At 61.0% G+C, this 57,067-nt stretch carries 59 protein-coding genes (1 of these 59 cut by a window edge); 53 read left to right on the forward strand and 6 right to left on the reverse strand.

Going from position 1 to position 57,067, the window contains the following annotated elements; genetic code table 11:
- A protein-coding gene (locus Q7U39_00665; GenBank protein ID MDO9116441.1) for an ArsB/NhaD family transporter crosses the window boundary here: on the forward strand, positions 1–821 show its 3' portion. 520 nt of this gene lie to the left of the window's left edge; the window shows 821 of its 1,341 coding nt (coding positions 521–1,341); the start codon falls outside the window, past its left edge; the stop codon is at positions 819–821.
- A gap of 317 nt (positions 822–1,138) precedes the next feature.
- On the opposite strand, the gene Q7U39_00670 is transcribed toward Q7U39_00665, so the two are convergent.
- The 4 genes from Q7U39_00670 to Q7U39_00685 form a co-directional block, all read right to left on the reverse strand.
- Positions 1,139–2,143 (reverse strand): hypothetical protein, encoded by a 1,005-nt coding sequence (locus tag Q7U39_00670; protein MDO9116442.1) that lies wholly within the window; start codon positions 2,141–2,143, stop codon positions 1,139–1,141.
- Between the two features lie 324 nt (positions 2,144–2,467).
- The gene (locus tag Q7U39_00675) at positions 2,468–3,082 is read right to left on the reverse strand and encodes a hypothetical protein (GenBank protein MDO9116443.1); all 615 of its coding nucleotides are present in this window, start codon (positions 3,080–3,082) and stop codon (positions 2,468–2,470) included.
- Between the two features lie 38 nt (positions 3,083–3,120).
- Positions 3,121–4,647: an aldehyde dehydrogenase family protein gene (locus tag Q7U39_00680; protein ID MDO9116444.1), complete on the reverse strand. Its 1,527-nt coding sequence runs from the start codon at positions 4,645–4,647 to the stop codon at positions 3,121–3,123.
- Positions 4,644–5,732 (reverse strand): saccharopine dehydrogenase C-terminal domain-containing protein, encoded by a 1,089-nt coding sequence (locus tag Q7U39_00685; GenBank protein MDO9116445.1) that lies wholly within the window; start codon positions 5,730–5,732, stop codon positions 4,644–4,646. The genes Q7U39_00680 and Q7U39_00685 overlap by 4 nt, the downstream gene beginning before the upstream one ends.
- Positions 5,733–5,867: 135 nt before the next feature.
- Between Q7U39_00685 and Q7U39_00690 the strand changes: the two genes are divergently transcribed.
- The 3 genes from Q7U39_00690 (at position 5,868) to Q7U39_00700 (ending at position 7,719) form a co-directional block, all read left to right on the forward strand.
- Complete coding sequence (locus Q7U39_00690; protein MDO9116446.1) at positions 5,868–6,392, forward strand: hypothetical protein; 525 nt, start codon at positions 5,868–5,870, stop codon at positions 6,390–6,392.
- Positions 6,335–7,243: a glycosyltransferase gene (locus Q7U39_00695; GenBank protein MDO9116447.1), complete on the forward strand. Its 909-nt coding sequence runs from the start codon at positions 6,335–6,337 to the stop codon at positions 7,241–7,243. The genes Q7U39_00690 and Q7U39_00695 overlap by 58 nt, the downstream gene beginning before the upstream one ends.
- A 146-nt stretch (positions 7,244–7,389) precedes the next feature.
- The gene (locus Q7U39_00700) at positions 7,390–7,719 is read left to right on the forward strand and encodes a hypothetical protein (GenBank protein MDO9116448.1); all 330 of its coding nucleotides are present in this window, start codon (positions 7,390–7,392) and stop codon (positions 7,717–7,719) included.
- A gap of 75 nt (positions 7,720–7,794) precedes the next feature.
- Here the strand turns inward: Q7U39_00700 and Q7U39_00705 are convergent, their stop codons facing one another.
- A complete protein-coding gene (locus tag Q7U39_00705; GenBank protein ID MDO9116449.1) occupies positions 7,795–8,739 on the reverse strand; it encodes a glutathione S-transferase family protein in 945 nt (314 codons plus the stop codon).
- Positions 8,740–8,954: 215 nt separating this feature from the next.
- Here Q7U39_00705 and Q7U39_00710 point away from each other — a divergent pair, with 215 nt between their 5' ends.
- From Q7U39_00710 to Q7U39_00870, 33 genes are all read left to right on the forward strand, one after another.
- Positions 8,955–9,587, forward strand: coding sequence for a DUF2238 domain-containing protein (locus Q7U39_00710; GenBank protein ID MDO9116450.1), 633 nt, complete (start codon positions 8,955–8,957; stop codon positions 9,585–9,587).
- A 7-nt stretch (positions 9,588–9,594) separates the two neighbouring features.
- Positions 9,595–10,251: a DUF2238 domain-containing protein gene (locus Q7U39_00715; GenBank protein MDO9116451.1), complete on the forward strand. Its 657-nt coding sequence runs from the start codon at positions 9,595–9,597 to the stop codon at positions 10,249–10,251.
- A 150-nt stretch (positions 10,252–10,401) separates the two neighbouring features.
- Positions 10,402–11,643: an efflux RND transporter periplasmic adaptor subunit gene (locus Q7U39_00720; protein ID MDO9116452.1), complete on the forward strand. Its 1,242-nt coding sequence runs from the start codon at positions 10,402–10,404 to the stop codon at positions 11,641–11,643.
- A complete protein-coding gene (locus Q7U39_00725) occupies positions 11,640–14,741 on the forward strand; it encodes a CusA/CzcA family heavy metal efflux RND transporter (protein MDO9116453.1) in 3,102 nt (1,033 codons plus the stop codon). Before Q7U39_00720 ends, Q7U39_00725 begins: the two co-directional genes overlap by 4 nt.
- A 19-nt stretch (positions 14,742–14,760) precedes the next feature.
- The gene (locus Q7U39_00730; protein MDO9116454.1) at positions 14,761–17,502 is read left to right on the forward strand and encodes an AMP-binding protein; all 2,742 of its coding nucleotides are present in this window, start codon (positions 14,761–14,763) and stop codon (positions 17,500–17,502) included.
- Positions 17,499–18,482, forward strand: coding sequence for a M28 family peptidase (locus Q7U39_00735; protein ID MDO9116455.1), 984 nt, complete (start codon positions 17,499–17,501; stop codon positions 18,480–18,482). The genes Q7U39_00730 and Q7U39_00735 overlap by 4 nt, the downstream gene beginning before the upstream one ends.
- Before the next feature lie 486 nt (positions 18,483–18,968).
- On the forward strand, positions 18,969–19,220 hold the full coding sequence (locus Q7U39_00740; protein ID MDO9116456.1) for a hypothetical protein: 252 nt from the start codon (positions 18,969–18,971) through the stop codon (positions 19,218–19,220).
- A 322-nt stretch (positions 19,221–19,542) separates the two neighbouring features.
- Complete coding sequence (locus tag Q7U39_00745) at positions 19,543–21,522, forward strand: isoamylase (GenBank protein ID MDO9116457.1); 1,980 nt, start codon at positions 19,543–19,545, stop codon at positions 21,520–21,522.
- Between the two features lie 307 nt (positions 21,523–21,829).
- On the forward strand, positions 21,830–22,972 hold the full coding sequence (locus tag Q7U39_00750; protein MDO9116458.1) for a 4Fe-4S dicluster domain-containing protein: 1,143 nt from the start codon (positions 21,830–21,832) through the stop codon (positions 22,970–22,972).
- Positions 22,969–24,171 carry a Re/Si-specific NAD(P)(+) transhydrogenase subunit alpha gene (locus tag Q7U39_00755; GenBank protein MDO9116459.1) on the forward strand — a complete coding sequence of 401 codons (1,203 nt, stop codon included), beginning with the start codon at positions 22,969–22,971 and terminating at the stop codon, positions 24,169–24,171. Before Q7U39_00750 ends, Q7U39_00755 begins: the two co-directional genes overlap by 4 nt.
- Positions 24,171–24,464: an NAD(P) transhydrogenase subunit alpha gene (locus Q7U39_00760; protein MDO9116460.1), complete on the forward strand. Its 294-nt coding sequence runs from the start codon at positions 24,171–24,173 to the stop codon at positions 24,462–24,464. Before Q7U39_00755 ends, Q7U39_00760 begins: the two co-directional genes overlap by 1 nt.
- Entirely contained in the window at positions 24,461–25,849 is a 1,389-nt protein-coding gene (locus tag Q7U39_00765; protein MDO9116461.1) for an NAD(P)(+) transhydrogenase (Re/Si-specific) subunit beta, read from the forward strand. Before Q7U39_00760 ends, Q7U39_00765 begins: the two co-directional genes overlap by 4 nt.
- Before the next feature lie 28 nt (positions 25,850–25,877).
- Complete coding sequence (locus Q7U39_00770; GenBank protein MDO9116462.1) at positions 25,878–26,747, forward strand: FAD/NAD(P)-binding protein; 870 nt, start codon at positions 25,878–25,880, stop codon at positions 26,745–26,747.
- A 113-nt stretch (positions 26,748–26,860) separates the two neighbouring features.
- Positions 26,861–27,703, forward strand: coding sequence for a hypothetical protein (locus Q7U39_00775; protein ID MDO9116463.1), 843 nt, complete (start codon positions 26,861–26,863; stop codon positions 27,701–27,703).
- Positions 27,704–27,746: 43 nt separating this feature from the next.
- Entirely contained in the window at positions 27,747–29,054 is a 1,308-nt protein-coding gene (locus tag Q7U39_00780) for a Ni/Fe hydrogenase subunit alpha (protein MDO9116464.1), read from the forward strand.
- A 3-nt stretch (positions 29,055–29,057) separates the two neighbouring features.
- The gene (locus tag Q7U39_00785; GenBank protein MDO9116465.1) at positions 29,058–29,549 is read left to right on the forward strand and encodes a hydrogenase maturation protease; all 492 of its coding nucleotides are present in this window, start codon (positions 29,058–29,060) and stop codon (positions 29,547–29,549) included.
- Positions 29,549–29,911, forward strand: a complete 363-nt coding sequence (locus Q7U39_00790) for a hydrogenase maturation nickel metallochaperone HypA (protein ID MDO9116466.1) — start codon at positions 29,549–29,551, stop codon at positions 29,909–29,911. The genes Q7U39_00785 and Q7U39_00790 overlap by 1 nt, the downstream gene beginning before the upstream one ends.
- Positions 29,912–29,989: 78 nt before the next feature.
- Positions 29,990–32,320: a carbamoyltransferase HypF gene (hypF, locus tag Q7U39_00795; protein ID MDO9116467.1), complete on the forward strand. Its 2,331-nt coding sequence runs from the start codon at positions 29,990–29,992 to the stop codon at positions 32,318–32,320.
- 61 nt (positions 32,321–32,381) lie between these two features.
- Positions 32,382–34,112, forward strand: a complete 1,731-nt coding sequence (locus tag Q7U39_00800; protein MDO9116468.1) for an HAD-IIB family hydrolase — start codon at positions 32,382–32,384, stop codon at positions 34,110–34,112.
- Positions 34,113–34,256: 144 nt separating this feature from the next.
- Positions 34,257–34,505: a HypC/HybG/HupF family hydrogenase formation chaperone gene (locus Q7U39_00805; protein ID MDO9116469.1), complete on the forward strand. Its 249-nt coding sequence runs from the start codon at positions 34,257–34,259 to the stop codon at positions 34,503–34,505.
- Positions 34,492–35,625 carry a hydrogenase formation protein HypD gene (gene hypD, locus Q7U39_00810; protein ID MDO9116470.1) on the forward strand — a complete coding sequence of 378 codons (1,134 nt, stop codon included), beginning with the start codon at positions 34,492–34,494 and terminating at the stop codon, positions 35,623–35,625. The genes Q7U39_00805 and hypD overlap by 14 nt, the downstream gene beginning before the upstream one ends.
- Positions 35,626–35,651: 26 nt before the next feature.
- Positions 35,652–36,704: a hydrogenase expression/formation protein HypE gene (gene hypE / locus Q7U39_00815; protein MDO9116471.1), complete on the forward strand. Its 1,053-nt coding sequence runs from the start codon at positions 35,652–35,654 to the stop codon at positions 36,702–36,704.
- Positions 36,705–36,959: 255 nt separating this feature from the next.
- Positions 36,960–37,412, forward strand: a complete 453-nt coding sequence (locus tag Q7U39_00820; protein ID MDO9116472.1) for a hypothetical protein — start codon at positions 36,960–36,962, stop codon at positions 37,410–37,412.
- Positions 37,413–37,432: 20 nt separating this feature from the next.
- On the forward strand, positions 37,433–37,891 hold the full coding sequence (locus tag Q7U39_00825) for an MgtC/SapB family protein (GenBank protein ID MDO9116473.1): 459 nt from the start codon (positions 37,433–37,435) through the stop codon (positions 37,889–37,891).
- The gene (locus Q7U39_00830) at positions 37,882–38,064 is read left to right on the forward strand and encodes a cation transporting ATPase C-terminal domain-containing protein (GenBank protein MDO9116474.1); all 183 of its coding nucleotides are present in this window, start codon (positions 37,882–37,884) and stop codon (positions 38,062–38,064) included. Before Q7U39_00825 ends, Q7U39_00830 begins: the two co-directional genes overlap by 10 nt.
- Positions 38,065–38,145: 81 nt before the next feature.
- The gene (locus tag Q7U39_00835; GenBank protein ID MDO9116475.1) at positions 38,146–38,583 is read left to right on the forward strand and encodes a M28 family peptidase; all 438 of its coding nucleotides are present in this window, start codon (positions 38,146–38,148) and stop codon (positions 38,581–38,583) included.
- 18 nt (positions 38,584–38,601) lie between these two features.
- Positions 38,602–38,940 (forward strand): hypothetical protein, encoded by a 339-nt coding sequence (locus Q7U39_00840; protein ID MDO9116476.1) that lies wholly within the window; start codon positions 38,602–38,604, stop codon positions 38,938–38,940.
- Between the two features lie 224 nt (positions 38,941–39,164).
- On the forward strand, positions 39,165–40,472 hold the full coding sequence (locus tag Q7U39_00845; protein MDO9116477.1) for an MFS transporter: 1,308 nt from the start codon (positions 39,165–39,167) through the stop codon (positions 40,470–40,472).
- Positions 40,473–40,552: 80 nt separating this feature from the next.
- Complete coding sequence (locus Q7U39_00850; protein ID MDO9116478.1) at positions 40,553–41,272, forward strand: DUF2459 domain-containing protein; 720 nt, start codon at positions 40,553–40,555, stop codon at positions 41,270–41,272.
- 340 nt (positions 41,273–41,612) lie between these two features.
- Positions 41,613–42,095 (forward strand): hypothetical protein, encoded by a 483-nt coding sequence (locus tag Q7U39_00855; GenBank protein ID MDO9116479.1) that lies wholly within the window; start codon positions 41,613–41,615, stop codon positions 42,093–42,095.
- A gap of 61 nt (positions 42,096–42,156) precedes the next feature.
- The gene (locus Q7U39_00860; GenBank protein MDO9116480.1) at positions 42,157–42,282 is read left to right on the forward strand and encodes a hypothetical protein; all 126 of its coding nucleotides are present in this window, start codon (positions 42,157–42,159) and stop codon (positions 42,280–42,282) included.
- A 30-nt stretch (positions 42,283–42,312) separates the two neighbouring features.
- Positions 42,313–42,864 (forward strand): hypothetical protein, encoded by a 552-nt coding sequence (locus Q7U39_00865; GenBank protein ID MDO9116481.1) that lies wholly within the window; start codon positions 42,313–42,315, stop codon positions 42,862–42,864.
- A 31-nt stretch (positions 42,865–42,895) separates the two neighbouring features.
- Positions 42,896–44,413: a DegQ family serine endoprotease gene (locus tag Q7U39_00870; protein ID MDO9116482.1), complete on the forward strand. Its 1,518-nt coding sequence runs from the start codon at positions 42,896–42,898 to the stop codon at positions 44,411–44,413.
- On the opposite strand, the gene Q7U39_00875 is transcribed toward Q7U39_00870, so the two are convergent.
- A complete protein-coding gene (locus tag Q7U39_00875; GenBank protein MDO9116483.1) occupies positions 44,400–44,681 on the reverse strand; it encodes a hypothetical protein in 282 nt (93 codons plus the stop codon). The genes Q7U39_00870 and Q7U39_00875 overlap by 14 nt on opposite strands.
- Positions 44,682–45,588: 907 nt before the next feature.
- Here Q7U39_00875 and Q7U39_00880 point away from each other — a divergent pair.
- From Q7U39_00880 to Q7U39_00955, 16 genes are all read left to right on the forward strand, one after another.
- Positions 45,589–45,966, forward strand: coding sequence for a PepSY domain-containing protein (locus tag Q7U39_00880; GenBank protein ID MDO9116484.1), 378 nt, complete (start codon positions 45,589–45,591; stop codon positions 45,964–45,966).
- 26 nt (positions 45,967–45,992) lie between these two features.
- Positions 45,993–46,589, forward strand: a complete 597-nt coding sequence (locus Q7U39_00885) for a superoxide dismutase family protein (protein ID MDO9116485.1) — start codon at positions 45,993–45,995, stop codon at positions 46,587–46,589.
- A gap of 376 nt (positions 46,590–46,965) precedes the next feature.
- Entirely contained in the window at positions 46,966–47,313 is a 348-nt protein-coding gene (locus Q7U39_00890) for a hypothetical protein (GenBank protein ID MDO9116486.1), read from the forward strand.
- Positions 47,314–47,330: 17 nt separating this feature from the next.
- Entirely contained in the window at positions 47,331–48,011 is a 681-nt protein-coding gene (gene pal / locus Q7U39_00895) for a peptidoglycan-associated lipoprotein Pal (GenBank protein ID MDO9116487.1), read from the forward strand.
- A gap of 86 nt (positions 48,012–48,097) precedes the next feature.
- Positions 48,098–48,718, forward strand: coding sequence for a hypothetical protein (locus tag Q7U39_00900; protein ID MDO9116488.1), 621 nt, complete (start codon positions 48,098–48,100; stop codon positions 48,716–48,718).
- Between the two features lie 170 nt (positions 48,719–48,888).
- Complete coding sequence (locus Q7U39_00905) at positions 48,889–49,761, forward strand: L,D-transpeptidase family protein (protein MDO9116489.1); 873 nt, start codon at positions 48,889–48,891, stop codon at positions 49,759–49,761.
- Entirely contained in the window at positions 49,758–50,327 is a 570-nt protein-coding gene (locus tag Q7U39_00910) for a BCAM0308 family protein (GenBank protein ID MDO9116490.1), read from the forward strand. Before Q7U39_00905 ends, Q7U39_00910 begins: the two co-directional genes overlap by 4 nt.
- 14 nt (positions 50,328–50,341) lie before the next feature.
- Positions 50,342–50,977, forward strand: a complete 636-nt coding sequence (locus tag Q7U39_00915) for a hypothetical protein (protein ID MDO9116491.1) — start codon at positions 50,342–50,344, stop codon at positions 50,975–50,977.
- Positions 50,978–51,043: 66 nt separating this feature from the next.
- Positions 51,044–51,976, forward strand: a complete 933-nt coding sequence (locus Q7U39_00920) for a universal stress protein (protein ID MDO9116492.1) — start codon at positions 51,044–51,046, stop codon at positions 51,974–51,976.
- 69 nt (positions 51,977–52,045) lie between these two features.
- Entirely contained in the window at positions 52,046–52,309 is a 264-nt protein-coding gene (locus tag Q7U39_00925; protein MDO9116493.1) for a DUF2934 domain-containing protein, read from the forward strand.
- Between the two features lie 57 nt (positions 52,310–52,366).
- The gene (locus Q7U39_00930; GenBank protein ID MDO9116494.1) at positions 52,367–52,579 is read left to right on the forward strand and encodes a DUF2892 domain-containing protein; all 213 of its coding nucleotides are present in this window, start codon (positions 52,367–52,369) and stop codon (positions 52,577–52,579) included.
- Positions 52,580–52,653: 74 nt separating this feature from the next.
- Positions 52,654–53,628 (forward strand): universal stress protein, encoded by a 975-nt coding sequence (locus Q7U39_00935; protein ID MDO9116495.1) that lies wholly within the window; start codon positions 52,654–52,656, stop codon positions 53,626–53,628.
- A gap of 32 nt (positions 53,629–53,660) precedes the next feature.
- Positions 53,661–54,026, forward strand: coding sequence for a cytochrome c (locus tag Q7U39_00940; protein ID MDO9116496.1), 366 nt, complete (start codon positions 53,661–53,663; stop codon positions 54,024–54,026).
- 134 nt (positions 54,027–54,160) lie between these two features.
- Positions 54,161–55,558, forward strand: a complete 1,398-nt coding sequence (locus Q7U39_00945; GenBank protein ID MDO9116497.1) for an NfeD family protein — start codon at positions 54,161–54,163, stop codon at positions 55,556–55,558.
- Positions 55,555–56,547, forward strand: coding sequence for a flotillin-like protein FloA (floA, locus tag Q7U39_00950; protein MDO9116498.1), 993 nt, complete (start codon positions 55,555–55,557; stop codon positions 56,545–56,547). Before Q7U39_00945 ends, floA begins: the two co-directional genes overlap by 4 nt.
- Complete coding sequence (locus Q7U39_00955) at positions 56,544–56,894, forward strand: hypothetical protein (protein MDO9116499.1); 351 nt, start codon at positions 56,544–56,546, stop codon at positions 56,892–56,894. The genes floA and Q7U39_00955 overlap by 4 nt, the downstream gene beginning before the upstream one ends.
- Positions 56,895–57,067 lie beyond the last annotated feature (173 nt).

Genomic DNA, 57,067 nt, shown 5'->3' on the forward strand with positions numbered 1-57,067 from the left:
ATTTTTTGCTGATTTTGGGGCCAGTGGTCATACTTATCATGGCCGTTTTCCTGCTTTCCATCTGGGGTATCTTCGGGCGTAAAATGACCGTGGCACCCCATCTTCGAACCGCCGTGCTGGCGTTGAACTCCGGGGATGCCGTGTCGGATCGACCCTTCATGCACCGCTGTCTCTGGCTATTGGGAATCGTGAATGCGGGCTTCTGTCTGCATTCGCTTATTCATCTTGAGCCGGCGACGATCGCTCTCCTGGGGGCGAGCCTCTTCATGTTACTTGGACATGCGAGGCGGGCCCCCGAGGATATCGAGGACTTGTCGTATCTCACGGACGTTGAGTGGAAAACCATCTTCTTTTTCATCGGCTTGTTTATTCTGGTCGGTGGATTGGTCAAGGTTGGCGTGATTCGCTACCTGGCCGATCAGTTGGTGGCGGTGACGCAGGGAAATCTTGGGGGAGCCACTATGGCGGTGCTGTGGGGCTCGGCTCTGCTTTCGGCCGCGGTGGATAACATTCCCTATGTTGCCGCGATGAATCCGCTGATTGTGGATCTTGCGCGATCCTTACACCCGGAAATTACCGACTATGCCACGTTGGTGCATCAGCCGGATATCATTCCTCTCTGGTGGGCGCTCGCGCTCGGCGCCTGTTTGGGGGGGAATGGCACGATTATCGGTGCGAGTGCCAATGTGGTGATCGTGGATATCGCCCGCAAAGCGGGGTATCACATCTCCTTCTGGCAGTTTTTTAAATTTGGATTTCCTGTCATGATCGGATCAATCCTCATGAGCTCCGTCTATCTATGGTTCCTCTTCCTGCGTTGACCGGTTGCTGCTGCATAGGACGGGAACGTCCATTGAATTATGATGAGGAGTTAGTCGGCGTGGGTTCTGACGTCCTGTCCGGCAAGATAACGTGAAGTTGAAAGGCATCGAACGAGTATGTCTTCTGGAAGAGCGTGATCGCCGAATTTCACCGTGAGCCGTAAGAATCTGACGCCGGTGGCCTAGCCTCTCGTATCTATCAAAGAGCAGCGTCTGACTCTGGATGCGGCCCGCCGCATCCAGAGCAAACACCGGTCTTTCATCAGCCGAGAAGTCTCACCAGATTGAGTCCCGGTGATAGTCCGGGCTCTATTGAGCTATTCTGACCAGGCCTTCATTCGCCCGTACGCCAGTTCCGGAACATCGTTCGTGCGTAACTCTCGCTGACCGATGTCAGCCGGAAGCGCCCGTGCTCGGGCTACGGGTACTTCCAGGCAGGGCAGCGCGGTTGGTTCAAAGTGCTCACGCCGCAGTTCGTTCCCGGTTCTGCTTCGATAGACGAGTTCGTCGGTGTCTAGATCGTATTCAGGGATCTCCGGATTTTCCCATCGCTGCTCAAAGTAATGCGTGTAGAGCGTGTAGAGCCCGTGGGTCTTTCGATTGTGCCGCAGTACATATTCCGGCATGGTCTCGATATCAAGGTCTGCGTGGTAGTGCTGGAGCCACAAATAGTCACCCAGAACAACCATTTTGACCAGAGGCGGATCGGCATATAGCTTGAGCTTCACAACTTTGCCCATCGCCTTCAGGCGTTTGAGCAGCGTGATGCTTTGCCGGACTTCCTCGCGGAATCCGTCCAGGGTAAATTCAGGATGGCCGATAGCCTGGATGCGAGCACTGGCCTCCTCGCTGTATGGATTGACCAGGAGGATTTGTGCGCCCAGACACTTGTCGAGCACCGAAGAGAGGTCCCCTACCTGGTCGACCAGAGTGCTGTACCCGCTTGACCCGATCACCTTGATGGTGCGGCCCGTCCCCTGATCTTCTTTGAGTTGTCTGATACGTCGTTCCGCGCCTCGGGCACGCCGGGGGAAGAAGGAGACGAGCCCGGCTCCGGTCGCGTACGCCGCCAGGGTTCGGTCGCGAAGGCTCCGATGGAGAAAGTTCAGTCCTGCGATCAGGAGCACGGCGACCGACATTTCTACGGCGATCAGCGAGAGCTTGTTGTGCTCGACCTGAGACCAGAAGGAGAGAAACTGTTTGGCTCCCGCTGGCAGCAGGAGGGCGATGCCTCCGCTCAGCGCAACAATTGTAATGTGGTAAGCGCTCCCCGCGGCATTGCGAAGGAGAGCTCGAAACGTGGACGAGAATTCATGAAACAAAATGCACCTCTTGAAAATGTGACAACAAACCACGCGACGGTGTCGGACTGGTCTTGCGAGCGATGGGTGTGAGGCCAACGGGGACTGCTCAGCAGATGCAGGACGGTCTTGTGCGGGCAAACAAAAATCGCGTCAGACTTCGGTGTGCCGGGGGATACTGCGGCCTCTAAACTCCGGAGGTCTTACGCGATCAAGTGTCACCCTAACAGGATGTTGGCGGTAACACAAGGTGTATCGTGATGCTGGGCGGGATCTTGTGCGTGGGGCCGGCGGCGTCGAATGAACGCTGATGCGGTCACCGAGACATCGCCGGAAGATGATGAGTTATTTGCGTGAAGTCTCACGCGGCGCAGTCGACTTCATGAGACTGTCGGCTTGTGGCGGTAGAAATCCTTGGTATCCCTCGTGTCGTTCGGCCAGTTCCAGCACCGAGAAGGGATGGCCATCGACCATTTCAGGCGATGAGAAAATCTGCCGGAGTGAGTCTCCGCGTGCCCCGACGATGTGTCCGGCGAATAGGATGCCTCTTTTGTTGAGTTGCCGGACGGCTTTCTCGATATCCTCCACGCGAACCGCGATATGGTGAAAGACCTGGTCGCCGAAGTTCTGAACCCATCCGGGAATAATGCTGGTTCGTCCGCGGTCGCCCGCATAGGCTTGATCCACAAAGAGCGCAGGGTAGCCGGATTTCCGATAGACTTTGGCGTACCAGTCGTCGTACTCCAGCGTTTCGTCGTAGGCATATCCGAGGGCGATGAATGGCTCGGCCCGGCGATCGATATCGAGCGTCCGCAAGGTCACATGATCGATCACGGGCGTGAGGCCGACTCCCGCCTCGTCGAGCATGGCTTGCAGCGTTTTTCCGGCCTGATTGTGCAGGACGAATTCCCCCACCATGCGCACCATGAGTCCATCGAGTTCCCGATTCTGATCCATCATGGTCTCCCTTCTCTCCCGGAGTTGCAGCCGTCAGCTATTCAGCCGAACGTGATGCCCTGCGCGAGCGGCAGATCCGTGCCCCAATTCACCGTGTTGGTCTGACGGCGCATGTAGGCTTTCCAAGCGTCTGAGCCGGCTTCCCGTCCGCCTCCCGTTTCCTTCTCGCCGCCGAATGCCCCGCCGATTTCCGCACCGGATGTGCCGATGTTGACGTTGGCAATTCCGCAATCGCTGCCCGCCGAGGACAGAAACCGCTCACTGTGCTGCAGTCTTGTGGTGAACAGGGCCGATGAGAGGCCCTGCGGCACATCGTTCTGGAGCCGGATGGCTTCGTCGATCGTACGGAACGTCATGACATAAAGGATCGGGGCGAAGGTCTCACGCTGGACCACGGGCCAGTGGTTCTGTGCGAGTACGATCGTCGGTTCGACGAAATGTCCCGGCCGCTGCAGCACCTGTCCGCCGTAGAGAATCTTGCCACCTTCCTTTTTAATCTCGTCGATGGCGGCACGGAAGGTGTCGACTGCGGCCTGATCAATCAGCGGGCCCATCAGGACGTCAGGCTCCAGGGGGTTGCCTATGCGAATGTGCGCATAGGCGTTCACGAGTGCGGCCGTTACCGCCTCATAGCAAGATTCGTGGACGAGCAGGCGTCTGGTTGTTGTGCAGCGCTGGCCGGCGGTGCCTACGGCTCCGAAGAGAATGGCGCGCACGGCGATATTAAGGTCTGCGGTCTCATCGATGATGATGGCGTTGTTACCGCTGAGTTCGAGCAGCGCCCGCCCCAATCGGCTGCCGACGGTTGATGCGATCCGGCGGCCGACCGCCGCGGATCCTGTGAACGAGATGAGAGGCAGGCGCGAGTCCTGGACCATGGTCTCGGCCAGGCTGGATTGATCCGTGACGAAGAGCGAGAACACGCCGTGACAGCCCTGCTGCTGCATCGCACGATTGCAGATCTGTTGAACCGCGATTGCGCAGAGCGGAGCCTTGGGGGATGGTTTCCAGATGACGGTATCTCCGGCGATCGCGGCCAGGAAGGCGTTCCATGCCCAGACGGCAACGGGGAAATTGAAGGCGGTAATCACCCCAACGGGGCCGAGAGGGTGCCACTGTTCGGACATGCGATGCGCCGGCCGTTCGGAGTGCATCATCGTCCCATAGAGCATGCGCGATTGCCCGACTGCGAAATCGGCCATGTCGATCATCTCCTGAACTTCGCCGTCTCCTTCAGCTTTGATCTTGCCGACTTCCAGAGCGATCAAGGTGCCGAGGTCATCCTTCCTCTCTCTGAGTGCCTGGCCGATGAGTCTCACGAGTTCCCCGCGTTTCGGTGCCGGGACCATTTTCCATGATTGGAATACATCAACCGATACTTTTGATATACTGCTGTAATCATCTGATGAGCATGGTATTACTCTGGATATCATTTCTCCTGTTGCCGGGTTAATCGATGGCAATAAAGGCTTGCCGGATTGACTGGACCACCACCCTGAACCAGTGCTTCCGCCAGGGTTGATCGCTTGAATACCAAGCTCCTTGAGGGCGGTTTGGATTGTGCTCATCGGAAGCATGCTCCAAAGTCGTTGGCGAGGAAGTTCTTCAGCGAAATAGATTCCTGTGTGACAAAGCCATGGTAATGGGTTGGATCGCGCAGGACGAGGTCCAGCACCGTGCAGAGGCTGGAAGCGGTCGTGACTTGAATTGCCGACCAGAGCCTGCCCTTGATGCATTGAGGGTAAACCTTCTTGACGTAGTTCTCTTCAAAGAATCCCCCCTCTTTGGTCCCGGTGACCGAGGCGTAGATCAGGACGACATCCTGGAGCGTTTGCGGAACGGCGTGCTCCAGTACTCGCTTGAGCGTGTCCCTGTCTTCGTTTAGCTTCAGGTCCTTCATCAGGAGATGGATCTTTTCGCAATGCCCCGGATAGCGCAACGTCTTGTAATTCATCGTCTGCACTTGCCCGGCATATGTATCTGCCAGCGTGCCCAATCCTCCGGATGTGTTGAAGGCCTCGTAGAGTAGCCCATCCAGCTCGATGGTCTCGTAACCCTCCAGCGGCTGGAGCGGGACTTTCTCGCCCCCTTCGATGCCGTAGCACAGGTTGCCGTATTCATTGATCAGGCCATCGGTCGACCAGGTCAGCGAGTATTTCAGCGCATTGCTGGGATGGACCGGCAGCGCGCCGACGCGCATCTTCACGGTATCCAGCTTCTGGAAATGCGTCATGAGGTCGTGCGTCACAATGCTGATGAACCCCGGCGCCAGGCCGCACTGCGGCAGGAAGGCTTGGGAGGCGCCGGCGCTCAACACGCGAATCTGGCTGGTCACCTCGATGTCTTCGGTCAGATCGAAGTAATGGACGCCGTGAGTCAGGGCCAGCCCCGCCACGGTGGGGTTACAGAAATAGGGGAGACTGGAGACGATCGCATCGACGGGATGCATCGAGAGGTACGTGCTGACCATGTCCGGGTGGCGGACGTCGAGGAGGCAGGGAGTCACTCGCTCAAGTTTGAGATCCGCGACGAGGCGGCTCGCTCCGTCCAGATTTACATCGCCGAGATGCACCTCGTAACGGCCGTGTTGAGAGAGCAGGCCTACAATGAGCGAACCGATCTTTCCTGCACCGAGGACCAGTACTCGATACATAATGCGCCTCTCGTATTCTCAGTATACTCCTCTCCGGGACATTCACCAGCCGTCCAGTCTTGACAGGTGAAGGGTGGCCCTAGTACCGTTTCGCGTTTTTTGAGGTGTTCATGACGATTGCGCAAGGAACTATTCATGGAATCATTCTCGGTCGAGCCCACGTCGTCTTCTGCTCCGTTTTCCCATTCTGTCGAGGATCGGCCCGTCTGGCTGAGTGTTGACCTTCGATTCGTCATTGCGACAGTCATCGTCTTCAGTGCGGTGGTGGCGACCACGATTCGATTCAGCCACGAGGTGTTTGACCCGCTGGCCGATGCGCTGAAGATTCAAGGGTGGGCCGCGATTATCGCGCGTCCCAGTCTTCTCTGGTTTACGATGGGTATGGCGCTCATCGTCATTCGGACGTTGCTCTGGGTGCGGTATCATCCGGTGGCCGCGGTCTCTCATGATGAGGCGCCGCGGATGTCGATTATTATTCCCGCGTATAACGAAGGGGCGATGGTGCGGAAGGCGGTGGACGCCTGCGCGCGGGCCGAATATCCAAGAGGGCGTCTGGAAATCATTGTGATCACGACGGCAGCACAGATGACACCTGGAGGCACGTGGACGCGGCGCAACGGGGGCGCCCTGACCTTGTGCAGACGATCCGGCTTCCGGTGAATGCCGGGAAACGGGCCGCGCTCGCGGCCGGGTTTGCCAGGGCGACTGGGGAGATTCTCGTCACGGTCGATTCCGACAGTCTGGTCGAACGAGGCGCACTGCTGGCGATCGCCGGCCCGTTCCGGAATGAACGTGTCGGTGCGGTGGCGGGCAAGGTCTGTGTGCTGAACCGGTTTCAGTCGGTCCTGCCGCGTATGTTGCACGTTCGGTTTGTGCTCTCGTTCGATTTTCTGCGCAGCGTGCAATCGACCTACGGCACCGTCTATTGCTGCCCGGGGGCCTTGTCAGCCTATCGTGCGTCGGTCGTGCATGCCCTGGTTCCTGCCTGGGTGCATCAGCGGTTTCTCGGCGAGGTGTGTACGATCGGCGAGGATCGGGCGTTGACGAACGATGTGCTGGCCGCCGGCTATCGGGCGGTGTACCAGCGTACCGCCGTGGTGCAGACGCTGGCGCCGGAGACCTATCGGAAACTGTGTCGGATGTTCCTGCGGTGGGACCGCAGCTATATTCGGGAGGAAATACGGCTCTGGAAGATTATGTGGACACTGCCGTTCCCGGCGATGGCCTTGACGTTGATCGAGACGACGGTCACAAATCTCCGGTATCCGGTCGCCTATAGTTCGCTGGGATTGATGCTCTATTTAAGTGTGCAGGATCCGCTGACCGTCGTCCGTTTGTTGATCTCCATCGGCATCGTATCCATTTTTTATTCGCTCTATTTCCTCCATAGCGAACGTTCCCGCGAATTCTTCTATGGCGTTCTCTATGCCTATTTTCATTTCGTGAGCCTTCTGTGGATTTTCCCCTACGCGCTAGTGACGGTGCGAAATCGTTCCTGGATGACTCGCTAGGTCTGGCCCATGTCAGCCCGTCTTGTTGGCCGGTGAGTCGAATGCACGACTCCCGCCAGTTGTTCATTCCCATCAGCCAGGGGGATCGGTATACTAGCCGCCAGTGTTGTCGCGCACAGGGCCAATATGAAACGGGGAGGGAAAGAATGGAATATCGAAAAGGTTGGGTCAGTGTCGGCCTGATGGTGCTGCTGCTCTGCGTGTTGGGTGGGGTTGGTGGAGCCGTGTCGTCCGTTTGTGCCGACGAACCGGTTGTCGACCTGAATAGTCCTGAGGCGATCCGCCATACGCTCGAGCAGCAGGCGGGCAAGCGAGTAAAGCTGAAACTTCAATCCGGACAGGAGTTGGAAGGCAAAATCTCCAAGGTCGGATCCCATGTCGTTGTCGTCAGCGAGCTCAGCGGGATGGAGTTTTTCGATGCGACGGTGCGGGTCGATCAAGTCGCCGCAGTCATCGTCCGGGTTCGCACGAAGTAGGCGTGCTGTCCAGGAGCCTGCTGGGCGGTTCGCCGGTTCTCGAATGTCCTGATGATGGAGGCTGAGTCTTGCGGCTTAGCCTAGCCGAGCCCGACCATGGGGGGTGGTGAGATCCTGATCGGGACCGACCGGGACGATGCGAGTAGGGTTGATGTCGTCATGCGTGACGTAGTAGTGCCGCTTGATATGGTCGAAATTGACGGTCTCGGCGATGCCGTCAGTTTGGTAGAGATCCTTGAGATAGCCGAAGAGATTCGGATAGTCGATGATGCGACGAATGTTGCATTTGAAGTGGCCGTGATAGACCGCATCGAACCGGACCAGGGTGACGAACAGCCGCCAGTCGGATTCGACGAATTCCGAGCCGAAGAGATAACGTTGATGCGCCAGCCGCGCATCGAGGCTATCCAGCGCATCGAACAGCCGATGCACCGCTTTCTCATAAGCCTGCTGTGATGTCGCGAATCCTGCCCGGTAGACCCCATCATTGACGTTCTCATACAGAAAGGAATTGAGATCGTCGATCTCTTTGCGAAGACCTTCCGGATAGATATCGATCGGGCTCTCGGTGAAGCGATTGAACTCGCTATTGAAGATACGCATGAGATCGTCGTCGGAGTTGGTGACGATGCGGGTGGTCGCCCGGTCCCACAAAGCCGGCACGGTAATGCGTCCGATGTAGTGCGGATCGGTGGCCTTGTAGGCCTCGCTCAAAAAGTGAAATCCATTGACGGGGTCGAGTGAATGACCCGGGCCTTCGCGAAAGGCCCAGCCCCTCTCGTCGCGAATCGGGTCGACGGCGGTCAGCCCGATAATCCCCTCCAGGCGTTTGAGCTTCCGTACGATGATGGTGCGGTGTGCCCAGGGGCAGGCCCAGGATACATAGAGATGGTAACGGCCGGCTTCGGCTGGATAGCCGGAACTTCCGGTGGAGGTCACGTAGTGGCGAAAGGCATCCGCCTGACGGGTGAACTCGCCTTCACCGGTTTGCTCATCGGGAAACTGTGCCTGGATTGTCACGTCGCATCCGCTCCTGGTCGGTCGGAAAGTTACTAGTTCCATTATCGCATAGGTCTGTCTTCCTGGGGCAGGTTTCTAAGCTCTTGCCTGCTGGTCGGAGAGCGGTTGCAGCTAAGGGCGACGTTCAGTAGAGTACAAGAACGTGAGGGCTGAACCAAATCGTTCAGCGAGGCTCCGGTTTGAGGCCGGGGAGAGCGGAGAGCAGGGAGATGAATGTGAATCGCAGGATGCTTGTGTCGGCGGGGTTGTTAGTTTGGTACGTTGCGGTGTCCGTATGGATGGCGCAGGCGCCGGCCGACCCCCAGTTCTGGTTGATCGCGAGTATTCTGCCGGCGCTGTTTGTCGTCGTGCTGATCGCGACCTACCGCCACCTGCCCATGTCACCCGCTTCCTATGGCCTCATCACCGCGTTTCTCACGCTGCATACCATCGGCGTTCACTATACCTACGCGGAAGTGCCGGTCGGGTTGTGGATGGATCAAGTCCTGCACCTCGGACGCAATCATTTCGATCGGATCGTGCATTTCAGTTTCGGGTTTCTGCTCGCCTATCCCATGGAAGAGGTGTTTCGGCTGAGTGCGACTGTGCAGGGGTGGGTAGTGTACTATCTTCCGGTTATGACCGTCCTTGGGCTGAGCGGACTCTGGGAAATTGTTGAATCATGGGTAGCCAGCGCCGTGCATCCCGAGTTGGGCGTGACCTACTTGGGTTCGCAGGGGGACATCTGGGACGCCCAGAAGGACATGGCCGCGGCGCTCTACGGAGCCCTGCTTTGCGTGTCGATCCTTATGGTGGTTCGGGCGCTGAGAGGAGCCCGGTCCGAGCTTCAAACCGAGATAGCTGAATAATCTCCATATGAACGCCGGGGTGACAGGGCTGCACGGCGCGGAATCAAGAAACTGCCATCTCCTTCTTGGGTTGGTGCTTGCCTACGGTGTGTTCTGGATTTGGTTGGCGATCGATCCACTGAACCGCAGGGACTGGCTGCTGGAAAATCTGCTGGTGTTTGCCCTCATTCCGCTGTTGCTCCTCACGTATCGCCGCTTTGAGTTCTCCCTCACGTCCTACTGTCTGATCGGTTTGTTCTTGGTGCTCCACGCCTTCGGCGCCCACTACACCTATGCCGAGGTGCCGCTGGGGTTTTGGCTCAAAGATCTCTGGGCCTTGAGTCGCAATCCGTTCGATCGCATCGCGCATTTTGCGTACGGCGCGTTGCTGGTGTTTCCCATTCGTGAATTGCTCGTGCGTCAGACCGGCTTGCGGGGTTGGTGGGCCTATGCATTGCCGGTCTGCGTCGTGCTGGCGCAGAGCGGTTTCTTCGAAGTGCTGGAAGCGATCGTGGCGACAATCGTCAGTCCCGAATTGGGGAATATCTATCTCGGAACCCAGGGAGATGAGTGGGATGCCCAACATGACATGGCGGCGGCCCTGGGCGGCTCGGTCCTGACTATGTGTATCGTGTTCGCGTTGCCCATGGCTTTCAAGCCCAAGCCGCATCCGTTACCCCAGTGATCCGCTTCAGCTTTTTCGCAGACGCTGGGGCATTTCACCACGGTCCGTAATTCCTCCCCGTAGCATAATGCCTCGCGATCTTCTTCGATTCACGCGAAACCGCGGGTATTTTCAGGCACATCTCATGCTGGTTCTAGTCAAAGGAGACCTATGAGAATGTTTCAGTCGATGGCGGGTGGCGCAGGAAGAGGCGGGGCGTGTGCGAACTGCGGCAGAGGCTGTCGAGGGTTGTCTACGTTCGGATTAATTGTGGTGTTGAGCGCTGCCGTTGTGGCTTGCGAGAAGCCGTCCGATCGGACGGTTGAGGTCAAGACAGCGGTGGCAGACGCCCTGCCGGCTGTGCTTCGTCTCACACCAGAAGAACTTGCGAGGAGCGTCATCGAGGTCTCCCCTGTCGGCCGGGGGCAGTTGCGCGTGCCGCGGGAGTTTACCGCGACCGTTCAATCCAATGAAAACGAACTGGCCGAGGTCACCACGCTAATTCGTGGGCGGGTCGTAAAAGTGTATGTGGATGTCGGACAGGATGTGAAGAAAGATGCGCTGCTGGCCCTGCTCCACAGTACCGATCTCGGTGTGACGGAAGGGGCCTATCTGAAAGCGGTGGCGCAGCTGCACGAGGCGGAGCTGGCCTACGAACGTGCCAGGGATTTGCATGAGCACAAGGCGGTGAGTCTGGCCGAACTGCAGCGGCGCGAAGCGGAGATGAAGACGGCGCAGGCCGACGCCCGGGAGGCGCAGAACCGTCTGGAGCTGCTCGGCGTCCCGGCGGAGGAGCTAGGCCGTCTGCATCGCGAACGCACGATCAAGGCCGATGTCCCTCTCCGCGCACCGTTCGACGGGCGGGTGATCATGCGCAACATCACGCGCGGCGAGGTCGTGGAGACGATGCAGAAGCTCTTCACCGTGGCCGATCTCTCGGACGTCTGGGTTGTCGGGAAGGTGCCGGAAAAGGACGTGCGGTTCATCCATCGCGAGCAGGTTGTCGAGGTGCGGGCGACATCGTACCCAGGCCAGGTCTTTTCCGGCACGATTACCTACATCAGTGACGTGTTGGATCCCGCGACGCGTACCATGCAATTGCGCGTCACGGTCCCGAATCCGAAGAAGCTGCTGAAGCCGGAAATGTATGCAACGGTGCGCGTCTATGCGGAGCCGGAACCGGAGGCCATGTTGGTGCCAGTCGCGGCAGTGCAACGGAGCAGTGAACCCTCTTATGTGTTCGTGCAACTGGATGGGGGGAGGTTCGAGAAGCGCCCGGTCGTCCTCGGCCCGGAAACCGACCAGGTTGTCGCGGTGCTGAGCGGCCTGCGCGAGGGCGAGCTGATCGTTACTGCCGGTACCTTCGTACTCAAGTCCGAATTCGAGAAATCTCTGATTGAGCCTGCGCAATGATCGACGCGCTGATCGCCTTTTCGCTCCGACGATGGCCGCTCATTTTGATCCTGACCGGCCTGCTGGCCACGGCCGGTGCGGTGGCGTTAGGTGAGTTGCCGATTGACGCATTTCCGGATGTCACCAACATCCAGGTGCAGATCTTAACCGAGGGGCCGGGCCTGTCTCCGATCGAGGTCGAGCGGTTCATCACCATCCCGCTCGAGTTGCAGATGACCGGCCTGCCCGACCACACCGAAATCCGCTCGTTGTCGAAATTCGCCCTCTCTCAGATCACGGTGGTGTTCAAAGATCATGTAGACCTCTTACGCGCCCGCCAGCTCGTTCTTGAGCGACTACTCGAAGCGAAAGCGATCTTGCCTCCCGGAGTGGAACCGGTCATGGCGCCAGTGACGACTGGCCTCGGTGAAATCTATCAGTATTACTTGGACAGTCCGTTGGTGAACGCGGAGGATCCCGAAGCGCTTGAGGCCGCATTGACGGACCAACGGGTTCTGCAGGATTGGGTGCTTCGACCGCTTATTAGGACGGTGCCCGGCGTCATCGATGTGAATGCGCTGGGTGGGTTCGTCAAGCAGTATCAGGTGATTGTCGAGCCGGCCAAGCTGCGGAAGTACAATTTGACGTTGGCTCAGGTGTTCGAGGCGGTCGCGCAGAACAATGCCAACGCCGGCGGCAATGTCGTGGATCGACACGGCGAACGGGCGATCGTGCGCGGGTTGGGGCTGGTGCGGAGCATTGCCGATATTGAGGACATTGTGGTGAAAGAGATCGGTGGCACGCCCGTGTATGTGCGCAACCTAGGGGAGGTGCGTATTGGCCACGCGATCCGCCACGGCGCCGCGGTCCTCAACGGCGAGCGGGAAGTCGTGGCCGGCATCGTTCTCATGTACCGCGGGGCCAATGCACGACAGGTTGTGGAGGCCGTCAAGGCCAAGGTGGAAGCGATCCATCGCGGAGGCATCCTACCGGGAGGGCTAAAACTGATCCCCTTCTACGACCGGTCCGAATTGGTGACGGCGGCCCTGGACACGGTCCGCCAGGCCCTGCTGGCGGGGATTCTCCTGGTGGGTCTGGTTCTGTTCGCCACGATCGGGAACGTTCGCAGCGCGCTCATCGTGACGGCGACCCTGATCCTCACGCCGCTGTTCACGTTTCGGATTATGCAGGACCTCGGCCTCTCGGCCAATCTCATGTCGCTGGGCGGGTTGGCGATCGCGATCGGTATGGTCGTCGACGCCTCGATTGTGGTCGTGGAGAATGTGTATCGCCATCTCTCCGAGCCGGGTCCCTCTTCGACGGTGCGCGGGGATCTGGTACTGCAGGCCGCGAAGGAAGTGGCGCGCCCGATCGCCTTCGCGTTGCTCATCATTATCGTGGTGTTTCTGCCGCTGGTGACCTTGGAAGGCATGGAAGGCAGGCTGTTCGCGCCCTTGGCCTACACAGTCATGATCGCCTTGCTGGTGTCGCTCGCGCTGTCTCTGACGGTGACGCCGGTCCTTTGCGCCCTGGGACTCACCGGCGGGGAGCAACAGGAGGCGCTCCTGATACGGTGGGTAAAGACGGCGTATGAGCCGTTGCTCCGATGGGCGCTCACCCATCGGCGGCTGGTGCTGGCCGGCGCCCTCCTTCTGCTGGGTGTGGCGCTGGTGTTCGTGCCGTACCTGGGTCGAGAGTTTGTGCCCGTACTGGAGGAAGGGGCGCTGACGCCGATGATCATCCGGCTGCCCAGGGTGTCGCTCCCCGAATCCATCGAATTGGAGAAACGCGCCTTGCAGGCTTTGAGAGAATTTCCAGAGGTCCGCCTCGCGGTTGGAAAAATCGGTCGGTCGGAGATCGGGAATGAACCGCAAGAGGCCAATGAAAGCGATCCGGTCGTCCTGCTGCACCCGCGTGACACCTGGACGACGGCCCGGACAAAGGCCGATCTGGTCGAGGCGATGCGCCGACGGCTTGCCGAAATCCCCGGCATGTCTTTTCTGATGAGCCAACCCATCCAGCAGCGTGTGGACGAGTTGATCTCGGGAGTCAGGACGGAGTTCGCCATTAAGTTGTTCGGAGATGATTTGGATGTCTTGAAGGAACGGGCGGATCAAATCGCCGCCATCATGAGAACGGTCGAAGGGGTGAAAGATCTGCGTGTGGAGCAGATCGCGGGGCAGCCGTACCTCACCGTCGATATCGATCGCCACAAGATCGCACGCTACGGGATCAACGTGGCGGATATTCGCACGATCATCGAAACCGCGATCGGCGGCAAACCCGCGACGACGGTGTATGAAAATGAGCGACGATTTGAGCTCATTCTACGGTTTCCCGAGGAGCACCGGAGCACCGTGCGCCAGATCGGCGAGATTCTGGTCAACTCGGCTGTCGGCGCGCCGATTCCGCTCAGTGAGTTGGCGACGGTGGAGATGCGCGAGGGGCCGGCGCGGATCAGTCGCGAACAGGTGCGCCGGCGGATCTTCATCGGTTTCAACGTGGTGGGCCGCGATCCCGGCAGCATCGTTGAGGAGGGGCAGCGCAAGCTCGCGGAGCGTCTCCAGTTGCCGTCCGGCTACACCATCACCTGGGGCGGCGCGTTCGAGCAGATGGAACGCGCGATGGCGCGTCTCCGGATCGTCGTGCCGGTCACGATCGGCATAATCGGGCTATTGCTGGTCCTCGCCTTCAACTCCCTGCGCTCGGCGGCGCTGATCTTGTCGAACCTCCCCTTTGCGCTGATCGGCGGCGTGTTTGGATTGTGGCTGACGGGGCAATACCTGAGTGTCCCGGCAGCGGTCGGGTTTATCGCGCTGTTCGGCGTCGCGGTCGAAAACGGGATCGTCCTGGTTTCCACCATCAACGGGATGCGGCAGGCGGGGTTCACCAGCGAAGACGCGATCCGCCAAGGGTGTCTCCAGCGCCTGCGTCCGGTCATGATGACGACGCTGACCACACTGTTGGGGTTAGCGCCTCTGGCTCTCGCGCAAGGGATTGGTGCGGACGTGCAACGGCCGCTCGCGACGGTCGTGATCGGCGGCCTCGTGAGTTCGACCGTGCTCACCCTGATGGTGCTGCCCGCGCTCTATCAATGGTTCGAGAAGCGCGACAGGTAGTCGGTGGAGGATGATGCGTATGCACACACCCAGTGATCTTCCTGACACCCTTTCAGAAGCCGTCTTCGCTGTCGCGCGCCGCGCGCCCGAGCGGATTGCCATGCAAATCAAACAGGAACACGCTTATCGGCAGTGTACCTATCAGCAGCTCGTCGAACAGGTTGAAGAACTTGCCGCCGCCTTGATGTGTCACGATCTCCGCCGAGGAGACCGTGTGGCCATCGTCGCAGAGAACCGGCCCGAGTGGGTGATCGCGTATCTCGGGATTGTGGCTGCGGGTGGTACGGCGGTTCCTCTCGACATCCAACTGAGCAGCGGAGACCTTGCACGGCTCCTGGCGCGGTCCGACGCCCGGCTGGCCTTTGTCAGCGCGACAACCTGGCCGCTGCTGAAGAATACCGGGTTACCGGTGACCGTGATCGCGTTCGATCCTCTTCACGATGCCGGCTGCTCCGTTCTCGACGAATGGGTGCGAGCGGGTCGAGCCGGAGGCGCGGAGAAGCCGACGCTCTCGCCCGAGGACGTCGCCTCGCTCCTGTATACCTCTGGCACAACCGGCGAACCCAAGGGCGTCCGCCTGACCCATCGCAACCTCCTATCCAATGCGACGGCCGTGATGGCGTCGGGGTCGGCCGGCGCCGACGATCGTTTTCTGGCCATCCTGCCGCTCCACCATGCCTACCCCTTCATGGTCTCCTGTCTGGTGCCGCTGCTGCTCGGCGCCGGACTGACGTTTGCGCAGACGTTGAAGGGCCCGGAACTGGCGCAATGTCTTCGGGAATCCCGCATCACCGTGCTGGTCGGGGTTCCGCAAGTCTTCGCGATGATCCGCCGCGCCATCTTTGAGGCTATCGGCCGCCGGCCCCGTGTGGTGCGCGCGGCAGTTTTGCTGTTGCTTGCTCTGTCGGGATGGATACGGCGGCGCGTCCAGGTAAATCTCGGCCGCCGGCTCTTTGCCACGGTGCGTCATCAAGTCGGTCCATCGTTGCGCTTGCTCGTGAGCGGCGGGGCGCGGCTCGATCCGGAGGTGGCCGAGGATTTCTCTCGCCTTGGTTTCACCCTGTTGGAAGGCTATGGTTTGACCGAGACTGCGCCGGTCGTCACCTCCAACCCCCTCGCGAAACCGAAGATCGGCTCGGTGGGTATTCCCATTCCCGGCGTGGAGGTGCGGATCGTCAATCCCGATGCCGCTGGTGTCGGGGAGGTGACCGTCAAGGGCCCGAACGTGATGCAGGGGTACGACGCGAATTTGCAGGCCACGGCCGACGCGATCCGGGATGGCTGGTTTCACACAGGGGATCTTGGCTGCCTCGATGAGGAAGGCTATCTCTCTATCACCGGGCGGGCCAAGGAGCTGATTGTCACGGCGGGAGGCAAGAACATCGTTCCGGGGGAGCTGGAAGGCCACTACCAACGCAGTCCGGCGATCCGTGAACTCTGCGTCGTGGGCGTAGCCAGGGCTGGTGAAGGCGGGGAGGGTCTGCATGCGGTGGTGGTGCCGAACTTCGACTATATCAAAACGCTTCAGGTTGTGGACATCCGTCAACTTGTGAAGGACGAACTGACGAGAATCGGGCTGACGCTGCCGCCCTACAAGCGGATCAGCGGGCTGACCATTATCACGACGCCGCTGCCGCGCACGCGGCTGGAAAAAATTCAGCGCTACCGGGTGGCCGCCATGGTCAAGGCTGCCGGCGAAGCGGCGGGACTCGTTCAACCGCTTTCTGCGGCAGACCAGGCTCTCATGGAGACGAAGGCGGCCGACCGTATCGTGCACGCGCTCCAGCGGTTCGTGGAGAAGGAGAGACGCATCGTGCCGGGCGCTCACCTGGATCTCGATCTGGGGTTCGATTCGCTGCGGCGCGTGGAACTGCTGTCGGCGCTCGAACAGTCGTTCGGCCGGCTGCCGGATTCGCTCGTCCATGAGGTCATGACGGTCCGCGAGTTGATCGAGCGGGTCAGCCCCCTGATGCCCAACGAGGCGGGTGCCGGGCGAGGCGCCCAATCCTGGAACGACCTCCTGAAGGTCGAGCCGCCAGGTGAACTTAGAGACAGGCTGCTGACACCGGCGGCCTGGTCTCACCGGTTGATCGCCTCCTTGGTGCGGACGGTGCTGCGCCTGGTGTTCCAGGTGGGTTTTCGCCTTCGCATGACCGGAGCGGACCATCTGCCGCTGAACGGGCCGTTTCTGCTGGCGGCCAATCACACGAGTTACCTTGATCCGTTCGTCATCCTGGCTGCGGCCCCTGCGACGGTGTTCGAGCGACTCTATTCGATCGGTTTGCAGACATATTTTCGCGGCGCCCTCATGCAATGGGTTGCTCGCGTGGCCCGTGTGATCCCGGTGGGCCTGGAGGCGTCGCTCGTGTCGGCGCTCCAAGCTGCCGCCCTTGTCCTGCGACAGGGCCAAGGCCTGTTGGTTTTTCCTGAAGGGCAGCGCTCCGTCGATGGAACCCTCAAGCCCTTTCGTCCCGGCATCGGCATCCTCGCCTGTGAACTCGGCGTCCCGGTGATTCCGATCTGGATCGACGGAGCCTTTCAGGCTTGGCCGGTCGGGCCCTGGTGGCCTCGTCCCCATCCGGTCTCACTCGTGGTCGGCCGGCCCGTCATCGTGACGCCGGCGATGATCGAGGAATGGCGGCGTCAGGGGCGCAATCCCTATGAGGCGGCGACTCAGGCGATTCGCGACGCCATCGTGGCGCTGACGCCGGAGACGAATGTACACGCAATGAACAGCAAAGGACAGAGGGAGGCTGGATGAGGCATTGTCCATTACTTGGAATGCTTGTGGCTCTGGGGACCTGGATGCTCTGTCAGAGCGTGATCGCTGTAGAGCTTAGCCAACCGACTGTTGTCGCCCCCGATGTCCGTGAGCAGCTTGAAGTCACTGTCCGGACGCTAGCCGAGACCATCGGCCCCCGGAGCTATCGAGATACCGCAAGTCTGGCCTCGGCTGCCGACTTCATCACGCAGTCGTTTCAAGCGGGCGGCTATACGGTTACGTTTCAGCCCTACGAGGTGAAGGGGCAGATGTATCGCAACATCATCGCGGAACGGCGAGGGACGGAGGAGCCCGACCGGGTCCTCATCGTCGGCGCCCATTACGACACAGTGGAAGGGACACCCGGCGCCGATGATAATGCCAGCGGCGTCGCCGTGCTGCTGGAGCTGGCGCGCCTGCATGCGGAGACGCGCTTTCGGAAAACGGTGCGCTTTGTCGCGTTCACCTTGGAAGAGCCGCCGTTTTTTCGGAGTCGGCAGATGGGCAGCCGCGTCTACGCCCGCAGTCTGAAAGAACGAGGGGAGCAGGTTGAGGGGATGCTCTGCCTGGAAATGGTCGGGTATTATTCGCAGGAGAAAGACAGTCAGTCGTTTCCGTTGTTCTGGTTGCGGTGGCGCTATCCGACCACGGGCAACTTCATCACGGTCGTGAGCAACTCGGCCTCGGAGGCACTCCAGATGCGAGTTCGAGATGCGCTGAAAGCCAATATGACCTTGCCGGTTGAGACGTTTACCGGGCCTTGGTGGATTCCCGGGGTGGATCTCTCGGATCATGGGTCTTTCTGGAAGGAAGGGTATCCGGCGGTCATGCTCACGGATACGGCGTTTTACCGGAACCCGCATTATCACCGGGATACTGATAGGCCGGACACGTTGGACTACAGCGCGATGGCTGAGTTGGTGAAAGGGATAGCCGAGGCTCTGGGAGCGTTGGACCGCTCATCTGGGGGCGAGGGTTGAGGGGTTTTAGATTTCGGTCTAGAGAGAGTCGAATATCTACCATGAGACATCTTGAGCTGGGACTGAGGTAGTAACCACCAGATCGGTCGTCTTGTATTTTTCCACCAATCCAATATCTCTAAGAGTCTGCCCGACATCAGAGGGCATGAAAACTTCGCCGCATGCGTTTGGAGATTTGGAATGTGCGTTTGTATCTGTCTCTCCGAGTCGCAGCTGTCCCTTGTGCGGTGTTCTGCCCCCGTACAGTTTCTTCGCTGGGGCTAAATGTCCCTCTTGTCTCATGGTGAGCACACCGAGTTACGTGAAACATCAGGAAAGTCTCCTCCCGGTTGCTGCGGAGCCTGTAAGGCATTGCTCTTGCTGCCGTTCATTGTGCATGTCTGTCGGCGGCTCGTTCATATAATGGCCTCAGATCAAAGTGAATGTGGTTGCGGTGGCAGGGTGTTGTGTATGAGGCTCGACCAATAGGAGAGAGGGATAAGACCGATGGAATTGTCCAAGGAGCGTGACGGTTGGCTCGCCGCATTCTTCCGCGAGGTGATCAGCATGCCGCGCCGGCATGGGCTCGTGTTTCTGGTCGCGACGGTGCTGCTCGTCGTCGTGGAAGTCGAGTTGGTCGAGGGGTGGCATCTGGTCCATCTCGTGGAACTCATCGGTGTGATAGTTGTTTTGTATCTCCTATGGGCGGCCTGGCGTGTGAGTCGCAGAAGAAATCGAACCTTGAAGGTTGATCGCTGAGAGCTGAGGGGGCACAATGCCTCTGGGAGAGTCGGAAGCAGCCAGGCCGGCCAAACGGCAGCAACTCAGGCGGCGAAGCGGGACAACAAGGTCAGGCTCATCGAGCGCAGGGAAGGGGGGCGGCTGCATCCATAGCCGGACGATCCGGAGTACATCGTGGCGTGAGTGGGCGCGGTCCCTCACCGGCGGCCACCAGCGTGGCGGCGTCGGCTCTCGCGTGAAACCGATAGCATGCGGAAGGACTGGTCTTCCTGGTCAGCCCGCAGATTGTGACGTCTCGGGCAGGGACTACACTGACGTCTGGTGTTTTTGGAGGGAAGAGATGCTGCGTTGGGGTTCCGTCGAAGGGTCATCCTTCCCGTTAGGCATGACCTGGATTGCAGAGGAGCAGGCCTATAATTTTGCCTTGTACTCTAAGCATGCGGATCGTGTGGCCTTACTGCTGTATAAGGAAGATGACGTGATCCATCCCGTGTTCACCTACGAGTTTGATTATCTACAACACAAGTCCGGGCGAGTCTGGCACTGCCGCATTCCCAGGCATCTGACGAACGAGGCTCGGTACTATGCCTACAGGATTGATGGACCCGAACCGCACGGGCGATATGAATGGCACCACTTCGATCCCCAGAAAGTCCTCCTTGATCCCTACGCTCGGGCGGTCTTCTTCCCGCCGACCTTCGAGCGGCAGGCGGCCATCGGACCCGGATCCAACGCCGGCAAGGGGCCGCTCGGACTCCTCTCCTCCTGCGAAGATGTATTCGATTGGGGTAACGACAAACGTCCTCGGCACGAGTCGGATGCGATCATCTATGAGTTGCACGTGAAGGCGTTCACCAACCACCCCCATTCCGGGGTGAGGCCGGACGGACGGGGCACCTACGCCGGGCTCATGGAGAAGATCCCATACTTGAAGCAACTGGGGATCACCGTCGTCGAGTTGATGCCGGTCTTTCAATACGACCCCCAGGAAGGAAACGCCTGGGGCTATATGCCGCTGAACTTCTTCGCTCCCCACCACGCCTATGCGGTGAGCAAGACAACCTGTGATCAGCACCATGAGTTCCGCTCCCTGGTGAAGGCGCTGCACGAGGCGGATATCGAAGTGGTGCTCGACGTGGTCTACAACCACACCGTCGAAGGCAACCAGGCCGGCCCGGTCTACAGCTTCAAGGGGATCGACAACAGCACCTACTACTTGATCTCCGACAAGCCGGGGGATCCCTATGCGAATTTTTCCGGGACGGGCAATACCCTCAACTGCGTGAACCGCTACGTGCGCACGATTATCCTGGACAGCATGCGGCACTGGGTCAGAGACATGCATGTCGATGGGTTCCGGTTCGATTTGGCGTCCATCTTTGCCAGGAACGAAGACGGATCGCTGAACTGGGACATTCCTCCGCTGTTCTCCGACATCGCGTCCGACCCCGACCTGGCGGATATCCGCTTAATTGCCGAACCCTGGGATGCGGCGGGGGCCTACCAGTTGGGACGGAGCCTGCCTGCACTGCGATGGGCCCAGTGGAACGGCCGATTCCGTGATGAGGTCCGGCGGTTCGTGAAGGGAGATCCCGGCCTTGTGCCCTCCCTCATGTCCCGCCTGTATGGCAGCGATGATCTGTTCCCGGACGACCTCCTGCATGCCTTTCGCCCATTCCAAAGCCTCAACTACATCACCTCGCACGACGGGTTCACTCTGTACGACCTCGTGGCCTATAACCATAAGCGGAACTGGGTCAACGGCCATCAGAACACCGATGGGCCGGCCGATAATTACAGTTGGAATTGTGGGGTAGAAGGCGATGAGCAGGTTCTGCCGGAGGTCATGAGGCTGCGCAAACAGCAGATCAAGAACTTTTGCTGTCTCCTGTTCCTGTCAAACGGCACCCCCATGTTGCGGGCCGGCGATGAGTTTCTGCAGACCCAGCAAGGCAACAGCAATCCGTACAATCAGGACAACGAGACCACCTGGCTGGATTGGGACCGGTTACAGCAGAACCGAGATATCTTTCGCTTCTTCCAACGCATGATCGCGTTCCGGAAAGCCCATCCTTCGCTCTGCCGCAGCCGCTTCTGGCGTGAGGACATCCGTTGGCATGGGGTCGGACCGGCGGTCGATCTCTCCTACCATTCGCACAGCGTGGCGTTCTGTCTGCGCGGGAGGTCCCAACAGGACGACGATCTCTACGTGATGATCAATGCGTATTGGGAAGCTCTGGCCTTTACAATCCAGGATGGACCAGCCCATCACTGGAGGCGGGTCATCGACACGAGCCTCGACAGCCCGCAAGATTTTTGAGAGCCAGGCACCGACTTGCCGGTGACCGCTCCGCGCTATCTAGTGAACGCGCGGTCTATTGTCATGTTGCTGCGTTCAAAAGAGTAGCCGCAGTCGCCCGGTCGACAGGAAGGGAACAGCAGAAAGAATGACGCACGGCTCTCGGCGGCATGGTCTTCCTGGCTTCTCCGTGGTTTGCGTGGCTCGTCACGCTGGGTCGGATGACAGGGACAACATGCCCGCGACAGACGCACGTGAGCCGCTGCCGTGATCGTGTCGCCCGACATGATTGTGTTGGATGCGGAGGAGATCGTGATGAAGGAGATGCATGAAGTCCGGGAGTGAGCAGGCCCTAGCGCTTTTGCCGACATCCTCGTTGCAGCGGCTGATCGATCTGTTGCAGGCCAGGGGCTATCGCGTCGTCGCTCCGACGGTCCGCGACGGGGCGGTCCTGTGGGACACGATCCGGCAGGCGTCGGATCTGCCGGTCGGCTGGCGCGATGAGCAGGAACCGGGACGCTATCGGCTGGAGAACACCGGCTCACACCAAATATTCGGCGTTGTGCATGGGCCGCAATCGCTCAAGCCTTTGACCTTTGCCCCACGCGAGCCGCTCCTCCAGATCGAACGGACCACGAACGGATTCTCCGCTCGCCCGACGCTTCCTCTGCAAGAGAAGGTTGCCATCATAGGGGCTCGCGCCTGTGACCTTGCCGGGCTGGCCATCCAGGATCAGATTTTTCTGAAAGACGCCTACCGGGATCCCTATTATGACGCGCGCCGTGAGGGCCTGTTTCTGATTGCGGTGAACTGCACCCGCGGGCTGGCCACCTGTTTCTGCGCCTCGATGGACACTGGTCCCCGAGCACGAGCGGGCTTCGACCTGGCGCTGACCGAATTGGATGAGGTGTTTTTGGTGGAGGCAGGCAGTGTGGCGGGCGAGGAGGTGCTGGGTGAGCTGTCGCTCGCGTCGGCTTCGACGATACAAGTTCGTGAGGCCGAACAGCAGATTGGGGCATGCGCCCGCAGCCAGACGCGGCAGTTGGACCGATCGCATCTCCCACAAGTCCTGTATGACGCCCATGAGCATCCCCGCTGGGACGACGTGGCGAGCCGCTGTCTGGCCTGCGGGAATTGCACGATGGTCTGCCCGACCTGCTTCTGTCATACCGTTGAGGAGACGCCCGACCTCACGCACCAACGCGCCGAGCACACCAGATTGTGGGATTCCTGTTTCACGCAGGATCACGGTTATATTCACGGCAAGAACATTCGTCCGACAATCAAGGACCGTTATCGCATGTGGCTCACGCACAAGCTCGCGTCGTGGATCGATCAGTTCGGAACCTCCGGCTGTGTCGGCTGCGGCCGGTGCATCACCTGGTGCCCGGTCGGGATTGACCTGACCGAAGAGCTGCCGGCGTTGCTGGAGCGGTCGACCCATACTAAGGAGAAGCCGAGCCAAGCATGACGCATTCGAAGCAGACCGTCGTTGGAGTGCCGAAGGAAACGTATCCGGGGGAAACGCTGGTGGCGTTGATTCCTTCGCACGTGCCGTTGCTCACCACGATCGGCTTGCATGTGCTGGTTGAATCCGGAGCGGGAGAGGCTGCAGGATTCGAAGATGAGGCGTATCGGATAAAAGGCGCGCGAGTGGCGAGAGATCGCTCTGAGCTGTTCGCCTCGGCAGAGATCTTGCTCCAGGTCAGAACGCTGGGCGCCAATCCCGACATAGGCCGTCACGATCTGTCCCTGTTCCGTCCCGAGCACACGGTCATCGGCTTAGGCGACCCCCTGGTGCAACCTCGGGCTGCCTTGGAGTTGGCGAAGCGGGGCGTAACCGTATTTGCCATGGAGCTGATGCCTCGGCTCGCCCGCGCCCAAAGCATGGATGTGCTCTCCTCGCTCGCCACCATTGTGGGCTACAAGGCCGTGCTGCTGGCGGCGGCCAGCCTGCCGAAGCTGTTTCCGATGCTGACAACCGCGGCGGGAACCATTCCCCCGGCGCGGGTCCTCGTGATCGGCGCCGGCGTGGCGGGGTTGCAGGCGATCGCCACAGCGCGCCGCTTGGGGGCGGCCGTCTCGGCCTACGATGTGCGTCCAGCAGTGAAGGACCAAATTCAGAGTCTGGGGGCGAAGGCCGTCGAGGTGCTGGCCGAGGTTGGCGAGGCCGAGGAGACAGGCGGCTATGCCAAGACCTTGGGTGAGGCCATCTATCGGAGGCAGCGTGAACTGTTGACTCCTATCGTGGCCGCGAGCGATGTCGTCGTGACCACCGCGGCGGTTCCTGGCCAACGAGCGCCGATGCTCATCACGGCCGACATGGTGGCGCGAATGGCGCGGGGCTCGGTCATTGTGGATGTGGCGGCTGACCGCGGCGGCAACTGTGAGCTGACCCGTCCAAATGAAGCGGTGGTGCATCAGGGGGTGACCGTGCTGGGACCGACCAACCTGCCGAGCACGGTGCCGATGCACGCGAGCCAGATGTATGGAAGGAACCTTGCCAATGTCCTTCTCTATCTGTGCAAAGACGGTTTCTTGCGCGTGGATGTGGCGGATGAGATCACGCGCGAGACGCTGGTGACGCGAGGTGGAGCAGTGGTCCATCCGAGGATCGGCGCATTGCTCCCTGCCACACATCATGACGTCGCCGAAGAAGGAAATGCGTGATGGAGACCGCCGTGATCGGGTTGACGATTTTCGTGCTGGCCCTCTTTGCGGGATTCGAAATCATCACGAAAGTGCCGCCTACGCTTCATACGCCGCTCATGTCAGGAGCGAACGCGATTTCGGGGATTACGCTCGTCGGGGCGTTGCTGGCTGCCGGGTCTGAACGAGACCTGCTCATGAGCGCGCTGGGATTTGTCGCCGTGGTGTTTGCCACGATCAATGTGGTGGGCGGGTTTCTCGTGACGCATCGGATGCTGGCGATGTTCAGACCTCGCCCGAAGAGGGTACCATGAACGCCGCATTCATCAATCTCGGCTACCTGGGCGTCTCGGCCCTCTTTGTGGTGGGGCTGAAGGGGCTCGCGCATCCGCGCACGGCGGCCCGCGGGAATGTGCTGGGCTCGCTGGGAATGTTCCTGGCCGTCGTACTAACGCTGCTCGATCGGCGCATTCTGGGCTTCCAGACGATCGTTGTTGCGCTGTTGATTGGATCGGTCATCGGCGCGACGCTGGCGCTGAAGATCCAAATGACCGCCATGCCGCAAATGGTCGCCGTGCTGAACGGGTTGGGCGGCGGCGCGTCTGTCCTTGTGGCCGGAGCCGGGCTGTTGGAGAACCAGGATGCGGCCATCGCGACGCTCAGCCATTTCACCGCGGCCGCAGTCGCCTCCGGTGTGATCGGCGCGGTGACGTTCTGGGGCAGTCTCGTGGCCTTTGCCAAGTTGCAAGCCCTCATCACCGAGAGCGCCGTTCGGTTTCCCGGCCAATACGCGATCAACGCCGGACTGGCCATCGCCGCTGGGGGACTTGGACTCTGGCTGTTGCTGACACCTGAACCTCATGCCGCCTACTGGCTCGTCGTGGCCGTCTCGTCGTTGCTCGGCCTGTTGCTCGTGCTGCCGGTCGGTGGGGCCGACATGCCGGTGATCATCGCCTTGCTCAATTCCTGCTCCGGGCTGGCCGCTGCTGCGACAGGCTTTGTGCTCAACAACAACGTGTTGATTATTGCCGGGTCGCTGGTGGGCGCGTCGGGATTCATTCTCACCCAGATCATGTGTCGGGCGATGAACCGATCGCTTCTGGACGTGATGGTTGGATTCGCTCCGCCTGCGCCGAAGGGCCGGGTGGATGCAGACCTCTACGCGGGTCGAGTGAAGACCGGCTCGCCGGAAGAAGTCGCCTGGCTCTTCGATGCCGCGCGCCGGGTGGTGATCGTGCCTGGTTATGGGATGGCCGTCTCCCAGGCCCAGCATAGCGTGGCGCACCTCGCCGAACTGTTGCGTGGCCGTGGCATCGAGGTCGAATTCGCCATCCATCCGGTGGCCGGACGCATGCCTGGGCATATGAACGTGCTGCTCGCGGAGGCGAATGTCCCCTACGAGTTGCTGAAAGATCTCGACGAAAGCAATCCCACGTTTGAGCAGACGGATGTGGCGCTCGTCATCGGGGCCAACGACGTGGTCAATCCGCTGGCACGAACCGACCCCACGAGCCCCCTCGCGGGCATGCCGATCCTCGATGTGGACAAGGCGCGGACGGTCGTGGTGATCAAGCGCAGCCTGAGTCCGGGTTTTGCGGGCATTCCCAATCCGTTGTTCGCCGCCGACAAGACGATCATGCTGTTCGGCGACGGCCGAGCGATGGTGCAAGCGGTGCTGAAAGTGTTGAGGGAAGGCTGATGAGTTCTGGTCCAGTAAATAGGGAGCCATGATGACGCCATTCTCACAGGCCACCGGGAACCCCGCGGCCAATCCTTATCTGATCCAGGCGGCCACCATTGTGGATAAGATCCGGGAAGCGGAGGGGATCGACACGTATCGATTGCGCTTCGTCGATGAGCAGGTGCGGCGGAGCTTTCGGTTCGCGGCCGGTCAGTTCAATATGGTCTATCTGTTCGGGGTCGGCGAGGTGGCGATCTCGATCGTCTCGGACCCGGATGAACCGCAGTGCCTGGATCATACGATCCGCGTCGTGGGACGAGTGACGAACGCGATGGCGCGATTGCAGCCGGGCGACGAGCTGGGCCTCCGCGGGCCGTTCGGGCAGGGGTGGCCGCTCGACGGCGCGCAGGGCAACGACGTGGTGATCGTGACCGGCGGGCTGGGCTGCGCGCCGGTAGTCGGCGCCATTGAATATATCTTCCGTCGGCGCACCCAGTATGGAAGCGTGAAGATTCTGCATGGGGTCAAGACGCCGCACGACCTGCTCTATCGGGAGCGGTTCGATGCGTGGCGGCGGCATCCTGATACCGAGGTATTGTTGACGAGCGACCAGCCCGACAAGACGTGGCGTTATCATATCGGTGTCGTGACCGAATTGTTCGAACAAGTCCGAGTGGATCCCGCTCGAACGATCGTCTTGATGTGCGGACCGGAGATCATGATGCGCCTAGGCGTGCCGATCTTGATGCAACGCGGGATTCCGGCGACCGCGATCTATGTCTCGCTGGAGCGGCATATGGAATGCGGAATTGGCCTGTGCGGCCATTGTCAGATGGGTCCATACTTTTTGTGCAAGGACGGTCCGGTGATGCGCTACGATCGGGTCGCGCCGTGGTTGGGACGGACTGGTGTGTGAACAGTGATGGGTGACGAGTGATCGGTAGAGAGGAAGCACGGAGTGCCGAGTCCACAACGCATCACCCATCACCGATCACCGATCACCGATCACGAGGATGGGATTACGTCGCTATGAGTGACAAGAACAAAGTCAAACCGCTCGTGACGCCCATGCGGCCCAAGCTCGGCATCTTCAAGTTCGCCTCGTGCGACGGCTGTCAGCTTAGCATCTTGAATTTAGAGGATGATCTGCTCGCGTTAGGGCAGGCCTTGGACATTGCCTACTTTCCCGAAGCCTCCAGCGACATGAGAGAGGGGCCCTACGACATCGCGTTGGTTGAAGGCTCCATCACCACGCCGGAGGATGCGCATCGGATTCTGTCCGTGCGAGAGCAAGCCACGGTGTTGATCACGATCGGCGCCTGCGCCACGGCGGGCGGGATTCAAGCGTTGCGCAACTGGGCGGATGTCGACGCTTTCAAGCGGGCGGTTTATCCCAGCCCGCAGTACATCCAGAGCCTGAGCACCTCGACGGCGATCTCGGAACATGTGCGCGTCGACTTCGAACTGTGGGGCTGCCCCATCGACAAAGCACAATTGCTCCGGGTGCTCACCGATCTATTAGCGGGTGTGCAGCCACGGCTGCCGACACATAGTGTGTGCATTGAATGTAAACGCCGTGAGATCGTCTGCGTCATGGTCGCCAAGGGTATCCCCTGCCTCGGGCCGGTGACTCGAACCGGGTGCGGCGCGATTTGTCCGAGTATGGGCCGAGACTGTTACGGCTGTTTCGGCCCGGCCGAAGGGATGCATGAAGGTCCCGGACTCCCTCCGAATACGGCCTCGCTGGCCAAAGAGTTTCACCAGAGACTCAACCTCATTCCGGTCGAGGTATTGCGCCGGTTCCGCGGCATCAATGGTGCGGTGAAACCGTTCAGGGAGGAAAGCCAGGCGTGGGAACGCAACGAAGCGTGAAGCGTCCGTTGTCGAACCTCATTTGCCATGTGAGTGTGTAGGCATGAGTGAGTCAAAAGAAACCAAAACCAGAACCATCGCGGTCGACTTGATTGCACGCGTCGAAGGCGAAGGCGCGCTCCGTGTCACCGTGAAAGACGGTGTCGTGCAGGATGTCGAGCTGAGGATCTTCGAGCCGCCGCGGTTCTTCGAAGCCTTTTTGGTAGGCCGGCATTACGACGAGGTGCCGGACATCGTGGCGCGGATTTGCGGCATCTGTCCTGTGGCTTACCAGATGAGCGCCGTTCATGCGCTGGAGCAGATCTTCGCGGTGAGCGTGGAGGGGGCGCTACGGGATTTGCGGCGGATGATCTACTGCGGCGAGTGGATCGAGAGCCATACGCTCCATGTCTACATGCTTCACGCGCCGGATTTTCTTGGTTATGCCAGCGCCATCGCGATGGCCAAAGACCATCCGGAGATTGTGACCCGTGGCCTACGGCTCAAGAAAGCCGGCAATGCCCTGATGACCCTGCTGGGTGGGCGCTCCGTGCACCCGGTCTCGGTGAAGGTCGGTGGGTTTTCGCGCGTGCCGCTACGCCGTGAACTGGAGGGTCTGAAAGAAGAACTCTTGTGGGCACGTGACGCGGCGGTGGAGACCGTCCGCTGGGTTGCGGGATTCGACTATCCTGATTTTGCACAGGACTATACCTTTGTCGCGCTTCGTCCTCCCGATGAGTATCCCTTCAACGAGGGACCGATCCTGTCCAGTGGCGGAGTAAAGATTTCCGCAGTGGAGTTCGAGCACCATTTCAGGGAAGAGCAGGCGCCCTATTCTACAGCCCTCCAATGCAGACTCAACGGAGCCAGCTATTTGGTGGGGCCGTTGGCGCGCCTGAACCTCAATCACGACCATCTGTCGCCCCTGGGGAAGCTAGCCTTGGCGGACACGAGACTGTCTCTGCCTCTGTGCAATCCCTTTCACGCGATCGTGGCCCGCTCCGTCGAAATCCTGTATGCGATCGAGGAGACGCTGCGGATCATCGACAGGTACGAGCCGCCACCCAGCCCTTCGGTCCCGGTGACCGTGCGCGCCGGCACCGGCATGGCGTGCACCGAAGCGCCGAGAGGAATCCTCTATCATCGGTATCGGGTGGATGGTGACGGCCTGATCCGCGAAGCCAAGATCGTTCCGCCCACCTCGCAGAACCAGCGCCGGATCGAAGAGGATCTGCGCGCCTATCTGCCGAGTGTGTTGGATCTCTCGAATGAGCAAGCGGCTATGGGATGCGAAAAAGTCATCCGCTGCTATGACCCTTGCATCTCCTGCGCGACGCATTTTTTGAAGTTGGATATACAGCGTGACAGGTGACGCATGACAAGTGTTGGAGCACGACACCCCGTGCGCATCATCGGAGTCGGCAATCTGTTCAGGGGGGATGATGCGGCGGGGCTGCTAGCCGCGCGGCGATTGAAAGCCCTGGTGGGGGACCGCGCCGACGTGATTGAAGCGGAGCTGGCCGGTCTCGATGTGCTGGACTTGATGGCAGAGGCTTCAGCCGTCATCCTGATCGATGCGGCAAGGAGCGGCCAGCCTGCGGGAACGATCCATCGTCTCAATGCGTCCGCCGGGCCGATCTCGGCAGACCTGTTCCCTCATTCGACGCACGTCCTTAATGCGGTGGACGCGATTGAGATAGGCCGTACATTGGGGCTCCTTCCGCCCCGCGTGATCGTCTACGGGGTGGAGGTCGGTGACACTACGGCCGGCAACGATCTGTCTCCGGCGGTTGCTGAAGTATTGGATCAGGTTGTCGAGCGAGTCGTGCATGAGTTGGAGGGGCTCTCGTGCACGAGTGGCAGCTGATGGCCCAAGTAGTCAAGATGGTGGAGGAGGCGCTCCGCCAGGCTCCCTCTGCGAGACCGTCGGTCGTGAGGCTCAAGGTCAGTACGCAGTCTCATTTCTTCGAGCACGATGCGGCGGCGTTGCAGTCGGTCTTTGCTGCGGCCGCAGAGGGGACGATTGCTGAGCGGGCCGTGCTGGAGATTCTGCCGGTTCCCGTCACCGGCCACTGCCGGCTGTGCGGGACTGCCTGCGAGATGAAAGCGCTGCTGCAATGTTGCCCAGGTTGCGGGGCGGCAAACTTGGATGCGGAGCCAGTCCCCGACGTGGTGCTTCACGAGGTGGTGGTGGAGGGTGACGACCCAGGTGTTCAGACTGAAGGCTGAAGTGGTTTGGAATTTCGAACTCCGGCCTTCAGCCTGAACCCCTTCAGCCTACCTACCTGAGTAGTTTACGGTGGAGGAATGAAACAAGACATCATTGTTCGCCTGCGTGTCACCGTGGAGGGAACGGTCCAGGGGGTTGGATTCAGGCCGTTCACTTTCCGTGTCGCGCAACAACTTGGCGTGGCCGGGTGGATCACAAACAGCTCTTGTGGTGCGCTGCTGGAACTGGAGGGGCCGGTTGGTGCCGTGGAGACATTTCTCGTGCGCCTGCAGACGGAAGCGCCAGCGACAGCGAAGGTCGATCGGCTGACCGTAGAGCCGGCGAGCCCGATGGGAGAGACTGTCTTCGGGATTCGAGACAGTGAAGGCGCGGGTGCGCGGCGCCTGGTGGTGCCGCCCGATCTCGCGATCTGTGCCGATTGCCTGCGTGAGCTGAGCGATCCAATGGATCGGCGCTATCGCTATCCTTTTCTCACCTGTACCCAATGTGGCCCACGCGTCAGCCTCATCACGGACATTCCCTATGATCGCGCCAACACCACGATGAGCCGGTTCGAGCTCTGCATGAGCTGTCGAGTCGAGTACGAAGATCCGACGAACCGTCGCTTCCATGCCGAACCGATCGCCTGTCCGGCTTGTGGCCCTCGGTTGGCCTTGTGGGATGTTCAGGGACACGAGGTGGCTCGTGAACAGGAAGCTTTGCAGCAGGCCTGCGAGATCATTCGACAGGGTGGGATTGTTGCGGTCAAAGGAATCGGCGGATTTCAGCTGTGGGTGGATGCCTGCTCGGATACAGCCGTGCAACGGTTGCGCCTCCGCAAGACAAGACCGGACAAACCCTTCGCGGTCTTATTTTCATCTGTTTCCGCGGTACGAGAATCATGCTCTGTTGCTCCGGAAGAAGAAGTCGTGCTGCTCTCTCCGGGAGCGCCGATTGTGCTGCTGCGGCAGCGCAATCATTCTGGGTTGGCCCCATCGGTGTCCTCCAACACCCCCTTCGTCGGTGCCATGGTGCCGTCCAGCCCGCTCCACCATCTGCTGATGACGGAGTGGCAAGGTCCGGCAGTCGCCACCAGCGGCAACCGCTCCGACGAACCCATCGTGATCGATGAACAGGAGGCGCTCGTTCGGCTCGCCGGGATCGCGGATGCGTTCCTGGTTCACGATCGAGCGATCGCGCGGCCGGTTGATGATTCAGTCGTGCGTGTGGTCGAGGGCGAGCAGTTGATCCTCCGGCGAGCGAGGGGCTATGTGCCTCGCTCGATCAGAGTGCAGGCGCCCCTTACGAACGGGAGCGCGATGGTCCCGATTCTCGCGGTCGGGGGCCATCTCAAGAACACGATCGCGTTGGCGTATGGCGATCGGGTCATGCTGAGCCAGCACCTTGGCGATCTGTCTACGCTGGAGGCTTTCGAGGCGTTTCGCCGCGCCGTCGATGATCTGCAACGGCTGCTTGCTGTCCAGCCCCAACTGGTAGCCTGCGATCTTCACCCCGACTATCGATCAACCATCTTCGCGCAGGAATTCGCCGAGCGCCACGCGGTCCCGCTCGTTCGGGTGCAACACCATCACGCCCATGTCGCCGCCTGTATGGCCGAGCACAACTTAGACGGCGAGGTGCTGGGCGTGGCCTGGGACGGGGGGGGCTATGGTTCCGACGGCACGATCTGGGGAGGCGAATTTCTCATCGCGGGGTATCCAGGCTTCAGGCGTCTCGCCCATCTTCGACCGTTTCGCCTGCCGGGCGGAGAGGCGGCTATGCGCAAACCCTGGCGCTGCGCCTTCTCAGTCCTCTGGGAGACCTATGGAGAGAAGGGAGCCGTTGAAGCGTGTGCTGCCCGGCAATCAGTGAAAGGGGAAGGCGACGCTCTTGCGGCCCTGCTGCACAGAGGGATTGCCTCACCCTGGACCACCAGCATGGGACGACTCTTCGATGCGGTGTCGTCGATTGCTGGCTTGTGTGATGAAGCCAGTTTTGAAGGGCAGGCGGCCATGGCTCTGGAGTTCGCGGCGGAACGGTATGAAAAGAATGCTCCCGGAGATGAGACGGGCTCCCTGTTCGCTATCACAAGAGGTGAGGACAACCCGGCCATGTGGGTCGCTGACTGGCGACCGCTGATCGAGTCGCTTATCAAGGAGCGGCGCGAAGGAAGTAGTTCCGAGCGGATCGCGTATCGGTTCCATCTTGCGTTGGCGGATCTGATCGGTCAGATTGCGGAGCACGCTGCGTTGCCGCGTGTGGTGCTGACCGGCGGATGCTTTCAGAATGTCCTGTTGCTTCGGCTCGCGCGTCGCCGATTAGAGCAAGCAGGGTTTACCGTCTACAGCCATCGCCAGGTGCCGCCCAACGATGGGGGGCTCTCGCTGGGCCAGGCGGTCGTGGCGGCACACGGGTCCGGTGAGGAGTGAAGCATGGGGAGTGAGGAGCGGAAAAGCTTCATGGAAAGTTGGCAGATGTGAGGGATAACACATGTACCGTCGTGTGATGGCGTTTGACTTTGACGGGACGCTTGCCGTGGATGGGGTGGTGCCCCGTGACCTCGAATGCGCACTTGAGCGATGCCGTGCTGCAGGCTATGCGCTGTTTCTTGTCACGGGCCGGCGCTTTGAGACCGTCCCACTTGGCCGCCTGGGCGACGTGTTCACCGGTGTGGTGTGGGAGAATGGCGCAGTCTTAGTGCATACCGCCACCGGTGAGGTCTATCTGCCATTCGGGCAGCTCGAGGAACGCCTCGTGAAAGCGCTTGAGGACGCTGAGATTCCCCTCGAACGGGGATTGGCCATTGCGGCGACCTGGGTGCCGCACGACCAAGAAGTGTGGCGCGTGCTCAGCGCCCACGGTGGCGGCGCAGCGGTCGAGTATAACAAAGGGGCGGTGATGGTGCTGCCCTCTGGAGCGGCGAAGGGGACGGGCTTAGAGCGACTCCTCACCATCTGCGGGTTCTCAGCGCACAATTTGGCGGCGTTCGGTGATGCCGAGAACGATGTCTCGATGCTCCGGCTGGCCGAAATCGGGGTAGTCGTGGGGGACGCCGTGCCGGCGGTTCAGGAGATGGCCGATGTCGTCGCGTCTCGTCCGGGGCCGGCAGGCGTGCTGGAAATTCTGGACCGCTACCCCTTGGCCGGTCAATATCTCGACGTGCCCTTGCGCCGGGAGCGGCGCATTGTGATCGGGCGGGATAAGGCGAACATCGAGGTGTCACTGCCGGGGTCTCGTCTCGCTGGGCGAAACCTTGGGGTGTTCGGGGACTCAGGCACAGGCAAGTCCTGGGTGGTTGGCCTCCTGGCCGAAGGGCTGCACCACGAGGAGTATCAGGTCCTGCTGGTGGACCCTGAAGGAGACTTCCGCGGTCTTCGGGCGCTCCCGCGATTTGTGGCTCTAGAGGGAGATCGTGTATCCATGCCGGTCCCGTCGGCCGTGGTGGCCTTGCTGGAAACTGGGAGCGTGTCGGTGGTGTTGGATCTCAGCCGATATCCCGTCACCTTGCGCATTCCGTACGTGGCCGAGTTGGTGCGCGCGCTCCGTCCGTTGCGGGAGCGCAAGTACCGGCCCCATTGGATTGTCTTGGACGAAGCCCAACAGCTGTTCCCGCCGAACGGGGGAGAGGCGGCGGACGCGGTGGCCCCTCTGTTGGAACAAGGTGGATGGGCCGTCGTTTCGTATCGACCTGATCGTCTTGATCCGAGGGTGCTCCGTTCAGTGCACCATTGCCTGGCGACTCGACTGGTTGAGCCTGAAGCGGTCCGGGCGGTGCAAGAGCATTGTGGGGAGTGCGGGCTTGGAGAGGTGAACTTCGCGGAGATTCCTCCCGGCGAGATACTCTTGTGTGACGGCCAAGTGGCCCGCTTGCGACCGGCTCTCCGCCGGGTCCCGCATATCAGGCACTTCTACAAGTATCTCGAGGGGCCGCTGCCTCCTGGCAAGCGCTTCTGGTTTCGGGACGCGCAGGCGGGTGTGGGGCAGGAAGCGGCCAGCCTGTATGAGTTCGTACAGCTCATCCCGACGGTGCCGTGTGCAAGTTTGGAGTATCACGACCGTCGAGAGGATTTCTCACGGTGGGCTGAAGGGGCCCTTGGCGATGCAGATCTTGCCGCACGCCTGCGGAAGCTGGCGCATCGGCAGCTCACAGGGAAGACGCTCCGGGAGGCCCTCCGGCAGACGGTGGCGGTGCGGTACGAGGAGCTGAATGCGCTACGCTAAGTGGTCACGACAAGAAGACCACACGAGTCATGCCTGCTCGCCTCTCCCGAGTTCACGTCGCCAGGTGCCGCCCAATGACGTGGGACTCTCTCTTGGACGGGCGGTCGTGACGGCGGCTCATTTTTCAAACAGAAGGTAATAGGAATGTGCTTAGCGGTTCCGGGGCAAGTCCTCAGTATCGCGGATGACCAACTCCGGACCGCGACGGTATCCTTCGGCGGCACCATGAAAGAGGTCTCGCTTGCGCTCGTGCCAGAAGCGGATGTCGGAGACTATGTGATCGTGCATGTGGGATTTGCCATCAGCAAACTGGATGAGGCGGCGGCGCGACGAACTTTAGAATTGATGGCGCAGCTCGATGGGCGAGAGGCGAGAGGCCATGAAATACGTTGACGAGTACCGAGATCGCACACTTGCGGCGACGTTAGCGGATCGCATCACGCAGATGGTGCGCCGTCCCTGGACGATCATGGAAGTCTGCGGCGGGCAAACCCATGCGATTGTGCGGTTCGGTCTCGATGCCTTGTTGCCGCCGAACCTCACCCTGGTGCATGGGCCGGGCTGTCCCGTCTGTGTTACGCCGATCGGCTTAATCGACCAGGCGCTCCAACTCGCGTCGTTGCCGCGCGTGATCTTCTGCTCTTTCGGGGACATGCTGCGCGTGCCTGGCTCGCAGGGGGATCTGTTCGGCGTCAAGGCGGCGGGGGGAGATGTCCGCATCGTCTATTCGCCGCTGGATGCGTTGGAGCTAGCCCGCGCGAACCCTGATCGCGAGGTCGTGTGTTTTGCGGTGGGTTTCGAGACGACTGCGCCGGCCTATGCGATGGCGGCGATCCAGGCGCGGCGCCTAGGTCTCACCAACTTCAGTCTGCTCGCGGCCCATGTGCTCGTGCCGCCGGCGATGGAAGCCATTCTGTCCGCTCCCGGCTGTCTCGTGCAGGGTTTTCTGGCGGCCGGTCATGTCTGTACGGTCATGGGCTATGAAGAGTACGAAGACCTGGCGCGACGCTATCGCGTGCCCATCGTGGTCACGGGGTTTGAGCCGATCGACATCCTGGAAGGGATTGCGATGCTGGTTCGCCAATTGGAAGAAGGACGGGCAGTCGTCGAGAACCAGTACGCCAGGTCGGTGCGTCGCGAGGGCAACGTGGCGGCGCAAGCGGCCGTGCGAGAAGTCTTCGAACCAACGCTGCGGGCCTGGCGTGGCATCGGCGACATTCCTCAGAGCGGCCTGAGGCTCACGCCGGCCTATGCCGGCTTCGATGCGGCGGTGCGATTTCGTGACGCGCTCGCTCAAGCCGGTTCGGTGGGCGCAGAAGATCCCGACTGTCGGAGCGGTCTGGTGTTGCAAGGCTTGCTCAAGCCGCCGGACTGCCCGGCCTTCGCCACGCGCTGCACGCCGGAGCGGCCATTAGGCGCGCCGATGGTGTCCAGCGAAGGGGCCTGCGCGGCCTATTATCGCTATAGACGGGGTGCGGGGCATGGGGCGAGAGGCGAGAGGCAATCGGCATAGCGAAAGGGAATGGGAGAAAGGATTCCATGGCAGACGATCAAGCGCTGCACCTGCATTGTTCCGTGCCGGTGAGAAGCGCGACCGTGCAGCTGGCTCATGGCGGGGGCGGGCGCCTCATGCAGGAGTTGATTCGGGACGTATTCGTCCGGGCTTTTGACAACCCGATGCTGGCGCAGTTGCATGACGGCGCGGTGTTTCCGGTCGAGCAGGGCGCCCTCGCGTTCACCACGGATTCCTACGTCGTGTCTCCATTGTTCTTCCCAGGCGGGGACATCGGGAGCTTGGCGGTCCATGGCACGATCAACGATCTCGCAATGTGCGGCGCCATGCCGCTGTATCTAAGTGCTGGGTTTATCCTGGAAGAAGGCCTCAGCATGGAAACGCTGCGGAATGTGGTGGACTCCATGGCCAAGGCGGCGAAAGAGGCGGGGGTGCGGGTCGTGACCGGGGATACAAAGGTGGTGGATCGCGGCAAAGGCGACGGGATTTTTATCAACACCGCCGGGGTTGGCGTTATGCCGCCTGGTATTCGCATCGGCCCACAAGAGGTGAAAGCAGGTGATGCGATCTTGCTAAGCGGCGATCTTGGCTCGCACGGCTTGGCCGTGATGAGCGTGCGTGAAGGGTTGCGCTTCACCGGCGAAATCGAAAGCGACTCGGCGCCGTTGCATCGGGTCGTGCGTGATCTGCTGGAATGCGGAGTGCCTGTCCATTGCCTGCGCGATCTGACTCGCGGCGGCCTGGCCAGTGCGCTCAATGAACTCGCGGTCGGAGCGAACGCGGGTATGACCATTGAAGAACCGCTCATTCCTGTGCGCGAGTCCGTGCGCGGCGCGTGCGAACTGCTGGGGCTCGATCCCTTGTATGTCGCGAACGAAGGACGGTTTATTGCCTTCGTCCAGGAATCGCATGAGGATGAGGCGTTGGCCGCCATGCGTCGGCACAAGGTCGCGCACCAGGCGGTTCGGATCGGCACGGTCACGGAGGACTGCCCTTCGATCGTGGTGTTGCGCACGGTGCTGGGCACACACCGCATTCTCGATCTGCTGTCGGGGGAGCAATTGCCTCGCATTTGCTGACAGGCGGCAGACAAGAAAGGCCAATGGCGAGAAAGGGAGTTGTATGGAGGGATTAGGGTTTCTGGGATTGTTAGCGGTCCTTGTGGGGCTGGTGGGGCTCTTTGTCCTCTATAAGGGGCGGCAGAAGCGGCTCTAGCTCTTTCACCGTGGGGGGGGAGAATACGGACGTAGCGAAAGGCAAAGGCCGGGGACATCCGTATACGGCCAGACGATGAGACGAAAGATAGTCACATACAGACGAGAGGAAGGTGGTGCATGATGACACGAACACGTCAGATCTCCAGTGTTTTCAGCCGAGGGCTCGTCGCGCTCGCGTGCCTGGTTGTATTCCAAGCCGGTCCGGTGACGGCCATTGATTCCATCGATGTGGCGCAAGAGCAACAGCTCGAGATCGTCATGCGAGATTCGGCCTTCCTCCTGACCAAACCCGCCCCGATCCGACCTGGATTGCCCACGGTCATCGTCCTCCGCAACGAAGACATTATCCGGCATGGCTTCACGTCGCCCATGCTGATAGGACTTCTGGTGCATGCGGAAGGCGAAGGGATCGCCTCCTATGGCAAGGGCGTCGAGGGCTTCTATGTCGATCCCGGGAAAACCCTGGTGATCCGGTTTACGACCGAACGCCCAGGCAGTCACCCCTTTCGCTGCGATCTCCATCCGCAGATGAAAGGGGAGTTCCTCATGCTGGATGTCCAGGCGGCGTAGCCGCACGAGCAATCGTGACGATGGCTTTTGAAGAGATCTTCTGGGGGTTTCTGATCGCGTTGGGCGCTGGAGCGCTCATCGGTCTGCAACGCCAGCAGTCCAGGGACGAGGAGAAAGGCCCCGGCGTCGGCGGCGTTCGGACCTTTCCGCTCATTGCGTTGGCCGGCGCCCTCTCCGCATTTGTCGCACATACGATGGGGATGTGGCCCATGCTGGGCGCCATGGGGGTGATCGGCGTCTTCCTGGCCATCTCGCAGTATCACGAGTCGAGCCGAAGCGCGGATCCAGGGGTTACCACACAAGTGGCGGCCCTCATCACCTTTCTCCTGGGGGCCCTGGCTCTCGCGCCGGGGATTCCCTTGCCTGTCGGCGACCGCTATATTCTGATTGTCGCCAGTGCCGGTGTGGTGATGGCCTTCTTCTCGCTGTTGTCCTTTTTCCCTGGACCAATCGCCCCCTGTTGGGCGCCGTGCTCCTGACTTTCGCCTTGCAAATGGGCACCATCTATATTCCCGCGCTCAACCCGATCTTCAAGACCGAGCCGCTGGATCCGGATGAGTTGCTGCTTAGTATAGTCCTGTCGTCCGTGGTGTTCATCGGCGTCGAACTCCAGAATTGGATAACCCAGCGAGGGTGGCTGACGTGGGCATGAAGCAGGGGACGATGCCGGATGCCGCAGCGCTGACCTGCCTCGGCGTGCTATGGGATGGGAGCCTGGCCGGTGCAACTTCGGATGAGTCTTCGGTGCAAGCCGCGCTCGCCGCCCATGTGCGCACTCCGCCGGCGATCTCGGCCCACGGAGCTAAAGGATTCGGCCGGCCTGAACGCCGCCGCCGAGTTCCTCTCCCAACACCTCGCCTCGTTTGGCTATGAGGTGACGGCGCAGACCTATCCGGTGGGGCAATTGGCGGTCCGCAACATCGTCGCCGAGCGGCGGGGGGCGGAACAGCCCGATCGCGTGATCGGAGCCCGTTATGATTCGGTCGCGGACTCGCCAGGTACGGACGACAATGCGAGCGGGGTAGCGGTGTTGTTGGAGCTCGCGCGCCTTCATGCGCAGACACGCTTCCGGAAGACCGTGCGGTTCGTGGCCTTTACATTAGAGGAGCCGCCGTTTTTCCGCAGCCGGCACATGGGCAGCCGCATCTACGCGCGCTTCCCCAAGGAGTGAGGAGAATAGGTCGAAGCCATGCTCTGCCTCGAATCAGTCGGGTACTATGCAGAAGAGCCGGGAAGGCAGTCGTTTCCCTGTCTTGTGTTTTGGCTGCGCTGGCGCTATCCGACGACCGGCAACTTCGTCACGATCGTCAACAATACCGACTCGCAACCATTGCAGATACAGGTCCGGGATGGGCTCACAGCTCATATAGACTTACTGGTTGAGACCTACACCGGGCCCTGGTGGGTGCCGGGTCTAGACTGGTCCGATCATGGAGCGTTCTGGAGTGAGGGCTACCCGGCCGTAATTGGTGACGGACACGGCTCTGTTCCGCAATCCCCACTACTATCGCCCCACCGATCTACCTGATACGCTGGATTACTGGGCCATGGCCCAGTTGATACTTGGTACGCGGCCTCGCCGGCACCCTCCCGGGGCTGGATGAGCGCCGGTGATCGGATGAACGCGATCATCGTCCTGTGGATCGCCGGAGCCATCGCGCTGCTGCCCGTACTCAATCTCGGGCTCATCAATCCAGCAGGTGGCGGATTGAGCTGGGAACAACCCTGTCGAGACCACGGAGGGAACAGTCGATGCAGAGCAGAGGTTCTCGATCCGTGCTTGCCCCCCTGCTGATTGCGCAGTTCTTGGGGGCGTTCATCGATAATGCCTGGAAATTGATCGTGGCGTTCTTGGGAATCAGGAGCGTGGCAGAGAAGTTTGGAAGTGCTGGGCCTGAGTTCGAAGCCGCGGCGCAGACGCAGGTGACCGTGGCTTTTCTGGTCTTAGCGTTGCCGCTGATGCTGGTGTCGCTTCCGGCCGGGATTCTCTCCGATCGAATGAGTAAACGCACGCTAATCATTGTTTTGAAGGGGGTCGAGGTGGCGCTCATGGCAGGCGGGACGCTTGCCCTGCTGGCCGATCCGGCCGGCGGCCTGGTATTCCTCTTCATTGTGCTCGGTCTCACAGGGGCGCAAAGCGCGCTCTTAAGTCCCGCTAAATATGGAATTCTTCCTGAACTGCTTCCGCAGGAGCAACTCCCTGAAGGAAACGGTCTCCTGGAAATGTGGACTTTCTTTGCCATCATCTTGGGGACCTACTCGGGAGGCCTGTTGCTCGGGCTCGCAGGCAACGCGCCTTGGCTGGCGGGATTGGCGTTAACCGTGCTGGCACTGGCGGGGTTTCTGGTCTCCTGGGCGATCCCGATCGTGCCGCCCGCCAGATCGGAGGGTGGCGTGAGCGCCGCGGTGCGGGGCGCCTGGGCCGCGATACGCGCCGACCGGGTTCTTCGGGGCGCGGTCGCCGGGACGATCTTCTTCTGGGCGTTGGCGAGCCTGGTCAGTCAGGATATCCTGGTCTACGCCAAGGCGGTCTTGGGCCTCTCCGAAGCCATGGTCGGCCTGCCGCTCACCGTGCTCGCGTTCGGGATCGGAGTGGGAAGTTTGCTGGCAGGCAGGCTGTCGCGGGGCACTGTCGAGTACGGCTTGATCCCTTCTGGCGCCTTGGGCATCGCGTTGGTAACCTTGCTGATCGGTTTGCATGCGCCGGGTGTGGGGGGTACCTTTCTGTTGATGGCCTTGCTCGGTCTCGCCAGTGGATTGGTGGTCGTTCCGCTGAACGTGCTGATTCAATGGAAGTCGCCGGGTGATCGGCGCGGGGCCGTGATCGCCTTTTCCAATGTTTTCGTATTTGGCGGTGTCATAATCGGGTCTTTGAGCGTCGAGATGCTTTCCCGTCTCGGTCTTTCGCCGAGGGAAATCTTCCTGGCCGCATCGGGCATCGCGGGAGCTGGTGCGCTCTGGGCGCTGTGGCTGCTTGGCCGGGCGTTCCTATCATTCGTGGCTGGAGTCGTTTTCCGGGTGGGTGGCGGTCTTTCGGATTCTCCGCAGGACCGCGAGTGAGACTGTGCGGTGTCCTGAACGCGTTCTTCCGGTCTTTGACGGCGTCCCGTAGGCCATGATGCATGGAAAGGCGTCACAACATGCAACGGTCGCGTGATTCGATCGCAGCGGTACTCTGCTTCTCGGTCAGCCTTCTGCTCTCGGCCTGTGCCTCGCCGGTCGAGGGCTGGTGGCCGCCGTCTCCGGACTCCGCCGCGCAAACCATCTACGTGTCGCTCGATACGTGGCATGCCGTCATCGCCTTACCGGTTCAACCAGCAGGCTACGATCAGCCGTCGCCATTCAGTTTCGAGAAAGGAACTTCGCCACAGCACTCATCGCGCAGCACGCAGCACTTCTATGAAGAATGGGGCTATGCCGAGCGCGCCTGGTATCTGGAGGACCGGCGAGGCCTAACCGGGATGTTGCGGGCGCTCTTCTGGCCGACCGAGGGGGTTGTCGAAGTCGGGCAGTATGAGCAGGTGTGGGCGGATCGCACGCCGCAGCCGCCTTCCGATCTCTTCGTCTTTCGGGTGAGCGACGAGGGGTTTCGGCGATTGCGCCGTCATCTGCGTGCGACCGTTTCCGGTGATGAACCCATCGCCTCGCTGAGTCGATCTACCTTCTATCCCGCTGTCCGTTCCTACCATGTGTTGCATACCTGTCACCAGTATGCGGCGTCTGCGCTGCGCGAAGCCGGCTTGCCGATCTCAGCACTCTGGGCCTTCAACCGGACCAGTCTCGCCTGGCAACTGCGGCGGACGGCCCGCGTGGATTCTGGATATGCGGTAGAGGCCTCACCGGATGAGCCGATGAAGTGAGTTTCACGAAGACCGCATTGTCGTCATCGGTTCGTTGATGCGTCTCCCAAGAGTGACCAGAGCAACCAATGTCCCCTGACAGTGACGACACTGGCAGGTCGGGAGGGCGATCTCGCGTGAGGCGTTCGGCGACAGACTCGTTGCCGGCGTTGTCCCGTTACTCCCCAGGCAACTCCATCAGCGCCTCTTCACGCCGGTCGCGCTCTTGTGCGAGTGGTTGCGTCGTCCCCTATATGGTGAGGGGCCGCCTCTCTCTCTACAATCATCTCGCAGTGGCATCCAATTTGCTCAGTTCCTCTGAGACCAGAGGTCCTTGGAGGCATTGCAGGGAGGAGGTGTCATGGCACGCAAAGCGACAGCAGAAGAGTTGATCATGGAAGCGTTGGCGGTTGCGCAAGGCACAGGCTGCTCCTTCGAGCAGCTCATCACTGTGTGCCAGGGGCTTTCTTGGAATCAGATCTTTTCCGAGGTGGACCGGTTGAGCCGGGAGAGACGGGTTCAGCTCAGCCAAGAAAAACCGGGTGTCTACCATATCAGATTGGAGAAGCTAACGAGTTCCACACCGGTCGGCTCAGGTGGCCGCGCAGGCATAGGGCCTGAGTTCGCCGAAGAGAAGCGGAAGGATCACGGTGGGTGCCGCCGCTGCGGAGGGTTGCTCGTCCCGGAACAATTGCCTGAAGTCTTGCTCGACAGTGGTCCGGTCGAGGTCTGGGGCTGGCGTTGCGTGCAGTGCGGGCATGTTGTGGACCCCGTGGCTCAGGGCCGGTATGCGGAACAGGGGCGCGTGGCTCGCCGACCCACGTCACCGCGGTTGCCGCAATAGGGCTATGCCGGTCAGCTTCGCTCCCTCAATCTCATGGAAGACCGAACAGGGGAACTAGGGCGTGACCGACGATACGCTGGCTGTGGGTAGGATCGGCAGGGTAACGGCTCGCCGCATGAAGACGGTGAGCCGCATGAACGTGTGCGTCTGGTCTTGTGCGATTCTGATCGGAGTGATGCTGGGATAAGGGCAGGCAAGGGGGGAAAGCCCTTCTGCCTTGCCGCGGGTCTTTGAGCAGGCCCGACTCGGTATGGAGTTGGGCGAAATCTTGCGACTCAAGCCAGGTCTGGAGAAGACCAGACGGCGAGAAGCGGGGACGATCCTCCTGACAGGCAGTCCTGCCGACCGCCATCTCAAGCGGGTGGAGCACCGGTTCTTTTCTGCCCGACTGTATGAAATCCGAATCTCCTACCGGATAGATCGGCTCCCGCAGGGAGCCGTTGGATTGCTGGCACAGCTAAAAGACGCCTATGGCCCACCGAGGTTGGATCGCGAAGAGGATTTCGACCGGGAGCATGGAGACCTCAGCCGCTGGGGAACGGTCTGGGAAGACGCGCAGACCCGTCTCGTCCTCTTGGAGCGGCACTATGTCCACGACGCGCATGTGCTGATCGCGCTTACGTTGACGATGACCGATCAGGAACTTGCGCGCCGGTATGACGCCGCTCAAGAGGAGCAGGCACGCCGGAAATGGTGCAAGGTTCCGATCCCAACGCCGGAGCGCAGGCCCGTCGCGAAGACGGAAGCTCCTTCGGACGCAAGCAGGTAAGAGCGAGGAAACAGAATGGGGAGGTCCAGATATGAAGGGCTCATCGAGAGGATGGAGAAAGGCGGCGCCGTCGCGAAGGGGAGGCGTTGCGCTGGGTGTGATCGCACTCTTGTTGTTCGGGTTCGTGAATTGTTCCCAGGGAGAGAGCTCCGGCGTGTCGTCCCCTCCGCCGGTGATCTCTGCGGCTCCTACCAAGACGGTTGGGATCGCGCTGGCGAACGAAACCTTTATTGCCGTGGCGAAACAGGCGAACGCATCGGTCGTCACCATCGCTTCGACACGCAAGCGTGCCGCCCGCCAGCAGCCATTTCCCGGACCCTCCCCCTTCTTCGACGATCCGTTCTTCCGGCGATTTTTCGGTGAGCCGTTCGAGCGACGGTTTCCGGCTCCTCAAGAACGGCAGGAGCAAGGGCTCGGATCCGGCGTCATCGTGAACGCGGACGGCTATATCGTGACCAACCATCACGTGATCGAACAGGCCGAGGAGATCATCGTCCTGCTGCCGGACAAACGCCGCCTGAAAGCGACACTCATCGGCGCCGACCCGAAGACCGACCTTGCCGTGGTCAAGATCGAGGCGGCCAATCTCCCGACGCTCCCCTGGGGCGATTCGAGCCGGCTGCAAGTGGGTGAGGTCGCCCTGGCGGTCGGGAATCCGTTCGGGCTCAATCAGACCGTCACGATGGGCATCATCAGCGCGGTGGGCCGGGCCAACATGGGCATTGTGGACTATGAAGATTTCATCCAGACCGACGCAGCCATCAATCCCGGCAATTCCGGCGGCGCGCTCGTCAATTTGAACGGGGAACTCATCGGCATCAGTACGGCGATCTTTACGAGGACGGGCGGCTACATGGGGATCGGCTTCGCCATTCCGAGCAACATGGTCCGCAGCGTGATGACCAGCCTGATCAAGCACGGGAAGGTCGTCCGCGGGTGGCTGGGAGTCTCCATCCAGGAGCTCACAGATGAGCTGGCCAAACAATTCGACGTGGTAGAAGCGAAGGGTGCGCTGGTCTCCGATGTGATGGAGGACAGCCCGGCCGCGAAAGCGAAACTGGAGCGCGGCGACATCATCACGGCGTACAACAATGTGGCTGTGAAGGACCCGGTGCAGTTGCGCTCCTTGGTCGCAGACACGGAACCAGGCACGACGGTCACCGTGACTATTTTCAGAGACAAGAAGATGAGGGACGTCAAGGTTGCCATCGGTGAACTGCCAAAGACCGTCTCCAAGGCGCGCGGTCCAGGCGAGAGGGGACGGGGCGAGCATGCGCTGGCCGGCGTGGGAGTCGAACCTCTCGCGCCGGAAGATCTGAAACGTCTCAAAATCGACGGGGGCGTGGCCGTGACCGAAGTCGAACGTGGCAGTCCGGCGGATCGGGCCGGGCTTAGGCAAGGCGACATCATCCGAGAAATCAACCGGAAGAGAGTGCGCACAGTCGAGGACTTCGAGCGCCTCGTGGACAAGCTGGAGCCGGAAGCTTCGGCCCTGCTGCTCGTGCATCGCGGCACGGCGTCGATCTTTCTGTCGATCAAACCGGAATGAAATGCCCGAGGCGGCGTTCTTGTGGCGGGCCTTCCAATCGGGAGACACGGATTGCCGCTCCGGCAAGCTCGATCCCATCCATGATCTGAATGAGCCGATGCGCATCGTTCGGATTCGAGACTTCGATGACGGCAGATCCGACCGACCGGCCCTGGGCGTTGACGACCAGCGCACTGCGGAGAAAGCCGGGACACCATGCGAAGAGGGTGGCCACTTCGTGATGGGTCAGACGTGAGGGGAGAAGATCGACTGCCAAGAGGGTAGACATCGGACGCCTCCTTTGGTGGGTCATACGTGCTGGCGAGGGCTACGCGTCATAATGCAATGTCGATACCGATCACGGCTAGCACCGCGGAGGTCACGTCTCGCTGAGTGAATAGATCTGCGACGGGAACCGGCTGGGGAGCCCGGAACCCGCAGCCGGTCATGTTCTAGCCCGGCGAGTGCGATCAAGATCTCGTGCGTGTCGTGATCCGGAGCAGTATGAAATGCCGTCCCTCCTGTTATGGGGTTTACGGGGCAGTCTGCGCCAGCAAGAAGTTTGTGTGGATGGGCGACTAGTCCGCAAGGCAAGAGAAGAGATCCTCCCTCACGTCTAATTTCCTGGACAGGGAAGCCGCAGGAAGGAACAACAGGAGAACGCAGTGCGCGGACACACGGGCCGGGTGCATGAGCGCACAGAATTTGAAGGTATCCAGCTCAACATGATTCGTACGACTGTTTCCAGAAGCCTGGGGCGTTTGGCGTCAGGCCGCACAGCATGGCTGACGCTTCCCTCCCCACAGAGTTGAACGCACCTCTTCAGCCTGGTGACGATCGTTCGCTTGCCACCTTGTTCTATCTGTTGTGCCCCAACCATTTCGCGCTCGCGCTGTGACCGGCATGCTAACTGCACTGCCTGATTGCGACATCGCGGCGACGATCCTGAGTGGGAAAAAGAAGGACGTATAGACGGGATGCATGACTACAGAGCAACAGATCGTATCCTGGACCGGGCTGCGCGCAATCCCGAGTGCGCCATCGAAGATGGCATGCGCTTCTGTCTGGCATCCTGCCTGGAACCAGGCGTTCAGTGAAATCGATTGGATGAGTCGAACTGGGCAGGTGGGGTTGATGGTGAAAGGGCCAGGACTGTATGCGGTGACCACGGCCACGCTGCCGACAAGGATGACAGCATGACGATGCATAAACTTGTGATCACGCTCGCTGTCGTTGGCGGTCTGGTGTTGGCGTTTGGAAACGAGGCCTGGAGCGACGAGAAGGCTGGAAAGAACAAAGCGGAGACAAAGGACAAGATCGAGATGGCGGCGGCGGCAAAGGTCACCATCGAGCAGGCTGCCAAGACTGTCTCCGATAAAGTGCATGGCAAGGTTATCGAGGCGGAGCTTGAGAAGAAGCATGGGAAGCTGGTGTGGGAAGTCGAGGTGGTGACATTGGAGAACAGACTCCTGACCGTGCATGTGGACGCGGATTCTGGCCGCGTCATCGATGTGGAAGAGAAAGAGGCAGAACGGGAGAAACCGCGCGAACGCAAGCGGGAGCATCAGCCATGAACGATGAGACGCCGAGAGGAAATCTCATGGATCGATCGAAGCTGTGGCTGATCATAGGGATGATCGGCGCGCTTTCGCTGGTCGGATGCACGCGGCACTATACGGGCGAGCACCTTACTCCATTCACGGCCAAGGTTGTGCTCAGCGGGTTGGGGATTGTCGGAGAAGCCACGCTCCTCGAAGCACGCGAAGGCCGGGTGCGCCTTCTGCTCACGCTGACTGGGACGCCGGCCAGCAAGCTGACTCCGGGACGTCATGCCATCCACATTCATGAGACGGGACAATGCGAGCCTTTTTCCGCCGCGCAGGGGCACTTCGATGGGAATGTGGACTCGGCCGCCAATCCTCAGGCCAATGTCAGTCCCGGCTTAGAGAACCATCCGTACCATCTCGGCGACCTTCCAAACCTTTTGGTGACCGAGTTGCCGAACGGGGAGCGCAGGGGCTCGCTGATCACAGTGACCAGCCGCATCACCTTGTCGCCGGGACTCAATACGCTGTTCGACCAGGACGGCAGCGCCCTCGTCATCCATGAGCTGGAGGACCAGTATCTTCCTGATCCGCCGAACAAAGACGCGCCCGGTGGACCCAGGATTGCTTGCGGCGTGATTATAAAAGGGTAACTCGGCACAATCGGATCGGGATCGGCTGAGATGGGGCGGAGGAAATCGTCTGACAAGCCGGGAGTCACCGATGGCGAGCGGAGCGGCTCTTCTCGGTTTCGCGATCATGGCGATAGGCCTCCGGGCGATCGCATCGTCCGGAGAGGATTCCTGGTTCCTGTGGTGTTTGGCGATGAGGCGCGCGCGCGTCCTGGTCTGAAACGCCCCAACCGTTTGCGGCATTCTTTTCGCTGCGTGGTAATCGCCCGATATAACGTGTGGACTTTCAGGGGTCTTATTCCAATGCCTGGTGGTGTGTCGCTGGCATTGAGCGTGCAGTCCATTGCTCAATGAGCGATGGTGCAGGATTTCTCCGGGGGAGCGAGAGGAGCAGGTTATGAATATGAAGAACAGGCTGAACGTATTCGCGTATGGACTGATGTTGTGCCTGACAGCCGGGTTGATCGAGTCATCCGCACTCGCTGAATCGCGCGTCACGATGCGGATTGTCCAAGGCGAGGTGGTCGCCACGAATCTCAAGGATGACCCCCCGGCCATCGTCGTGAAAGTGACGATGCCGAACCGGGAGGAACTCATCGTCGGGGCGACGGTGCCACCAGGTACTCACGTGTCGAGAGGCAAACGGGCGGTCGCGCTGGCCGAAATTCACGTGGGGGAGAAAGTCGTGCTGGGGTATCTGAAGCAGCCGGACGGTCTGACGGCTCGATCGATTCATGTCCAATAATGAGGAGGGGATGTCGCATGGGGCCTCTATCCGTGATACGCGCGACGGGTCTAATCGGGTGCGTGATCTTGCTGGAGATGCTGGCCGGATGCGCCGGCCGGAGAATCAACACCTCGGTGTCGGATCAGACATTTGTGCCCGGGCTATCGCCGCGGGTTGACGCGCCGGTCGTCGAGCAAGCGAAGGTCGAAGAAGCGACGGTGGCGCCTGTTGTGCCAGTGCCGCCCGCGTCCGTGGAGCTACCGAAGGGGGAACCTTCCGTTTCGCCCAAACCCCCTGCTGCTACGGTGGCGCCGCCCGCGCCGGCGCGGGTGGAAGAAGCGCGAGTCGCAGAAGAACCAATGGCACCGGCTCCCGCAGTCCAGCCGCTGTCGCTGGCCGATGTCTATTTCGACTTTGATCAGTATACCGTTCGGACTGAGGCGCAAGCGGTTCTGGAAGCCAATGCGCGGGCGCTGAAACAGGATCGTGCCGTCAAGATTATGATCGAAGGCCACTGCGATGAACGCGGGACGCTGGCCTATAACATGGTTTTAGGCGAGCGGCGAGCCAACGCGGCGAAGCGCTACTTGCAGGAGTTGGGTGTGCCTGCGTCGCAGCTCGAGACGGTGAGTTATGGCAAGGAACGGCCATTTTGCGCGGAACATAGTGAGGCCTGCTGGCAGTCGAATCGCCGCGCGCATTTCAGAAAGCCGTAAGAACGCCGGTCCTGCCTGGTTTCCACCGCCGGTCGATCGCAGGGGCGCAGGAAGCGGGGCCGGATCGCACAAGAGGGAGGTCATGTATGCGGAGTCTGATCGCATCGTTCGTTTCTGGTGTCGCCCTGATGGGTGCAGTCGGTTGCGCCGGGAAAGGCAACATCATTCCCATTCAGCTTCAGCCGGCCCCGCTCAGTGCGGGCCACGCGGCCAAACCGCCGGACGCCGTGCGGGTGTCGGTCGCGCCCTTTGAAGACCAGCGTCAGGAGAAGAATCGCCTCGGGGTCCGCACCCACCTGTGGGGAGGCGAAAGCGTGTTCAATGTGCCGGGCGGCTTGCCCGGCGAGGCGGCGGCGCAGGCGTTGGCGGACTATCTGGCGGCGAGAGGCTGGCAGGTCGTTAAGCCAGGCACCGCGGACAATCATGCCGATGTGATCCTCTCCGGGAGGATCCTGGATCTTGCGGTGGACGCCAAGAGCGGCGTCGGGTCGACGAAATTGACCGGCAGCTCCAGGCTGGCTGTTCAGGCGAGGAATACCGGCGACGAGAGCCAGGTGCGGATGACTTTGAGCAGCGCGGGCTCGGACCGCGTGTTCTGGTTCGTACCGGACGATGCCCAGGCGTTACTCAATGACATCCTTAACGAGAGCTTCGACAAGCTCATGCGCGACGTAAAGGTTGAACAGCGCAGGCTTAGGCTGCAATGACTATCGCGACGAGCAGCGTCGCCCGCGCGGCATCGTGGGCGCACGCGGGCCTGGCGAAGACTTCCGTGAGTTCCGGATTCCCTTCGAGGCCATCGCGACACTGTTACGGGAACGGATGTTGAGGGACTTGTGGAAGTGAGCGCGACGCCGTGCAGGGAAGGCTGGAAGCCGTGGCCTGGTCAAGTGGCGGAATGTTGCCGGTGTTCACGGAGGTCATCGAGCGCACGATGGACTACCAGGTTCGATCAGGTGATACGGTGCTGGGGATCGCCGGACGGTTCGGAGCGGACTGGCAGGCCGTGGCGCAGGCCAACGGTTTGAGAAATCCGGACCGCATCTATCCGGGCCAGCGGCTCATGGTCGAGATGAGGCGCATTGTCCCGGGTCTGTTGGAGCACGGGGTCATCATCAATGTGCCGGAAGCGATGCTCTACTATTTTGAGAACGGTAGGGTGGTCTTCTATGCCGGTGTCGGGCTCGGCAAGCCGGGCCGCTGGCGTACGCCGACGGGGCCATTCGTCGTCCGCACGAAGGAACGCCACCCGACTTGGGAAGTGCCCTTGTCGATTCAGCAGGAAATGGAAGCCGAGGGGCGGGTCGTGCTCACTCGCGTGCCACCCGGTCCGGAGAACCCCTTGGGCGAATTCTGGCTGGGGCTCTCGATCCCCGGCTACGGCATCCATGGCACGATTGCGCCGGCGAGCATCGGGCACTACCAGAGCCACGGATGTATCCGCATGCATCCGGACGACATCCGCCGATTGTTTGCCCTGGTCGCGGTCGGGACGCCGGGAGCACTCGTGTATCATCCGGTGAAGGTGGCTCGCGAGGAGAGCCGGGTCTCTGTCGAGGCACACCCGGATGTCTATGGGTTCAACCGTCCTCGCCTCCGCGAGGTTGAAGCGGCTTTGCGGGCGTTGGACGTTCCTCTCGACTGGAACCGCGTCAGCCAAATTCTGACGAAGCCCAACCGCATGGCCGAGAGGGTCTCTCTGGAGGCAGCGCTGGGTCGGCAGGTCAGAAAGAAGGACCACCTCGCATGAGTGCCAGCCGCGGACAACGAGCTACCACGTCTTACAAGGAACGGGAGAAAGCCCAGCAAGACCCTTATGCCATGCTTACAGCGCCGCGGGGTCCTCTCGTCTGCCCGCAGTGCCATGCCGTCTTTGCTAAGAAACGGTGGGTGCTCGATGAGGCCGAGTTCGCCAAGCTCGGTTCTGCTTCGACAACCAAACAGGCGCCCTGCCCGGCCTGCCGGCCAATCCGCGACCACTATCCCGAAGGGATTGTCGCGCTGCGATGGCCGGACCTGGACGAGCACGAAGCCGAGATTCGCGGGTTGATCGTGAACGAAGAAACCCGCGCGTTGGCGGTCAATCCATTGGCGCGGTTGATGAAGGTGGTCACGTTCAGCAAGCGCGAGATGGAGATCCAGGCCACGAGCGACCAATTGGCCCAACGGATCGGCCGCGAGCTGGTCCGGGCGTTCGGCGGGAAGGCGGCCTATCGGTGGGCGCATAAAGACAGGCTACTCAGAGTCGAATGGGCTGGCCCAAGTCCACCCGCCGCCCCCCGTTCGAAGGGTGCCAAGGGTTCTGTACCGCGATGATCAGGAGAGGACACATGCTGCGGAATACTCAAGCCACGCGCGGGCGCGATCGAGCTCAGCAGGAGGTCGGAGTTCACCTGATCGTTCTGTTCGTCCTTGGGTGCGGGCTGGCTGCGTGCAATCACATCTCGCTCGACCCGGCCCCGGTCGTGCCCACGGCACAGCCGCTGCCTTATTCGGCGCGAGTCGAGCTCACCGAGGTGGGCGCCTATCTGGTGCAGCCTGGAGCGACCATGATCGCGGATCCCCGCCTGCAGAATCATGTGACCGGGAAGCTGCCCTCTGTCGACCGGGCCAAACCTCAATGGGAACAGGCCGTCCTCGAGTACCTGGCCGCGCGCAAGACCTTTCGACAGGTCGTGACGGAGGGGCCGGCCGATCTGTCGATGACGCTCCGGGTGCTCATCTACGTCGATCCGGGCGTCTCCTTCAAGTTCAATCACGTCTATGTCGCCACGATAGAGGGAGCGCTGCGGGATCCGCGCAATGGCAGAGCGCTCATCGAGTATGCCGGCAAGGGCAAGGCTATCGGCGAGGTGAGCCGGGGTGGAACGGACGACGATCGAGACCCGATCAATCGAGCGGTCCGCGCGGCGCTCAACGATCTGTTTGAAAAACTGGAACGGGACAAGCGGTTGGAACATTTGTAAGATGCGATGCGCCAGGATGATTTCTGTGCGCGGGTGTTTCTTTTGCGACGAAAGGCGCCAAGTCCGATGAAAACGAGTCCTTCGCTCCATGTGCTGTGCGCCACGGATGGGTCCCCTGCCTCACATATGGCACTCCAACTCGTGCAACGCTTCCGCATGTCCGCAGCCTCGACCCTTACGATGCTCTATGTGTCCGAATTCGGAGTGTCCTATCCCACAGGGCTCGCCGCGCTGGAATTGCCGGAGGATCGCGGGGAAGCGGTGCTGGAGAGCGTGAAGCGGGGGGGGGAGGTGTCATCGGATTGGCAGGCTGTCCACTACAAATTGCTCCGTGGCCGCCCGGCCGAGACGATTCTCCTGGCGGCCAATCGACACCATGTCGATCTGGTTGCGGTGGGCGCGCACGGACGGTCAGACATCCAACAGTGCCAGTTGGGGAGCGTATTGCGCCGGATCGTCTTGTATGCGTCCTGTCCGGTGCTCGTGGTCAAGCAGCCGGTCGCGGCGTTGCGGCATGTCGTGATCGGCGTGGATGGCTCCCAGGAGGCGGAGGCCGCCGCTGAGTTTCTGCTGCGGCTCTCGTTGCCTGACGGCACGCGGGTCACGGTTGCGTCGGTGATACCCCCGCTGCCGTACGGGCAGGCGCCGTTGACGGAGGACCATGCGGCACGACTCCAACAGATTCATGGGCAGGTGGAGGAAGAAACACGGAAGAGCGTGACCCGCGTGGTGGAGAAGATCCGCGCACATGGCTGTCTGGCCAGCGGCGTGGTGGTCGCCGGTCATCCGAGCCATGAACTGCTGAAGCTTGTTGAGAGGGTACAGGCTGATGTGATTGTGGTGGGGTCTCGCGGGTTGACCGGCGACACACGCTATCTCATGGGGAGTGTGTCAGACAGCATTGTGCTGTATGCCCCTTGCGCAGTCTTGGTGTTTCGACAGAAGAAGGACGAAGGACATGCGAGTACGAGCGGGAACGTTCCATCGCGCGAGGCGTGACGCTCCCGCTTTGAACGCGATGGGGATTCTGGCCGTGTCACGTGATCACAAATCTCAGGAGGTGACGACATGATGGTGAAGATGAAAGCACCCAAGGACCCGATGGATTCGAAGGCGGCGGCGAAGAAGCGCGACGCCTCGCAGACCCGCGCGACGCTCGCCGGAGAGGTCATGCAGCAAGCGATCGAGCTGCCCAACGGCATGTGGGAGCGGATCTCAGCGAAGGCGTACGAACTGTGGGAGCAACGCGGCTGCCGCGAGGGCCATGATCTCCAAGACTGGTTCGATGCGGAAGGGATTGTGATGGACGAGATCCACGAAGCCCGCGAGTGATGAGCCGGTCTTTTCGCTGAACATGCTTGCGGCTATCATTCGGGCGAGGTGAACACCGTGCTTCGTAATGTGGGAATCGTGGAACGATGGGTCAGAGTCGTCGGGGGGATTATCCTGATGGTCCTCGGGATCACGCTGCCGATTCCGTTCTGGGTTGAAGAAATCGCGGAGACCATTGGATTGCTCGCCGTGGTCTCCGGGGCCGTGGGGTATTGTCCGGTGAAGCACCTGTATACGCGGAGGGGGCAAAAGCCTGGTGCCTCACGCTAGGGTGCCTCTGGCATGCAGCGATGACTCTATCTTCCCCCAGGTCTGAGTGACCGATCCGGCAGAGGTGAATATCCATGAAACAATTACCGATCAAACGAATCTTACTGGCCACGGATTTTTCGGGATGCGCGGAGCAGGCGTCTGACTATGCCGGGTTCCTAGGGCAGGCCTGTCCTGCAGCGGTGGACATTCTGCACGTCGTCGAGGTTCCGCCTGACCTGCATCCTGACGATGCGCTGGCTGAACGCTATTTCGATATGCGCCGCACACAGGCAGAGACGCCGCTCGATAAGTTGGTCCAGCAACTGGTTTCCATGGGAGTGGCGGCGCGGTGGCGGCAGCAACTCGGCATTCCGAGTCGGCTGATCAACCGGGCCGCAGAAGAGCTGGGCGCGGACCTCGTCACCCTGGGCGCGTACGGCAGCTCCGGCCTGAGCGAAGTGCTGCTGGGCAGCACCGCCCAGCGCGTGGTGCAGGGTGCGCCGTGTCCGGTGTTGACCGTTCATCCGGCGCCACTCCGTCCGTACGCTCCTTCGAGAGTGCGCCATATTCTGGCGCCGGTGGACTTTTCATTCTGTTCTCTCGATGCACTGGACTATGCCGCGCAGCTCGCGACGCACTTTGGAGCGATGCTGACGGTCTTGCATGTCATGGAGCCGGTGTTGTTCGAATGTGAGGGAGCGGCGGACTCCTTGGTTGTGGCGTCGCATCAGCGGGAACAGGCGGCAGCGCGGCTGGCGGATCTCTGCCACGTGCTTCAGGGCCAGGGCCTTGCCGTTGAGACTGCGATTGACGGAGGGAATACCGCTGAAGCGATTCTAACGGAAACGAACCGGCGGGGCTGCGACCTGGTCGTCATGGGTACACGCGGGCGACGTGGCCTGACCAGCCTGATCGGCGGCAGTGTCGCCGAAGGGGTCTTGCGCCACGCGACGATTCCAGTCTTGACGGTGAAGCACCTTCACGTACCGATAGAAGCCAGGTGTCTCTCGTCGGACCTTCGAATACGGGTCGGAGACCCGGTGCGGACAGGCGAACGAACCCACTAGCAGGGATCTGATCTGCAAGCAAGGAGGGTGTTATGCTCAAGCATCTCGGTATCACCATGGCAGTGCTTTCCATCGTCTTAGCGAGTTCCTGGACTGTGGCCCAGATCAGGCCGGGACATCCCGATCGAGGCGAGACGGTCTACAAAGAACAGTGCGTCCGGTGCCACGGGAAGCTGGGCGACGGCAATGGGCCTGACGCGCAGAACCTCATCGTGCGGCCGACCGATTTTCATACGGAGCGGTCGCGCGCGAAGACCGATTTTGAACTCCTGATCGCGATCTCGAACGGCGTGCTGTTCAGCCCGATGCATGCCTGGCGCGGCCGGCTGAAAGACGAGGAGATGATGGACGTGATTCAGTACGTGCGGGCCTTGGCGCCCGCCGGGCCGCATCTATGAGAGCGAAGGCGGTCATCCGGACGATACGTGTCGTGTGTATGACCGTGCGGATGGGCCGTTTCAGGCTTGGATAGGAGACGGAGATGCAGTTGCGGCGCATCCGTGATGAGGGGAGGGGAGAAAGGAAACCTGCAATGCACGCACGTTTGCTCCGTCCTGGGCTTCGAGCGACACATCTCGCTATCATTGGGCTCTTGAGCCTGTTGACGCTGGGTGTTGCGCCGAGCGCCTCACGCGCTGGATCCGTGGTCTATGTGATTCCGGTCGAGGGCGTCATCGACCTAGGCCTAGCGCCGTTTGTGGAGCGCGTGCTGGATGAAGCGACCGCAGCCGGCGCCTCAGCGGTGATTCTCGAGATTGACACGTTTGGCGGGCGTGTGGATGGCGCCGTCCTTATCCGCGATGCCCTGCTCCGATCAAAGGTCCGGACCGTCGCGTTCGTGAATAAGCGGGCCATCTCGGCGGGTGCGCTGATCAGTCTGGCTGCGGAAACCATCGTCATGGCTGACGGCGGCACGATCGGCGCCGCCACGCCGGTTCAGATCGGCTTGCCCGGCGCGCCGGCGCAGCCGGTCGAGGAGAAAACCGTCTCGTATATGCGGAAGGAGTTTCGCGCCACGGCGGAGAGCCGGAAACGGCCGCCGGAAATAGCTGAAGCGATGGTGGATGCGGATGTGGAGATTCCAGGGGTCATCGCGAAGGGCAAACTGCTGACGCTGACGACTGAGGAAGCGCTGCAACAGAAGCTGGCGGACTTTCGCGCCGACACGCTGGAAGCCCTGTTGAAAGCGCTGAATCTCTCCGACGCGGAGATTCGCCGTGCCTCGGAAACCTGGGCAGAGTCGCTGGTGCGGGTGCTCACGCATCCGGTCGTCAGCTCGATTCTCATCGCGGTCGGGATGCTCGGCATCATCGTGGAAATTCAGAGCCCCGGGTTCGGGGTGCCGGGCGCGTTCGGGCTGACGAGCCTTGCGCTGTTCTTGTGGGGGCATTGGTTGGTCCGTTTAGCGGGCTGGGAGGAAGTCCTGCTGATCGGGATCGGGCTCATCCTGTTGGTCGTCGAAATATTTCTGCTGCCGGGCTTTGGACTCTTCGGGGCGCTTGGCATTGCCGCGCTGCTCGGGGGACTTGGCCTGAGCCTCGTCGGGACGGGCGCGACCTGGGCCGTCGTCCTCTATGCGCTGGGACAGGTGATCGCCGCCGTACTGTTGGCCGGCGTGCTGGCTCTCGCGTTGCTGCGGGTTGTGCCGCGCCTGCCCTTTGGCCGGAAGCTCATTTTAGACACCGCGTTGTCGGCCGCGGGGGGGTATGCCTCCCCGCCGGAATCGGACAGCCGGTGGCTCGGCACGCGCGGGACTGCCGCCTCGACATTGCGACCGGCGGGGGTTGCCCATTTCGACCACGAGCGCGTGGACGTCGTCACCGAAGGCGAATACATCGAAGCCGGCGCCGCCATTGAAGTCATTCGAGTGGAGGGCAATCGCATTGTGGTCCGGCGCCTGGCACCGGATGGTGAAAGGAGTGAGTCATGAGCGAACTGGAAACCGGTCTATTGGGAATTCTGACAACGTTGATGCTGGTGGTGGCCGGCAGCGCCTTGCTGTTGTACCTGATCCCGCTCCGCCTGTGGATTGCCGCCTGGGCCTCCGGCGCCTACGTCGGGCTGTTGACCCTGATCGGGATGCGTCTTCGGCGCGTGCCGCCCGGGACGGTGGTGACCGCGCGCATCAGCGCGGTGAAGGCCGGACTGACCATTCCGCTCAACGATCTCGAAGCCCACTATCTGGCGGGGGGCAACGTGGTGAACGTCGTCCTTGCGATGATCTCCGCCGACAAAGCGAATATCGCGATGCCGTTCAAGCGGGCGGCGGCCATCGACCTGGCCGGACGCGATGTGCTGGGAGCGGTCAAGATGTCGGTCCTCCCCAAGGTGATCGAAACACCGCGCATTGCCGCGGTCGCCAAAGACGGCATTCAGCTCCACGCGATTTGCCGCGTGACGGTCCGGACGAATCTCGATCGGCTGGTGGGCGGCGCGGGCGAGGAGACGGTGCTGGCACGGGTGGGCGAAGGGATCGTGAGCACGATCGGCTCGGCGGAGACCCACAAAAATGTGCTGGAGAATCCCGATCACATCTCCAAGCATGTCTTGGCGAAAGGGCTGGATGCGGGGACAGCCTTCGAGATCCTGTCGATCGATATCGCGGATATCGACGTCGGCGAGAACATCGGCGCAAAGTTGCAGATCGATCAGGCCGACGCCGACAAGCAGATCGCCCAGGCGAGAGCCGAGCAACGGCGCGCCATGGCCGTCGCGCTGGAGCAGGAAATGCGCGCGAAGGTGGTGGAAGCTGAATCCGAAGTGCCGAAGGCCATGGCCGAGGCCTTTCGTCAGGGAAATCTGGGTATCATGGACTATTACCGGATGAAAAATGTGCAGGCGGACACTTCCATGCGGGATGCCATTGCAGGGACGGGCGAAGAGCCGCCCGGAGGAACCGAGAAGGGGGACCGCCCATGAGCCTCGATCAGCTGTTCATCACGTTCTTGATCGCCCTGGTGGTCTTCATCAATGTCGTTCTGCCGATGTTCAGGCGGGCGGCGCAAGAAGCGCAACAAGACGAGGGAGCCGAGGATGCGGAGCCGATCGTGCCTGCCGCTTCGGTGCGGAAACGAGTCATACCGGTCGGGAAGGGCCGGACTCGACCGTCTCAAGACCGGCACCATCGTCCCTTGCCGGTATCGGTAATCGCGCAAAGGCAGGATGTTCGACCAGTAATGCTTCGCGAAGCGCGCCGCGGCATGGTGCTGATGGCGGTACTCGGTCCCTGCCGGGGGGTGGAACGGTTAGCCTTACCGGGTGAGTAGGGTGAGCGTCTGAGTCCGGCCTTGACCTTCATTCGGTGCGGGGCCTGTCACGAGGATTGAGAAGGGAGGTGGACGGGTGTCTGTTGCACTAGGCCACAACGTGGACCGCCTTTTTGAGAAGTCTTTGTTGCCAGATCAGTCGCAGGTGAGGGGCGAGGGAGGAGAATTAGAAT

Source organism: Nitrospira sp. (assembly GCA_030653545.1).
GTDB lineage: Bacteria > Nitrospirota > Nitrospiria > Nitrospirales > Nitrospiraceae > Nitrospira_D.

Coding starts and splice junctions, on each gene's coding strand:
- hypF (MDO9116467.1), top strand. CDS start 29,990: ATGAAACAAGACATCATTGTTCGCCTGCGTGTCACCGTGGAGGGAACG.
- Q7U39_00780 (MDO9116464.1), top strand. CDS start 27,747: ATGAGTGAGTCAAAAGAAACCAAAACCAGAACCATCGCGGTCGACTTG.
- Q7U39_00925 (MDO9116493.1), top strand. CDS start 52,046: ATGATGGTGAAGATGAAAGCACCCAAGGACCCGATGGATTCGAAGGCG.
- Q7U39_00920 (MDO9116492.1), top strand. CDS start 51,044: ATGAAAACGAGTCCTTCGCTCCATGTGCTGTGCGCCACGGATGGGTCC.
- Q7U39_00845 (MDO9116477.1), top strand. CDS start 39,165: ATGCAGAGCAGAGGTTCTCGATCCGTGCTTGCCCCCCTGCTGATTGCG.
- Q7U39_00770 (MDO9116462.1), top strand. CDS start 25,878: ATGATGACGCCATTCTCACAGGCCACCGGGAACCCCGCGGCCAATCCT.
- Q7U39_00720 (MDO9116452.1), top strand. CDS start 10,402: ATGAGAATGTTTCAGTCGATGGCGGGTGGCGCAGGAAGAGGCGGGGCG.
- Q7U39_00885 (MDO9116485.1), top strand. CDS start 45,993: ATGGATCGATCGAAGCTGTGGCTGATCATAGGGATGATCGGCGCGCTT.
- Q7U39_00680 (MDO9116444.1), bottom strand. CDS start 4,647: ATGAGCACAATCCAAACCGCCCTCAAGGAGCTTGGTATTCAAGCGATC.
- Q7U39_00915 (MDO9116491.1), top strand. CDS start 50,342: ATGCTGCGGAATACTCAAGCCACGCGCGGGCGCGATCGAGCTCAGCAG.
- hypE (MDO9116471.1), top strand. CDS start 35,652: ATGGCAGACGATCAAGCGCTGCACCTGCATTGTTCCGTGCCGGTGAGA.
- Q7U39_00835 (MDO9116475.1), top strand. CDS start 38,146: ATGAGTCTTCGGTGCAAGCCGCGCTCGCCGCCCATGTGCGCACTCCGC.
- Q7U39_00775 (MDO9116463.1), top strand. CDS start 26,861: ATGAGTGACAAGAACAAAGTCAAACCGCTCGTGACGCCCATGCGGCCC.
- Q7U39_00900 (MDO9116488.1), top strand. CDS start 48,098: ATGCGGAGTCTGATCGCATCGTTCGTTTCTGGTGTCGCCCTGATGGGT.
- Q7U39_00685 (MDO9116445.1), bottom strand. CDS start 5,732: ATGTATCGAGTACTGGTCCTCGGTGCAGGAAAGATCGGTTCGCTCATT.
- Q7U39_00870 (MDO9116482.1), top strand. CDS start 42,896: ATGAAGGGCTCATCGAGAGGATGGAGAAAGGCGGCGCCGTCGCGAAGG.
- Q7U39_00730 (MDO9116454.1), top strand. CDS start 14,761: ATGCACACACCCAGTGATCTTCCTGACACCCTTTCAGAAGCCGTCTTC.
- Q7U39_00825 (MDO9116473.1), top strand. CDS start 37,433: ATGGCTTTTGAAGAGATCTTCTGGGGGTTTCTGATCGCGTTGGGCGCT.
- Q7U39_00735 (MDO9116455.1), top strand. CDS start 17,499: ATGAGGCATTGTCCATTACTTGGAATGCTTGTGGCTCTGGGGACCTGG.
- Q7U39_00750 (MDO9116458.1), top strand. CDS start 21,830: ATGAAGTCCGGGAGTGAGCAGGCCCTAGCGCTTTTGCCGACATCCTCG.
- Q7U39_00745 (MDO9116457.1), top strand. CDS start 19,543: ATGCTGCGTTGGGGTTCCGTCGAAGGGTCATCCTTCCCGTTAGGCATG.
- Q7U39_00790 (MDO9116466.1), top strand. CDS start 29,549: ATGGCCCAAGTAGTCAAGATGGTGGAGGAGGCGCTCCGCCAGGCTCCC.
- Q7U39_00935 (MDO9116495.1), top strand. CDS start 52,654: ATGAAACAATTACCGATCAAACGAATCTTACTGGCCACGGATTTTTCG.
- Q7U39_00840 (MDO9116476.1), top strand. CDS start 38,602: ATGCTCTGCCTCGAATCAGTCGGGTACTATGCAGAAGAGCCGGGAAGG.
- Q7U39_00800 (MDO9116468.1), top strand. CDS start 32,382: ATGTACCGTCGTGTGATGGCGTTTGACTTTGACGGGACGCTTGCCGTG.
- Q7U39_00805 (MDO9116469.1), top strand. CDS start 34,257: ATGTGCTTAGCGGTTCCGGGGCAAGTCCTCAGTATCGCGGATGACCAA.
- Q7U39_00910 (MDO9116490.1), top strand. CDS start 49,758: ATGAGTGCCAGCCGCGGACAACGAGCTACCACGTCTTACAAGGAACGG.
- Q7U39_00880 (MDO9116484.1), top strand. CDS start 45,589: ATGACGATGCATAAACTTGTGATCACGCTCGCTGTCGTTGGCGGTCTG.
- hypD (MDO9116470.1), top strand. CDS start 34,492: ATGAAATACGTTGACGAGTACCGAGATCGCACACTTGCGGCGACGTTA.
- Q7U39_00700 (MDO9116448.1), top strand. CDS start 7,390: ATGGAATATCGAAAAGGTTGGGTCAGTGTCGGCCTGATGGTGCTGCTG.
- Q7U39_00675 (MDO9116443.1), bottom strand. CDS start 3,082: ATGATGGATCAGAATCGGGAACTCGATGGACTCATGGTGCGCATGGTG.
- floA (MDO9116498.1), top strand. CDS start 55,555: ATGAGCGAACTGGAAACCGGTCTATTGGGAATTCTGACAACGTTGATG.
- Q7U39_00785 (MDO9116465.1), top strand. CDS start 29,058: ATGACAAGTGTTGGAGCACGACACCCCGTGCGCATCATCGGAGTCGGC.
- Q7U39_00850 (MDO9116478.1), top strand. CDS start 40,553: ATGCAACGGTCGCGTGATTCGATCGCAGCGGTACTCTGCTTCTCGGTC.
- Q7U39_00855 (MDO9116479.1), top strand. CDS start 41,613: ATGGCACGCAAAGCGACAGCAGAAGAGTTGATCATGGAAGCGTTGGCG.
- Q7U39_00890 (MDO9116486.1), top strand. CDS start 46,966: ATGAATATGAAGAACAGGCTGAACGTATTCGCGTATGGACTGATGTTG.
- Q7U39_00760 (MDO9116460.1), top strand. CDS start 24,171: ATGGAGACCGCCGTGATCGGGTTGACGATTTTCGTGCTGGCCCTCTTT.
- Q7U39_00945 (MDO9116497.1), top strand. CDS start 54,161: ATGCACGCACGTTTGCTCCGTCCTGGGCTTCGAGCGACACATCTCGCT.
- Q7U39_00765 (MDO9116461.1), top strand. CDS start 24,461: ATGAACGCCGCATTCATCAATCTCGGCTACCTGGGCGTCTCGGCCCTC.
- Q7U39_00955 (MDO9116499.1), top strand. CDS start 56,544: ATGAGCCTCGATCAGCTGTTCATCACGTTCTTGATCGCCCTGGTGGTC.
- Q7U39_00690 (MDO9116446.1), top strand. CDS start 5,868: ATGGAATCATTCTCGGTCGAGCCCACGTCGTCTTCTGCTCCGTTTTCC.
- Q7U39_00740 (MDO9116456.1), top strand. CDS start 18,969: ATGGAATTGTCCAAGGAGCGTGACGGTTGGCTCGCCGCATTCTTCCGC.
- pal (MDO9116487.1), top strand. CDS start 47,331: ATGGGGCCTCTATCCGTGATACGCGCGACGGGTCTAATCGGGTGCGTG.
- Q7U39_00715 (MDO9116451.1), top strand. CDS start 9,595: ATGAACGCCGGGGTGACAGGGCTGCACGGCGCGGAATCAAGAAACTGC.
- Q7U39_00755 (MDO9116459.1), top strand. CDS start 22,969: ATGACGCATTCGAAGCAGACCGTCGTTGGAGTGCCGAAGGAAACGTAT.
- Q7U39_00820 (MDO9116472.1), top strand. CDS start 36,960: ATGATGACACGAACACGTCAGATCTCCAGTGTTTTCAGCCGAGGGCTC.
- Q7U39_00725 (MDO9116453.1), top strand. CDS start 11,640: ATGATCGACGCGCTGATCGCCTTTTCGCTCCGACGATGGCCGCTCATT.
- Q7U39_00875 (MDO9116483.1), bottom strand. CDS start 44,681: ATGTCTACCCTCTTGGCAGTCGATCTTCTCCCCTCACGTCTGACCCAT.
- Q7U39_00940 (MDO9116496.1), top strand. CDS start 53,661: ATGCTCAAGCATCTCGGTATCACCATGGCAGTGCTTTCCATCGTCTTA.